The organism is Streptomyces sp. YS415, from assembly GCF_023544665.1.
Classification (GTDB): domain Bacteria; phylum Actinomycetota; class Actinomycetes; order Streptomycetales; family Streptomycetaceae; genus Streptomyces.
In genome coordinates this window covers 223749-276938 of record NZ_JAMJFL010000010.1, presented here as the reverse complement: position 1 = coordinate 276938, position 53190 = coordinate 223749, and the positions used below count along the sequence as shown (strand labels likewise).

Genomic DNA, 53190 nt, shown 5'->3' with positions numbered 1-53190 from the left:
CAACCGGTCGACTGCCCGAGTACTCCCCCTCCCGCTGCTGCTCGGCCGATCCGTCAGGTCCGCTCGGCACGCGCGCGTAGCTGTTCCGTCACCTCTTGCTGGTACGCGGTGTAGGCGGCGCGGAGTGCGGGGCCCGGCCAGTCGGAGGGGAGGAGTCCGGGTGGGAGGACCGGGTCGGTCAGCAGGTGGCGTACGGCTGCGGCGAAGGCCGTGAAGCGGGGGGCGGGGCGGTCCGTCCCGGCGATGTGCGCGAGGAGGGCCCGGGCCGTCGCGGACCAGGTGTCCAGGGGCCACAGGGCGCGTGCCGCCTCTTGCGCGGGAGCGGCCGGGCGGGCCGTCCAGTGCTGGACCACCGGGTCCAGGTCGGCCGGCAGGGGGCGGGCCAGGTTGGCGGGGCGCAGCCAGACGCCCTCGCGGAGTTCGGCCAGGCGCAGGGCGGTGAGCCGGGCGCGCAGTTCGGCCCGTTGGGCGGGGCCGCGACCGGTGGCAGTGATGACGACCATCTCCCAGTCGCCGTCCCACGCGCGCGTGCGGGGACGTACGGCCTCGTCCTGGCGGCGCTGACGCTCCAGCAGCCGGTCGCTGAGCCGGTAGACGGTGTCCTCGCGGTGCAGATCCCCGGCGGCCACCATCCGGCTGAGCGCGGCCCGCACCGTGGAGCCGCCCACCCCGAAGGGCTCCACGCCGCGCACGAGGTCCTTCACGGGCAGCTCCGGCGGATGGCTGCCGAGCAGCAGGCTCAGCACCACCGAACGCGCGGACAGCGGGCGCAGGGCGAGCGCTCCCGCCTCCGCCGCCTCGTCCGTCCCCATGAGCACGTACTGTACGGCGCCGATCTTGATGTTGCACTATTGCTGCGACTGTAGCCGAAGTGCAACACTCGCCGTATGGTCCTGACACCCCGGCACGCGCCGTACGCCACGCACGACGTCACCAACCAGCCCCCTCCCCTGGCCCCTTACGACGCCTCCGAGGACACGGCCCTGTTCGAGGGGCTGCGGCGCGAGGGCGCCGGGTGGGCCGAGGCGGACATCCGGCGGCTGGGCCGCGAGGCGGGCGGTGTCGCCGCCCAGGAGTGGAGCGAACAGGCCAACCGCCGCGAGCCGGAGCTGCGCACGCACGACCGGTACGGCCATCGCGTCGACGAGGTGGAGTTCCACCCGAGCTGGCACCACCTGATGCGGGTCGCGGTGACCGAAGGGCTGGCCGCGGCGCCCTGGGCCGACGCGCGGGCGGGCGCCCACGTCGCCCGCAGCGCCGGCGGTCTGGTCTGGGGGCACACCGACGCCGGACACGGCTGTCCGACGTCGATGACCTACGCCGCCGTCCCCGCGCTGCGCGCCCAGCCGGAGCTCGCCAAGGTCTACGAACCCCTGCTGACCAGCAGGGAGTACGACCCGGGGCTGCGGGTGCCGACCGAGAAGCGGGGTCTGCTCGCGGGCATGGGGATGACCGAGAAGCAGGGCGGCTCGGACGTCCGGACCAACACCACCACCGCCACACCCACCGCCGAACCCGGCGTGTACACCCTGCGCGGCCACAAGTGGTTCACCTCGGCGCCCATGTGCGACGTCTTCCTGGTACTGGCGCAGGCACCGGGCGGTCTGTCCTGCTTCCTCGTGCCGCGCATCCTGCCCGACGGCACCCGCAACGCCTTCCGCATCCAGCGCCTCAAGGAGAAGCTGGGCAACCGCTCCAACGCCTCCTGCGAGCCGGAGTTCGACGGGACCGTCGCCTGGCTGGTGGGGCCCGAGGGACGGGGCGTGAAGACCATCATCGAGATGGTCAACTGCACGCGTCTGGACTGCGTGACCATGTCGGCGGCGCTGATGCGCAAGACGCTGGTGGAGGCCGGGCATCACGCACGGCACCGCAGCGCGTTCGGCGCACGGCTGCTGGATCAGCCGCTGATGCGCAATGTTCTGGCCGACCTCGCGCTGGAGTCCGAGGCCGCCACCGCGCTCACCCTGCGGCTGGCGGGAGCGGCCGACCGGGCGGTGCGCGGGGACGCGGGCGAGGCGGCGTTCCGGCGGATCGCCACCGCCGTCGGCAAGTACTGGGTCACCAAGCGCGGCCCCGCCTTCACCGCGGAGGCCCTGGAGTGCCTCGGCGGCAACGGCTATGTCGAGGACTCCGGCATGCCCCGCCACTACCGCGAGGCGCCGCTGCTGTCGATCTGGGAGGGCTCGGGCAACGTCAACGCCCTCGACGTGCTGCGCGCGCTCGGCAAGGAGCAGGGCGCGGCCGAGGCCCTGTTCGGCGAACTCGCCCTGGCCCGGGGGGCGGACGCCCGGCTCGACGCGGCCGTGATCCGGCTGAAGGGCATGCTGTCCGAGGCCTCCCCGACCGGTGCCCGGCGTCTGGTGGAGCTGATGGCGATGGCGCTCCAGGCGTCCCTGCTGGTCCGGCACGCACCGACCGCGGTCGCCGACGCGTTCTGCGCGACCCGCCTGGGCGGCGACTGGGGCCACGCCTTCGGCACCCTGCCCGACACTGCGGACCTGGACGCCGTACTGGACCGGGCCCTGCCCGCCGGGTACTGACCGGATCGCACACGGTCCGGATCGCACTCAGCCGGGATCGCACACACAGTTACGTCTTGATTCCACCCCGCTGTCAGTGCCGTGGTGCAGACTCCGGAGGCAGGAGGCACTGCCTGGGGAGGACTACGTGTTCACGGGGATCGACGAGGTCGACTGGGCCTCGATGCGCCATGCGTACGGCAGCGCCGAGGACGTGCCCGCACTGCTGAGGGGCCTGGCCTCGGCGGACCCCGCCGAGCGTGAGACCGCGCTCGACGGTCTGTACGGCGCGGTGCACCATCAGGGAGACGTGTACGACTCGACGCTCGCCTGCGTTCCGTTCCTGTTCGCGCTGGCGGAGTGTCCCGACCTGCCGGACCGGGGCGCCGTGGTGGAGCTGCTGGTCAGCATCGGCGGGGAAGGTCAAGGACCGTCGGCCGTACGGGACGGCGCCGAGGTCTTCGCCCGGCTCGCCGGGGACCCGGATCCGGGGGTGCGCCGGACGGCCCTCGGCGCGCTGGTGCGGTTCCTGGACCGACCGGCCCGGGTGCTGGACCTGTTACGGGAGCGGATCACCGTGGAACGCGACGACCGGGTCCTGTGCGCCCTCATCGAGAGCCTGGGACTGTACGCCCGGAGGAACCCCTCGCACGCCGACGCCGCGGTGGACCTCCTGGCGGCGCAGACCGCGCTGCCGTACGAACCGGAGCTACGGCTGGCCGCGCTCGGCCAGCTCGCCGGGTGCGCACCCGACCGCATGCCCGCCGACCTGGTCCCCACCGCGGTCCGGCTGCTGCGGGAGCGGTCCGAGCGGCGGTCCCGCCGGGCGGCGCTGAGCGCCCGCCCGCACACCGACACCCTCGTGGGCCGGCTGCGCCGGCTGCGGCCGTCCGACGAGGAGGGCTCCCAGCTGCTGCGCACGCTGCACAACGCGCTCGACGGCCGGACCGGCGACCGGATCGCCCTGCTGGTCGGACAGTTGAGCAGTCCTGACTGGGCGGACCGGTGCAACGCGGTGTGGATGTCGGGCGGCCTGTTCCGCACCTGGCGTGCCGACTTCAGCGAGCCGGTCGCGCTGATCGGGACGCAACTGGACGCGCCGGAGGACCGGTTGCGGGATGCGGCGGTGGCCGCCTTGAAGCAGCTCTTCGGGCTGGCCGCTCCGGCGGCGGACGGTCTGCACAGGCTGGTGACGGCCCGTCCCGAGCTCTGGGTCCGGCAGTGGGAGCGCGGTGCGCCCACCTTGGGTGATCCGCTGAGGGCGCTGGTGCGGTGCGGGGATCCGCGGGCCGTGCCGGTGCTGGGCGAGGTGCTGGCCGGGACCGTGGTGCCGGACGATGTGGGCCAGGAGATCACCTGGCTGGGCGCCGCCGCCGCACCGCTCGCACCAGCACTGCGGCGCCGACTGGGCTCCCTCACCCCCGACGACCCCGGGACCCCGGGGCGGGCGGCGCCGCTGCTGCGGGCGCTCACCGTGCTCCGGGACGCCGAGGCGGTGCCCGAGGCGCTGCGGTTGCTGGAGGGCGGGGCCGTCGAGTACGCGGTGGCGGCGCTCGGCGCGTGGGGCTCCGCGGCGCGGGAGGCGGTACCGGCGCTGTCGCGGCTGCTGGACACGGAGTTCGCCGTCCCGGCGGCGGCTGCCCTGTGGTCGGTCGAGCGGGACGCCTCCGCCGTACTTCCGGTCCTGCTGGAGGAGTTGAGGCACTTCGACTCCCGTCGATGGGGCACGGCGGCCGAGGCGGTGGGGCGGATGGGGCCCGCGGCTCGTGCCGCGCTGCCGGAACTGCGCCGGGCGGCGCGGACCCCGGGGCAGGCGGAGCGACGGGCGACGGCGGCGTGCGCCCTGTGGCGGATCGACGGCGAGGCGGAGTCGGTCATCCCCGTGCTGCGCTCCGCCTGGACCGAGAAGCCGCAGCTGCGCCGCGCGATCGCCGCGTGCCTCCACGCCATGGGCCCGGCAGGCGCCCCGCTCGGCGACCTCGTGACAGCGGAACTCGCCGCGCGCCGCCGGCACACGGCCCACTGCGAGGGCTACGGCAGCCACGACATCCCGCACGACGAGGAACTGCTGCGGCTGTGCCGGGAGGTGCTGCCGGCACACTAGGCCCGACGATAGGCCGCATCGCGAAACTCGCCGCGCCCCGCCGGCCGACGGCTCACAGCGAGGGCCACGGCATTCCCGGCGACGGGGTCAGCTGTGTCAGGCACCACCGCCCGGCCGGGCCCCCGGCCCTGACCCCGGCCCGCTGCTCACCCCGTTGTGCGCCCCCACAGCGGACCGAAGCGAGCCCATTCGGTCTCCCACTGGTCGATCCGCTGCCGCTCCAGGCGTCCGCGCAGCATGCGGCCGGCCAGGAACGGCACGACCGCCGCACCCGCTCCCACCATGCCCCCGGCGAGGGCGGCGCGGGAGCGGGCCTGGGCGGCGGTGGCGGGCTCGGTGACCAGACGGCCCGAGGGGTCCGTCCAGACGGTGACCGCGGTCCCGGCCTCGCTGCCCGGGCGCACCCGGACCTGGCCGGTGCGGTGGGAGCCGTCCGGGGCCGTCCAGCTCACCTCCGCCCACATCCGCTCGCCGTTGAAGACACCGGGCGCGTGCGCGGTCAGCCGGGCCTGCACGGGGCGCCACTCGGCGCGTTCGCGCGCCAGGCCGTGCTCGACGGAACCGGCGGTGGCGGAGCCGACGGCCGCCCCGACGAGGATGGTCACCGCCCAGGCCGCGAGCAGCACCCAGGACTCCACCGCGTCGGCGCGGCGCTTGAGCGGATTGCGCCGCCAGCGCCACAGCCACACCCTCGGACCTCGCAGCGCCATCGCGGGCTTCCTCCTCTGCGCACACCGACCTGCCGGGCCGCCCTCCCATACGACGCCGGGCGGCCCGGCACTCACCACATCCGCCGGTCCCCGACCGTCGCACACGCCCCGAAACCGCCGCTCGGGTCTTTCGGAAACCGCCCCGCCCGCCCGGACAGCGAGCTATCATCGCCGCCCTGACCTGCGACGAAGCCGCTTCCAGAGGTGACTGTCAGTGCCGGGGTGCAGACTGGCCGGTGTCTCAGACAAAGACGTCGCGGAGGTGATCGGCATGACCGAGGTACTGCTGGCCGTGGGCACACGCAAGGGCCTGTTCATCGGCCGGAAGCGGGGTGGCGCCTGGGAGTTCGACGAGAGCCCCTACTTCAACGCACAGGCGGTGTACTCGGTCGCCATCGACACCCGCGGCGAGACCCCCCGGCTGCTGGCCGGCGGGGACAGCGCGCACTGGGGGCCGTCGGTGTTCCACTCCGACGACCTGGGCCGCACCTGGACCGAGCCGTCCCAGCCGGCCGTCAAGTTCCCCAAGGACACCGGGGCTTCGCTGGAGCGGGTGTGGCAACTGCACCCGGCCGCGGCCGAACCGGACGTGGTCTACGCGGGCACGGAACCGGCCGCGCTGTACCGCTCGGAGGACCGCGGCGAGAGCTTCGAGCTGGTCCGCCCGCTGTGGGAGCACCCCACCCGCTCCCAGTGGGTGCCGGGCGGCGGCGGGGAGGGCCTGCACACGGTACTGACCGACACCCGTGACCCGCGGTCGGTGACCGTGGCCGTGTCGACCGCGGGCGTCTTCCGCACCTCGGACGGCGGCGCGAGCTGGACGCCTTCCAACTCCGGTGTCGCGGCGGTGTTCCTGCCCGACCCCAACCCGGAGTTCGGCCAGTGCGTGCACAAGGTGACACGGGACGCGGTGACCTTGGACCGGCTCTATCTGCAGAACCACTGGGGCGTGTACCGCAGCGACGACGCGGGCTCGACCTGGACCGACATCGGCGAGGGCCTGCCGTCGACGTTCGGTTTCGCCGCGGCCGCCCATCCGCACCGCGGGGACACCGCGTACGTCTTCCCGATCACCGCCGACTCCGACCGGGTGCCCGCGGACCGCAGATGCCGGGTCTTCCGCACGGCGGACGCGGGCAAGACGTGGGAGGCGCTGTCGGCGGGGCTGCCGCAGGAGGACCACTTCGGCACGGTCCTGCGGGACGCCCTGTGCACCGACGACGCGGACCCGGCGGGCGTGTACTTCGGCAACCGCAACGGCGAGGTGTTCGCCTCCGCCGACGACGGCGACTCCTGGCGGCAGCTGGCCTCGCACCTGCCGGACGTGCTGTGCGTGCGCGCGGCGGTGGTCGGATGAGCCGCAGCGGGTTACGGCCGGGCCGTGGCCACCGGTTGATCGCCGCCGCGTGTACGGCAGTAGGGTGACGCCCGTGGCACCACGACCCTTGCATGAGATCGTCGAACCGGGCTGGGCGAAGGCCCTCGAACCCGTCGCCGGACGGATCGCCGAGATGGGCGACTTCCTGCGTGCGGAGATCGCCGCGGGACGCACCTACCTGCCCGCCGGACCGAATGTGCTGCGGGCCTTCCAGCAGCCCTTCGACGACGTGCGCGTCCTGATCGTCGGACAGGACCCCTATCCGACACCGGGACACGCGGTGGGACTGTCCTTCTCGGTGGCGCCCGAGGTGCGTCCGCTGCCCGGCAGCCTCATCAACATCTACCGGGAGCTGACCACCGACCTCGGGCTGCCGCAGCCGGCCAGCGGTGATCTGACGCCGTGGACGGAGCAGGGCGTGCTGCTGCTCAACAGGGCGCTGACCACGGCTCCGCGCAAGCCCGCCGCGCACCGGGGCAAGGGATGGGAGGAGGTCACCGAGCAGGCGATACGGGCGCTGGCCGCGCGCGGCAAGCCGCTGGTGTCCATCCTGTGGGGCCGGGACGCCCGCAATCTGCGCCCGCTGCTGGGCAGTCTGCCGTCGGTGGAGTCCGCCCACCCCTCCCCCATGTCGGCCGACCGCGGCTTCTTCGGCTCACGGCCGTTCAGCCGGGCCAACGACCTCCTGATCAGGCAGGGGGGTCAGCCGGTGGACTGGCGTCTGCCGTGACCGGGGCCCGCGGACTCCTCGCCGTCGACTCGGGGGGATCCGGGCTGCGGGTCGTCGTCGGCACCGTCGAGCGGGGCGTGCTGGCCCAGCGGGAGTCCCGCGAGCCGGTGCGCACCGGAGCGCGCGGGATCGACGCCGGGCACTTCATGGAGCAACTGGTGCCCCTGGTGCGGGAGTCGGCCGCTGAGGCCCGGCTCGCCCCGTTGCACACCGCCGCGATCGGGGCCGCGGGGCTCGCCACCCTCGGGGACGGCCTGCGCGCGGAGCTCCCGGCCGCGCTGCGGCGGGAGTTCGGCATTCGCAGGGTGGCGCTGGTCGCCGACGCCGTCAGCGCCTACACCGGCGCCCTCGGGTCCCGGCCCGGTGCCGTCCTCGCGGCCGGTACCGGCCTGATCGCCGTCGGCACCGACCTCGAGCGCTGGCGCCGGGCGGACGGCTGGGGGCATCTGCTGGGCGACTGCGGCGGCGGGGCGTGGGTCGGGCGGGCAGGGCTGGAGGCGGCGCTGCGGGCCTACGACGGGCGGCCCGGTGGATCGAGCGGTCTGCTGGCGCGCGCCGAGGAGCTGTTCGGGCCGATGCCCGGACTGCCCGGGCAGCTGTACCCGCGGGCCGACCGCCCCGCCGTCCTCGCCTCCTTCGCGCCCGAGGTGGCCGCCTGCGCCGAGGGCGATCCGGTCGCCGCGGGGATCCTGCGGGAGGCGGCCCGGCACATGGCCGAGTCCGCGGCCGCCGTCTGCCCGGCCGAGGGGGAGCCGCGAGTCGCGCTCACCGGCGGGCTGTTCAAGATGGGGGACCCCCTCCTCGTACCCCTGGAGGCGGAGTTGTCGCGACGGCTGCCGCACGCTCGGCGGGTGGCGGCCGACGGGGATCCGTTGCTCGGGGCTGTCCGGATCGCGACGGAACTGGCGTCCGGGACGCTCACTCTGCCGGGTGACCCATCGATGCTCTGCGTGGTCAGGGCCGGGGCTTACTGATCACCTGCGCCCGCCCGGTGCCGCAACGCGCGTAACTCATCAGACAAAACCGGACGGATACCGCTCACCTGCACCCTCCCCGAACAGGGGAGCCCAGGAAGCCAGTAACATGCGGCGCCATGAGCTCCCCCACTGGGCCCGCCGGCCTGCCAGTACGAATGCCGCGCCCCCGCCAGCCGGGACGGCACCGCCGACCCGAGCCTCTGGCTGCTCCCGAGGGCGCGCCCGCGCTCGTCCTCGCGGTCCCTGGCATGCCGGGCGCCCCCACGCGCAGCCTCGCCGAGGAGGTCGTGAGCATCGCCCGCTCGGAGCTGCCCGGCCTTGATGCCCGGATCGGGTACCTCGACGGGGACGACGCGGAGTTCCCCACCCTGCAGAGCGTGCTCGCGCACGCCGCCCGGGAGCGCACCGCCCGTTATGAGCAGGCGATCGCTGCGGGTGTGGAGGCCAAGGCGCCCGAGGGCCCGGTCGCAGTCGTCGTTCCGCTGCTGGCCGGTCCGGACGGCTCGCTGCTGCGCCAGGTCCGCCAGGCCGTGATGGACAGCCGGGTCGCCGCCGATCTGACCGACGCGCTCGGTCCGCACCCGCTGCTCGCCGAGGCGCTGCACGTGCGGCTGTCGGAGGCCGGTCTGGCCCGCGCCGACCGCGCCCGGCTGTTCACGGTGGCGACCGCCGCGGACGGCATCATCCTGGCCTCCGTGGGTGGCGACGAGGCGGTGCAGGCGGCCGGGATCACCGGCATGCTGCTCGCCGCGCGCCTCGCCGTGCCGGTGATGGCGGCGGCCCTGGACCAGGAGGGCTCGATCGCCTCCGTCGCCGAGCAGCTGCGCGGCTCCGGCTCGCAGCAGCTCGCGCTCGCCCCGTACCTGATAGGGCCGGAGATCGACCCGGCGCTGATCGAGGACGCGGCGCAGGAGGCGGGCTGCCCCGCCGCCGAGGCGCTCGGCGCCTACCCGGCCATCGGCAAGCTGGCCCTGGCCAAGTACACGACGGCGCTGGGCATCGCCCCCCAGCAGCCGCAGGGCGCGCCGGTCCGCTGAGACCCGGCCGACGCCCGCCGCACGACGGAAAGGGCCCGCTCCACCGGGAGCGGGCCCTTCGTCGTACGCGAGGTGCTCAGCCGACGACCACGCAGGATGCCGCGGGGACCTCGATGGAGCCGCCGTAGCGGGGCAGCCCCGACGCGGGGTCCACGGCGAACCAGGCCACGTCGCCGGAGCGCTCGTTGGCCGCGTAGAGGAAGCCGCCCGCCTCGGTCAGGGCCCGGGGCCAGTGGCCCCGGCAGGGCACGGTGCCGAGCAGCCGGAGGGTGTCGCCCTCGACGGCGAACGCGGACAGGACGTCCTCGCCGCGGGTCGCGGTCCACAGGAAGCGTCCGTCGGGCGCGACGACGATGCCCGAGGGGTAGGCGTCGCCCGCCGGGGCGCCCGGCAGTACCGGCGCCTCGGCAAGGGGCTTCAGGGAGCCGTCGGCGGTGTCCCAGCGGCAGACGGTGACGGTGGGGGTGAGTTCGTTGAGCACGTACGCGTGCGCGCCGTCCGGGTGGAAGGCCAGGTGGCGGGGGCCCGAGCCGGGGCGCAGCGCGTACTCCCCGTGGAGCTCCGGGCGGCCGTCCGCCAGGGTGCACACCCGTACCGAGTCGGTGCCGAGATCGACGCTGACGGCCCAGCGCCCGCTGGGATCGGCCTGCACCTGGTGGGCGTGCGGGGCCTGCTGGCGGGGCGTGTACGGGCCTGAGCCGGTATGCGCGAGGACGCCGGAGGGGGCGCTCGCGAGCGAGCCGTCGGGGCGCACGGGCACGGCGCTGACGCTTCCGGAGCCGTAGTTGGCGGTCAGGACGTGTCCGGCGTACAGGCCGAGGTGCGTGGGGCCGCTGCCGGCCACCGGCGTGGGCGGGCCGAGGGGCTCGGGCCGGGTGCCGTTCACGCGATACGCGGCCACGGCTCCCTCGCTCGTCTCGCTGACCGCGTAGAGCGTGCCGCCGTCGGGCGCCAGGGCCAGGTAGGAGGGGTCGGGCAGGTCGTCCGTGCCGGTGAGAACCGTCAGTGCCCCGCTGTCGGCGTCCACGGCCGCCGTCACGATGCCTGGCCCTCCGGCCGCCGTGAACGACCCGATGAAGGCCCGCCTGCCACCGTCTGCCACCGCTGTCCCCTTTCGGTCGGGAGCGTTTCGAGGTGACCGTAGCAGTCGATCAAATGCGGTCTAGACCATGTCACCCACATGCGGCGCCGCCCGCAGCGCGGAACGGGCCGCCCGAGCGACGGCGGGGCGCCCGCCAGGACGCCTTGCCGAGCCGAGCCGAGCCGACCCGCGCCGAGCCGCGCCGAGCCGCGCCCGGAACGTCAGGCGCCGACCAATGGGGACCCCGACGACGCCCTGAGCGGCGTCGCCAGCTCCGCCAGCGCTCGCTCCAGGCCGTGCAGGTGGGCCAGCGCGGGATCCGCCGCCGGCGGCTGCTCGCCGGGCACGGAGATGTCCGCACCGCCGGTGAGCGCTTCGACCGCGGCCTCGACGCGCCAGCACGCGGCGGCCAGCCGGGCGTCGTGGGAGGCCACGGGGTCGGCGGCGACCGCGACCAGGCCGCGGATCTCGCGGGCGCAGTCGTCCAGCAGGGCGAGGACCCGGCGAGCGCGGCGCTTGCGGCCCCGCATCGGGTTGAGCGGGTGGACCAGCGGGGCGACCGACAGCCGGACCCGGCCGAGGAGCTGCTCCAGCTCGGCCACCCGGGAGGCCGGGTCGGCCGTCGTGGACCCCGCGAGGCGGGCGGCGGCCTCCGCGGTGGCGGCGTGGACGCAGCGCAGGGCGCGCTGGATCCAGGCGTCGGTGACGGCGTGGGTGGTGACGGGCAGGACGAACAGCACCGCGAGCACGGCGCCGAGTGCGCCGACCCCGGTCTCCGCCAGGCGCAGCGCCAGCAGCGCGGGATCGAGGACGCCGAGGAGGCCGTAGAGGAGCTCGGCGAGGAGGGTGACGCAGAGCATCATCCAGGTGTACGAGACCGCGGCCGTGTAGAAGATGCCGAAGACGCAGACGGCGAGGATGACGGCCGTGGGGACGGGCGCGCCGTCCACCGGGAGCGCGATCGCCAGTCCGAGGCCGATGCCGATCACCGTGCCGAGCACGCGGCGGAAGCCGCGGACGAGGGTCTCGCCGCGCGAGGTGGTGTTCACGAAGACCCACCAGGTGGCGCCGACGGCCCAGTACCAGCGCTCGCCGGAGACCAGCTGGCCCACCACGAGGGCGAAGCCCGCGCCGGCGGTGGCCTGGACGGCCTGGCGCGTGGTCACCCGGGCCAGGCCGGTGCCGCCGGGGGCGGCGGGCACGGGCGCCGGGGGCAGGCGGCGCTCGTAGCACCACAGGCCGAAGCGCACGCCGGAGGCGATGAGCAGGGACAGCAGCAGGGCGGCGTAGAGCTCGGGGAGGTGGCGCGGGGTCGCCTGGAGGAACTGCGCCACGAAGTACGTCATGAACGCGAAGACGCCGAGGGAGTGCCCGCGGGGCCCCCAGCGGCGCGCGTACACGCCCGCGCCGACCACCGCGAGGAAGGTGAGGTCCCGGGCCAGCGGCTGGTCGTGCAGCTCGGCCGCCGCGGCGAGCACGGGCAGGCCGACGAACGGCAGCAGCGCGGTGGTGACCGCCTGGCCGCGGACCGTGGGGTCGGTGACGGTGAACAGGGCGAGCAGCGCGGCGAGGCCGCCGGTGACGGCGCCGACGAGGGAGTGTCCGGCCAGCCCGCAGACGACCACCGCGAGACCGATGCCGACGACGGCCCGCGCGGCGAAGCGCAGCCGCGCCCGTCCCGGATCCGGCGCCATGAACACCCTCTTCAGCACTGCTTCTTGCCCCCTGCTCCGGCTTGGCATGAAAAAGGCGCCGCGGAGGTCCGCAGCGCCATCGACGGGCTCATTGCAGCATCAGCCCGGCTGCTGGCTCAAGTGGCGTCGAATATGCTGGTCCATTGGTACAGGCAAATCGGTCCGGGTCCGCCCAGCGGGAGGCCAACGGACCATCCAGGAGGAGGCCGGGCCCCATGGCCGTGGACGAGCTCGACACCCGCATTCTGCGGCTGCTGCTGGAGCAGCCGCGCACCAGCGTGCGGGAGTACGCCCGCATCCTCGGCATCGCCCGGGGCACCCTCCAGGCCCGGCTCGACCGGCTGGAACGGGACGGTGTGATCACCGGCACCGGACCCGCCCTCTCCCCCGGCGCCCTCGGCCACCCGGTCCTGGCGTTCGTGCACATCGAGGTCACCCAGGGCCACCTGGACGACGTGGGCGACGCGCTGGCCGCCGTACCGGAGATCGTGGAGGCGTTCTCGATCACGGGCGGCGGGGACCTGCTGACCCGGGTGGTGGCGCGGGACAACGCGCACCTGGAGGACGTGATCCAGAAGCTGATCAGCCTGCCCGGGGTCGTCCGCACCCGGACCGAGGTGGCGCTGCGCGAGCGGGTGGCGCACCGGCTGCTGCCGCTGGTGGAGTCGGTGGGCCGCTCGGCGCGCAAGTGACCCTTGGCATGCTGGCCCCATGAGCAATCTCGGCGGCATCTCGGTCATCTTCGATCTGGACGGAACGCTCGTGGACAGCGAGCCGAACTACTACGAAGCGGGTCGGCAGACCCTCGCCGAGCACGGCGTGCCGGACTTCTCCTGGTCCGAGCACGAGAGGTACGTCGGCATCAGCACCCTGGAGACGGTCACCGACTGGAAGGCCCGCTACGGACTGCGGGCCTCGGTGGAGGAACTCCTCGCCGCCAAGAACCGCCGCTACCTCGGCCTGGCCCGCGCCTCCACGCGCGCGTACCCGGAGATGCGGAAGTTCGTGGAACTGCTGGCCTCCGACGGGGTGGCGATGGTGGTGGCGTCGGGCTCCTCACGGGAGGCGATCGAGGCGGTGCTGGCCGGCACCGGCCTGGACGGGCATCTGCGCACGATCGTCTCGGCCGAGGAGGTCGACCACGGCAAGCCGGCCCCCGACGTCTTCCTGGAGGCGGCCCGCCGTCTGGGCGCGGAACCCGCCGACTGCGTGGTCCTGGAGGACGCCGCCCCGGGCGCCGCCGCCGCGCACGCCGCCGGGATGCGCTGCATCGCGATCCCGTACGTCGCCGCGCAGGCCGGCGCCCCCGAGTTCGCGACGGCCGGGCTCCTGCTGCGCGGCGGCCAGCCGGAGTTCACGGCGCGGGCGGCCTACGAATGGCTCGCCGCCGGGGGGCAACCCTGAGCCGGTCCCGGTGGTCATGCCTTGCATGATCCAGATACTGCGCGACCGTGGGCTGCCCGGATGACGGCGCGGCGCGGCGAGTTGGTTCACGTGTACGAGCTCTATCGCCTGCACGCCGACCGGGAAGGGGCGGAGCGCACGGGGCGGTTGTTCATCGTCGGCGCCCGGCTGGCGGCGGGTGCCGCGGTGGTGCTCGGCTGGCTGGCCGGGGTCCTGCTGTGGGCGCATCCCGACGGGACGGGGCCGCGGACGGCGCTGGCGGTCGGCGGTGCCGGGCTGGGCTGCGGGGTGCTGTGGGCCGTAGTGCTGTGGCGGGCCGCTCGCTGGCTGAGGCGCGGCCTGGTCGCCACCCCGGGCAGCCGGCCGCCCGGGGTGGCCGGTCTGGCGTCCGACGACTGGAGTGATCCCGAGTGGCTGTGGAACACGCTGCGGATCGCGAACCTGGTGCTGATCGCCGTGCCCATCGCCGGACTGGTCCTGACGGCGGACCCGGCAAGAGGGCTGACCACGGGCCGGTGGCTGGTGACCGGCTTGGTCCTGGTGGCCACCGGGCTCATGGGCGGAATCGTCGGCGGCCTGTCGGTCGGCTTCGGCGCCAAGGCCGAGGACTGCTGGACCCTGTGCGGCGCTCTGGGCTGGCTGCTGGTGTACGGCATGCCCTTCCTGCTCGCCGCGCCGCTGCTGGCCGGCGTGCGCGCGATCTGGACCGGCGCCCTGGCCGTCGCCGCCATACTGTGGCTGCTCATCGCACCGGTGATCAAGGCCGGCAAGGAGATCCCGAGCGTCTCCTCCGACTGAACGGCCGGAACTGACCGCTCCGGACCTGTTGACCCCCACGCGCCTCCTCCCTATCGTCTGGTCGACTCTTCGCACATCGTTCGAGATACCGACCAGATCGCTTTCGGTCATTCCTGAGCACGACGTGGACCCGTGGAGGAGCACCCATGGCACCGCCCCTCTCCAGACGCTCCCTTCTCCAGGCCTCGGCACTCGCCGCCGCCTCCCTCGCAGCGCCGACCTCGCCCGCCGCGGCGGGCGTTGCCCGGGCACCCTCCGCCGCCGCACCGACCCCCTGGCCCGTACTGCCCTTCGCGCTCGGGCAAGTCGCCCTCGGCCAGGGCCTCTTCGCCGACAAGCGCAAGCTGATGCTCGACCACGCCCGCGGCTACGACGTGCACCGGTTGCTGCAGGTCTTCCGCGGCAACGCCGGTCTGCCCACCGGCGACGCGGTCGCCCCCGGCGGCTGGGAGGGCCTGGACGGGGAGGCCAACGGCAACCTCCGCGGCCACTACACCGGCCACTTCATGACCATGCTCGCGCAGGCCTGGGCCGGCACCGGCGAGCAGGTCTTCGCCGACCGGCTCCGCACCATGGTCGGCGCGCTCACGGAGGTGCGCGCGGCCCTGCGCCAGGACCCCCAAGTACTCAGCGTCACGGGGAAGTTCGGTACCGCCGTCGAGAACGTGCGCGGCTCCTACCAGTACGTCGACCTGCCCTCCGGTGTCCTCGGCGGCACGTCCGCGGTGACCCTGTCCGCCTGGGTGAAGCCGACCCACGACGGCGCCTGGGCCCGGGTCCTCGACTTCGGCGACGACACCACCCGGTACATGTACCTGGCCGCCCGCAACGCCGACGGAGTCCCGCGCTTCGCCATCACCACCGCCGGCCCGGGCGCCGAGCAGAGCCTGAACGGCACCGCCGCGCTCCCGCTCCACCAGTGGAGCCACCTCGCCGTCACGCTCGCCGACGGCACCGGCCGCCTCCACGTCAACGGCACCGAGGTGGCCCGCAACACCGCGATGACCCTCACCCCGGCCGCGCTCGGCAGCCCCGTCAACAACTGGCTCGGCCGCTCCAACTACCCCACCGACCCCGTCTTCGCGGGCGCCTACGACGAGTTCAACGTCTGGTCGCGGGCCCTGACCGCCGCCGAGATCACCGAGTTGCAGAGCCGGCGGGCCGCCGGCTCCTCCGCCGGACGCGGCGACCTGGCGTCGTACGCCTTCGACGAGACCTCCGGCAACACCTTCGCGGACGCCTCCGGCCGGAACCGCACCGCCGCCCTGCGCCGCACCTGGGGCGGGCCCAGCCACCCCGGCTTCCTGGCGGCCTACCCGGAGACCCAGTTCATCGACCTGGAGTCGAGGACCACCAGCGACTACACCAAGGTATGGGCGCCGTACTACACCGCGCACAAGATCCTCAAAGGCGTCCTCGACGCCTACCTCGCCACGGACGACGCCCGCGCCCTCGACCTCGCGTCCGGCATGGCCGACTGGATGCACGCGCGGCTGTCCCGGCTCCCCGAGGCCACGCTGCAACGCATGTGGGGCCTGTTCTCCAGCGGCGAGTTCGGCGGCATCGTCGAGGCCGTCTGCGAGCTGCACGCCCTCACCGGCAAGCCCGAACACCTCGCGCTGGCCCGGCTGTTCGATCTCGACCGGCTCATCGACTCCTGCGCCGCGAACACCGACGTCCTCGACGGGCTCCACGCCAACCAGCACATACCGATCTTCACCGGGTACCTCGGGCTCTACGACGCGACGGGCGAGCGGCGCTACCTCGACGCCGCCAGGAACTTCTGGGACATGGTCGTCCCGCACCGCATGTACGGCATCGGCGGCACCAGTACCGGCGAGTTCTGGAAGGCTCGGGGCATCATCGCCGGGACGATCGGCGCCACCACCGCCGAGACCTGCTGCGCGTACAACCTACTGAAGCTGAGCCGCGCGCTCTTCTTCCACGAGCAGGCGCCGAAGTACATGGACTACTACGAGCGGGCGCTCTACAACCAGGTGCTGGGCTCCAAGCAGGACAAGCCCGACGCGGAGAAGCCGCTCGTCACCTACTTCATCGGGCTGACTCCCGGGCATGTGCGGGACTACACGCCCAAGCAGGGCACCACCTGCTGCGAGGGCACCGGTATGGAGAGCGCCACCAAGTACCAGGACTCGGTGTACTTCCGGAAGGCCGACGGCAGCGCCCTGTACGTCAACCTGTACAGCCCGTCCACGCTGACCTGGGCGGAGCGGGGCCTCACCGTCACCCAGACCACCGGCTACCCCAGGGAGCAGGGGTCCACCCTGACCTTCGCGGGCGGCAGCGCGGCCTTCGAGCTCCGGCTCAGGGTGCCGTCCTGGGCGACGGCCAGGTTCCGCGTCACGGTCAACGGCCGTGCGGTGTCCGGCACTCCGACGCCCGGCAGCTACTTCCCGGTGTCCCGCACGTGGCGCGGCGGCGACGTCGTCCGGATCGCCGTCCCGTTCCGGCTCCGGGTGGAGAAGGCCCTCGACGATCCGTCGCTGCAGACGCTGTTCCTCGGCCCGGTGAACCTCGTCGGCCGCAACTCCGCCACCGCGTATCTGGAGTTGGGGCTGTACCGCAATGCCGGTCTCTCCGGCGACCTGCTGCCCAGTCTCACCCCGGTGGCGGGCAAGCCGCTGCACTATGCCGTCAACGGCACCGAGTTCGCCCCCTTCTTCGAGGGCACCGAGGACCCCGCCCACGTGTACTTCCGGCGCGTGGAACCCCGGGTGGTCTTCGGGACCACGGACTCCGGTGTCGCCAACCCGGCGCGGTCCGACGGCACCACTCTCCTGGACGAGATCTGGGCCGGGGCTCCGTTCGGCGGCAAGGCCGCGCTGTTGTCGCGGGTGCGGTCCACCGTGGACGCGTGGGTGACCGCGGGACTGCTCGGCGCAGCGGACGGGCGGACGGTGGTGCGCACGGCGGAGCGGGCCACGTTCGCCCCCTGACCCGAGGGGGCGCGGGCTAGGACCTGCGGCGGGGCTTGCCGCGGCGGCCGGGGGCGCTCTTCTTGGCCGGAGCGGGCTTGCGGCGGGCGGCTGGGGGCTGAGGTCGCTTGCGCTTGGGCTGCTCCTCGGCCTGGGGGGCCGAGCGGCCGCGGGTGCTGTTGGCGGTGCGGCCGCGGACCACGCCGATGAAGTCCTCGACCAGGTCGGTCGTGGCCTCCTCCGGCCAGGCCAGGGCGATGCCCGACTGGGGGGCGTCCACCAGGGTGCGGTAGGTGAGGTCCTTGCGGTGGTGCAGGCGGGCCAGCGACTGGGGCACGACGAGCAGGCCGACATTGGCCGCCACCAGCTCGACGGCGTCCGCGGTGGTGGCCGGGCGCTCGAAACCGGGCTGTCCCGGCGGCCGCTCCCAGTCGAGGACGTCGTCCAGCGGATGGAAGACGACGTCGTCGGCCAGGTCCTCGGCGGTGACCTCGTCGACGGCGGCGACGACGTGCTCCTTGGGGACCACGACGACCGTGGTCTCCTCGTAGAGGGGGATCGCGCTGAAGAACGCGCGGTCGACCGGCAGCCGGACGAGACCGGCGTCGGCGCCGCCGTCCCGCAGCACGCCGGGCGCCTCGGCCGCGGCGACCGGGACCAGCTCCAGGGGCACGTCGGGGTAGCGCTCGTTCCAGATCCGCACCCACTTCGAGGGTGTCACTCCGGGAACGTACGCGAGCCGGAACGATGGGGGTGCTTCCGAGCCTGTCACCTGGCCAGGTTACCGGCCGTGGTCGGCGGGCGTTCACCCACTCGATACCCTTGAGGCATGACGTCGCACCAGACCACCCAGACGATGAAGCCGGCCACCGCCGCCAAGAAGCTGGGTGTGTACCTCGAGGCCACCCCCGCCGAGTTCCAGGAGGGTGTCGTCTCGCGCGCCGAACTGAACGCGCTCCAGGCCGAACCGCCCCAGTGGCTGCGTGATCTGCGCGCCAACGGCCCGCACCCCCGTCCGGTGGTCGCGGCGAAGCTCGGCGTGTCCATCGCGGGCCTCGCCCGGGGCGGGGTCACCGAGCCGCTCACCACCGAGCAGATCGAGGCGCTGAAGCAGGAGCAGCCCGAGTGGCTGCAGAAGGAGCGCGCCACCCAGGCGGAGGTCCGCAAGGAGGCCGCGCGCCTGAAGCAGCGGGACGCCGAGCGTCAGGACTCCTGAACCCGGTCCTGTCCCCTCGTCCGCCCTGCCGGGAAAAACCCGCATGCGTACACGCGTGCGGTTCTGGGAGCATCCCGGCATGGATCGCAGCCTGGAATCGCTGGTCGTCCGGCATACCCACCGTCTCCCCCGGCCCTCGGAACCCGCGGGGTCCCCGGCGCGGGGCGAGGTCGTGGCGCGGCAGTTCGACGCCGCTTTGATGTCCGTGGGCTTCAAGCTCTCCGCGGACCTGCTGGAGCATCTGTCGGGGCTGTCCGAGGACGCGGTGGCCGCCACCGCCGAGCGCACCCTCGACACCGTGCGGGCCATGGTGGGCGACCACGTCCGGCACAACGTCTACTTCGTCGACTTCCCGGCGAACGTGCCGGACACCCTCGACTTCTGGCGGGACTGCATCGCCCGGGCCCTCGCCGACGAATCGGTACGGCCGACGATCCTCGCCCAGCTGAGCATCGGTGTGGTGAACCTGCTCACCCTGCCGTCGTACGGCCGCTACCAGCACTCCTACGCCGAGATGCTCGCCGCCCACGACGAGCTGATCGCCGCCGGCGGTGACCGGGTGACCGTCCTGCACCTCGGCGGCACGCTCGCGGAGGAGGTGGGCGGCCTGTACCTGGCGCTGGCGGGGTCCACCACCCCGCTGGGCGACGAGCACCTCGCCGACCTCGCGCTCCTCGCCGGGCTCTGCGCCGAGGGACCGCAGCCGGAGAGGATCCCGGTGCGGGAGAACCGGGCCGTGGTCAACCGCGCGTGGCTGGCGGCGGGGGCCGTGCCGCTGCTGGACACGGTCACGGACGTGCTGCGGCTGGCGTGCGCGCTGTGCGACGGTGACGTCACCCTCCAGGAGCCGACCAGGTTCCGGGCGCTGTCCCGTGCGACGCGCCGCGCGCTGCTCGCGGGGCTCGACTCCGTCGTGGCGGCGGCACCCGGCAAGCTCGCCGACGTACCCGTGCACCGCGAGGCGTTCAAGCGGCTCGGTGAGCGGCTGCATCCGCACGAGTTCCCGCGGTGGCCGCACGCCGCCGAGGTGTTCGCGGTCGCGCGCGGCGAGCGCAAGGCGCCGTCGTTCGACCGCCGGGTGGAGGAACTGTTCGGGGCGGACGATGTCGTCGGGGCCGCGGAACTGCTGAAGGCCGCGCCCGGCCGGCTGTTCCGGTCCCTGGACCGGCTGCTGCGCACCTGCGGTGAGCAGAGCGAGCGCGATGCCGTCGTGGCCGCCGCCGAGGCCGTCGCGCCGGAGGTCTCCGGGCGGGTCCTGCTGTCGGTCCGGGAGCATCTGCACAACCGGACCGAAGGCACCGACCGGACCGAGGGCACCGACCGGAGCGAAGCCACCGGCCGGCGCCGGGTGTTCATCAACCGGCTCGGCCGGGCCTGGGTGACGGACGATCTGCGCGCGCCGGTGCCGGCGCCCGAGCGGGAGCGGCTGATCGACGCGCTCGACGCCGAGCTGCGCCGTCGGCTGCCGGACCCGGGGCGGCTGCTCGTCGACCCGGACGTCCTCGATGTGGCGCTGCCGCTGAGCGGGCGTGCCACGGCGGCCGGGCTCGGAGTGCTGCCCCGCGGTTCGCTCTCGCCGGTCGAGGGGGAGCTGCTGCGGTTCTTCGTGTACTGGAAGCAGCGGCACCGGGACACCGACTACGACCTGTCGGCCCTGATGCTGGACGAGGACTACGAAACGGTCTGCTGGCTGTCGTACACCCAGCTGACCGAGGTGGAGGGCGAGCACTCCGGCGACATCACCGAAGCGCCGCACGGGGCCTCGGAGTTCATCAACCTCCGGCTGGGGGCCGTGCGCGGGACGTTCGTCGTGCCGCAGGTCAACCTCTACGCGGGGGAGGGCTTCGAGGAGGTCGCCGAGTCGTTCTTCGGGTTCATGCTGCGCGAGGGCGAGCAGCAGGGGCGGCCGTTCGAGGCGCGGACCGTGCGGATGAAGTCGGAGCTGCGGGGCCCTGGCCGGGTGGCGCTGCCGCTCGCTTTCCTGCGCGGGGCCGACGGCCGGTGGCGGGCCAAGTGGCTGCACCTGTACCTGCGGGGCACGCCGACGTCCAACCAGGTCGAGGGCAACCAGGTCTCGGTGGCGACGCTGCTGCGCGGCATCGTGGAGCGGGAGCAGTTGACGGTGCGCTACCTGACGGAGCTGATGGCCGGCGGTGCCGTGACGGTGTGGGACGGCACGGAGGTTCCGGACGGCCCGGTCACGTACATCGGGCTGCAGCGGCCCGAGGGGCTGCACCCGGAGTCGCGGATCGTGACCCTCGAAAATCTGCGCGACCTGATCCCGGAGTGACTGATAGCGTGAGCCGCGGCGAGGCCATGAAGGGGCTTCCTTCTACCTCCGCGAAAACGGATTCGATGCTAGTCCCTTCGCTCTCCTCGCCCTCGGCTCGATGCTTCCGGCCGTCCCGCCACCGTGCGGGACGGCCGGAGGCATGTCAGCTGTCGTAGTCCACCGTCAGCGTCTCGGACACCGGGTACGACTGGCAGGTCAGCACGTACCCGGCGTCGACCTCCGCCGGTTCCAGGGCGAAGTTGCGGCGCATGTCGGCCTTGCCGTCGGTGACCAGGGCCCGGCAGGTGCCGCAGACGCCGCCCTTGCAGGCGAACGGCAGGTCCGGGCGGTTGCGCTGGGCGCCGTCGAGGATGCTCCGCTCCCGGGGCAGGGCGGAGGTGGTGGAGCGGCCGTCGAGGACGACGGTGACCTGACTGACGGGGCCGGTCGGCCCCGACTCCAGGTGGTGCACCTCGTGCACGGGCTCGTCGTCGGCGTAGAACAGCTCCTGGTGGACCCGGTCGGCCGGGACGCCGAGGCCGTCGAGGACCCGCTGGGCGTCGCGGACCATGCCGTGCGGGCCGCACAGCCACCAGTGGTCGGCGGCCGGGACGTCGACCAGGCCGTCGATGAGCGCCGTGAGCCGTTCGGCGTCGAGGCGGCCGGAGAGCACCTCGGCCTCCCGGGGTTCGCGGGACAGGACGTGGGCGAGCTGGAAGCGGCTCGGGTACAGGTCCTTCAGGTCGGCCAGCTCGTCGGCGAACATCACCGTGCCGCTGCGGCGGTTGCCGTAGAAGAGGGTGACCCGGGAGCGGGAGTCGGCGGCCAGGACGGACTCGGCGATGGACAGCATGGGCGTGATGCCGGAGCCCGCGGCGAGCAGCACATGGTGGGCCGGGGTGGTCAGGTCCGGGGTGAAGCTGCCGGTGGGGGGCATCACCTCGACCATGTCGCCGGGGCGCAGGTCGTTGACCAGCCAGGAGGAGAACAGGCCGCCGGGCACCACGCGTACGCCGATGCGCGGGGCCGTGCCGACGGGGGTGCAGATGGAGTACGAGCGGCGCTCGTCCCGGCCGTCGATCTCGCGCCGCAGGGTCAGGGACTGGCCGGGCGCGAAGGCGAACTCCTCGGCCAGCTCGGGCGGGATCTCGAAGCCGACGGCGGCGGCGTCCTCGCACAGCGGCTGCACGGCGGCGACCCGCAGCGGGTGGAAGACCGGGCGGCGGCGCGGGCGCGGCTTCACGGCCTCGGCGGGGGCGGTCGGGGCCATCAGATCTCCTTGACGTACTCGAACGGCTCGCGGCAGGCGCGGCAGCGCCAGAGCGCCTTGCAGGAGGTGGCGGCGAACCGGGAGGTCTCCTCGGTGTCCGCGGAGGCGCAGCGCGGGCAGGGCACCGTGCGCCGGGTGGGCGTCAGGGTGAGCGGCACCGGGCCGCGCGGGGCGGGGCCGGGCGGGGCGATGCCGTGCTCGGCGAGCTTGCGGCGGCCCTCGGGGGTGATCCAGTCGCTGGTCCACGGCGGGTTCAGGACGGTGCGGATCTCCACGCGCGGGTAGCCCGCGTCCCGGAGGCGGGCGGCGACGTCGGCGCGCATCTCGGCCATGGCGGGGCAGCCCGAGTAGGTGGGGGTGAGCTCGGCGACGACGGTGCCGTCCTCGGTGAGGGTGACCTCGCGCAGGACGCCCAGGTCGGCGAGGGTCAGCATAGGCAGCTCGGGGTCCGGCACCTGCTCGGCGAGGTGCCGTGCGTGCCGCACGTCGAGCTGGAGGGTCACCATGTCGCCCCCGGGTGGGCGCGGGCCACGCTCTGCAACTCCTCCAGCAGCGGGGCGAGATGCTCGGTGTGGTCGCCGGCCCGGCCGCTGCCGGGGGACGGCCGGTAGACCGGCATGGGCAGCCCGGCCTCCTCCGTCACCTGGCGCAGCACGGCGACGACTTCGTCGCGTACGTCGCAGGCGGTGAACAGTTCGCCGAGGTACGGGGCGATCTGCTCGACGGCCTTGCGCATCCGGCGGTGGGACTCCTCGGTGCCGTCACCGAGGCGGACCGCCCATTCGGCGGCGTACTGCCGGTGGTAGGTCAGTTCCTTGACGCCCTTGGCGGCGACGGCGGAGAGCACCGGGTCGGGGTGGGAGACCAGCCGCTGGAAGTGGGCGAGGCGCCAGCTGGACAGGACCAGCAGCCGTACGACGGTGAACGCGAAGTCCCCGTTGGGGAGTTCGGTGAGCCGGACGTTGCGGAAGTCGGCGGGGTCGCGGAAGTAGGCGTAGGCGTCCTCGTCGCGGCCGGTGCCGTCGGCCTGTCCGGCGCGGGAGTAGAGCAGCCGGGCCTGGCCGAGCAGGTCGAGGCCGATGTTGGCGAGCGCGACCTCCTCCTCCAGTTCGGGGGCGCGGGTGATCCACTCGGCGAGGCGCTGGGCGGCGACGAGCGCGTCGTCGGCCAGGGCGACGCAGGACGCGGCGAGTTCACCGGCGTCGACGCCCTCGGGCACGGTCGTGTCGACGCCGTGCAGGGGGTCCTCGAAGCCGGTGCCGTAGGCCCAGCGGGTGTCGTCCTCGTGTCCCTCGGCGAGGGTCAGGTAGACGTGGTCCTCACTCATCCCCGGCTCCTAAATGTGCGGGACATCGTCGGGGATGTCGTAGAACGTCGGGTGGCGGTAGACCTTGTCCGCGCTGGGGGCGAAGAACGGGTCCTTCTCGTCCCGGGTGGAGGCGGCGATGTGCTCCGAGCGCACCACCCAGATCGACACGCCTTCGTTGCGCCGGGTGTACAGGTCGCGGGCGTGGGTGAGGGCCATGGTGTCGTCGGCGGCGTGCAGCGAGCCCACGTGGACGTGGTTCAGGCCGCGCTTGCCGCGTACGAACACCTCGTACAGCGGCCAGTTCTGCGAGTTGCTCATGCCGCCGACTCCTTCCGGGCCCGCTTGGCCGCGTGGGCGGTGGCCGCCTCGCGCACCCAGGCACCTTCCTCGTGGGCGCTTCTGCGCCGCTGTGTCCGCTGGTCGTTGCAGGGTCCGCCGCCCTTGATGACCCGCATCAGCTCGTCCCAGTCCGGCGTGCCGAAGTCGTGGCGGCCGCGCTCGGCGTTCCACTTCAGCTCCGGGTCGGGCAGCGTCACGCCGAGCTTGTCGGCCTGCGGGACGGTCATGTCGACGAAGCGCCGGCGCAGTTCGTCGTTGCTGTGCCGCTTGATCTTCCAGGCCATGGACTGCGCGGAGTTGGGTGAGGCGTCGTCGGGCGGGCCGAACATCATCAGCGAGGGCCACCACCAGCGGTTCACCGCGTCCTGGACCATCTCGCGCTGGGCGTCGGTGCCGCGCATCATCGTCATCAGCAGTTCGTAGCCCTGCCGCTGGTGGAAGGACTCCTCCTTGCAGATCCGGACCATCGCGCGGGCGTAGGGGCCGTAGGAGCTGCGGCACAGCGGGACCTGGTTGCAGATCGCGGCGCCGTCGACGAACCAGCCGATCACGCCGACGTCGGCGAAGGTCAGCGTCGGGTAGTTGAAGATCGAGGAGTACTTCTGGCGGCCCTCGATCAGCCGCTCGGTGAGGTCCGCGCGGTCGGCTCCGAGGGTCTCCGCCGCCGAGTACAGGTACAGCCCGTGTCCGGCCTCGTCCTGCACCTTGGCGAAGAGGATCGCCTTGCGGCGCAGCGAGGGCGCGCGCGTGATCCACTCGCCCTCGGGCTGCATCCCGATGATCTCCGAGTGGGCGTGCTGCGCGATCTGCCGGACCAGCGTCCTGCGGTAGCCGTCCGGCATCCAGTCGCGCGGCTCGATCCGCTGGTCGCGCGCGATCGTCGCGTCGAAGTGCTCCTGGAGTGCCTCCGGGGGCGAGGCCTCGGCTCGGTGTGTCGTGGTCATCTCCACCAGCTTCCCAACCGACCATTCGTTCGGTATCAGTGTGACGCCTTTCGGGCCCTCGGGCAAGACCCTTCGCCGCCCTTGGCAGCCACCCTTGACAGCCATCCTTGACAGTCACCGGCCCGGCTGGTTGTTTGGCCGGTGCACGCATGCTGACCGAATGATCGGTCGGGACGCGAGGTGGTGGAGATGCCGACGAAGGAGTCCCGATGAGCAACCTGGGCGCACCCCTCCCCCACGACCTGCTGGACGACGGCGAACGGCTCACCCGCGAACAGCTCCGGGAGCTCCAGCTCGACCGGCTGCGGGCGACCTTGCGGCACGCCTACGACCATGTCGGGCTGTACCGCAAGAAGTTCGACGAGGCCGGCGTCACCCCCGAGGACTGCCGCACCCTGGAGGACCTGGCCCGGTTCCCCTTCACCACCAAGGCCGACCTCCGGGACACCTACCCCTTCGGCATGTTCGCCGTGCCGATGGCGCAGGTGCGGCGCGTGCACGCCTCCAGCGGGACCACCGGCCGCCCCACGGTCGTCGGATACACCGAGAACGACCTGTCGATGTGGTCGGACGTGGTCGCCCGCTCGATCCGGGCCGCCGGCGGCCGCCCCGGCCACAAGGTGCACATCTCCTACGGCTACGGCCTGTTCACCGGCGGACTCGGCGCGCACTACGGCGCCGAGCGGGCCGGCTGCACGGTGATCCCCGCCTCCGGCGGCATGACGGCACGCCAGGTGCAGATCATCCAGGACTTCCGGCCCGAGATCATCATGGTCACCCCGTCCTACATGCTCACCCTGCTCGACGAGTTCGAGAAGCAGGGCGTCGATCCGCGCGGCACCTCCCTGAAGGTCGGCATCTTCGGCGCCGAGCCGTGGACGGAGGAGATGCGCCGCGAGATCGAGGAGCGCACGGCCATCCACGCCGTCGACATATACGGGCTGTCCGAGGTGATCGGTCCCGGGGTGGCGCAGGAGTGCGTGGAGACCAAGGACGGTCTGCACATCTGGGAGGACCACTTCTACCCGGAGGTGGTCGACCCGGTCACGGACGAGACCATGGCCGAGGGCGAGGAGGGGGAGATCGTGTTCACCTCGCTCACCAAGGAGGCGCTGCCGGTCATCCGCTACCGCACCCGGGACCTGACCCGGCTGCTGCCGGGCACCGCCCGGCCGGCCTTCCGCCGGATGCGCAAGGTCACCGGCCGCTGCGACGACATGATCATCCTGCGGGGGGTGAACGTCTTCCCCACCCAGATCGAGGAGATCGTGCTGCGCACCCCCGCGGTGGCCCCGCACTTCCAGATCCGGCTCACCCGGCGCGGCCGGATGGACCACATGACCGTCCGCGTCGAGGCCCGCCCCGACGCGGGCCCCGACCAGCGGCGGGCCGCCGCCGACGCCATCGTCCGGGGCGTGAAGGACGGCGTGGGGGTCAGCGTCGAGGTGGAGATCGTCGAGCCGGAGACCCTGGAGCGCTCGCTGGGCAAGCTGAAGCGCGTCAAGGATCTCCGCCAGGAGTAGGCGGTCGCCTCGGTGTCGGCGCACCGGCCCTCGGCCACCGGCGCCGCCCGGACCCGGCCCTGGGCTACCGGTCGAGCCGCTCGATGTGGGCCACGTTCCGCAGATCCTCGGCGTCCTGGCTGGCCTCGGCCGTGAACCAGGCGTCGAGGATCTCCTTCAGCAACGGCTCGGAGGTCAGGCGCAGGCTGAGGGCGAGCACGTTGGCGTCGTTCCAGCGGCGGGCGCCGTCCGCGGTGGGGGCGTCGGTGCACAGCGCCGCCCGTACGCCGGGCACCTTGTTCGCCGCGATGGAGGCGCCGGTGCCAGTCCAGCAGCAGACCACGGCCTGGTCGGCCGTCCCGGCGGCGACCTCGCGGGCCGCCGCCCCGGAGCAGACCGCCCACTGAGGGTCGTCGCCGGGCCGCAGCGCCCCGTACGGCACGACCTGGTGGCCGCGCCGCTCCAGCTCCGCGAGGAGGAGGCGGGCGACAGGTTCGTCCATGTCGGAGGAGACGGAGATCCGCATGTCCGCAAGCCTACTCAGCGGGCGCGCCGGGCCGGCGCGGTCAGTGATTCGGGGTCGCGCGGCTGATGTCCGCCAGAGCCGTGTGCGGGTCCTCGCTGACAGCGAGGTCGCCGAGGCTGACCATGCCCACCGGGCAGCCGCCGTGCTCCACGACCGGCAGCCGCCGGACCGCGTGCCTGCGCATCAGCTCGATCGCGTGGTCGGTGCTGTCCTCGGGGCTCACGGTCACGACGGGCGGCCGGCTGCACACGGCACCGACCGGGGTGGTGTGCGGGTCGCGGGCGTCGGCGACGGCACGGACCACGATGTCGCGGTCGGTGAGCACTCCGAAGAGATCACAGTCGTAGACGACCAGGACGTCGCCGAGGTTCTGGTCGCTCATCAAGCGGGCCGCCTTCTCGACCGGGGTCATCGGTTCGACGGCCACGGCTCCGGGCGACATCACGTCACGTATCCGGTGGGTCATGGGGCACCTCCTGGGGCCGCCCCTTGCGCAGGAAGCGGCGCAGACGGGTCAGGGGCCAGGTGTTGATCACGTCGTCCGCGGTGAGCCAGCCGCGCCGGGCGGTCGCCACGCCGTGCCGCAGGTGGGCCAGGTGGGGCACGGCGTGCGCGTCGCTGTCGATCGCGAACCGCACGCCGTGCCGCTTGGCCCGCAGGATGTGCTCGTCGCCGAGGTCGAGCCGGTCCGGGTGGGCGTTGATCTCCAGGGCCGTGCCGGTGCGGGCGCAGGCGGCGAAGACCTCGTCGAGGTCGGCGTCGATGCCCGCCCGCCTGCCGATGAGCCGGGTGGTGGGGTGGCCGATGATGTGCACGCAGGGGTTCTCGCAGGCCCGCACGAGCCTGCGGGTGAGGGCCGCCTGCCCCTGGTCGAAGTGCGAGTGCACCGAGGCCACGCACAGGTCGAAGCCGGCCAGGAACTCCTCCGGCCAGTCGACGTCCCCGTCCGGGCCGATGTTCAGCTCGGCCCCGTGCAGCAGCCGCATCCGCCCGGCCCTGAGCCTGCGCACCCGCTCGCGCTGGGCGAGCATCCGCTCGTCGGTCATGCGCTGCATGGAGAGATCGGGGCCGTGGTCGGTGATCGCGTAGTAGGCGTAGCCGCGCCCGGCGGCCGCGGCGACCATGTCCTCCAGGGAGGCGAGCCCGTCGGTGAGGTCGGTGTGGGTGTGCAGGTCGCCCCGGACGTCCGCCTCGGTGACCAGGTCGGGCAGCTCGTCGCGCAGTCCCGCCTCGATCTCCCCGCGGTCCTCGCGCAGCGCGGGCGGGATCCACGGCAGCCCGAGCCGGGCGTAGACGTCCTCCTCGGTCCGGGAGACGATCTTCTTGCCGCTCTCGGTGTCGAAGAGGCCGTACTCGGACAGCTTCAGCTTCTGGTGGACGGCGATCTCCCGGACCCGGATGTTGTGCGCCTTGGAGCCGGTGAAGTACAGCAGGGCCGCGCCCCAGGAGTCCGGCGGTACGACGCGCAGGTCGACGGCGAGCCCGCGGTCGGTGCGCACGGAGGTCTTCTTCTCGCCCCGGGCGATCACCTCGGAGACGTAGGGCAGTTCGGTCAACGCCCGCATCACGGGCCCCGGCCTCCGGGCGGTGACCAGGACGTCGATGTCGCCGATGGTCTCGCGGCCCCGCCGCAGCGATCCCGCGTACGCGCACCGCTGCACGCCGTCGACCTCGGACAGCGCGGCAACGATCTCCTCGGCGAGACCGGTGGCGACGTCGATCAGCACCCGGCCGCCGGAGGCGCGCAGCAGGTCGATGCCGTGCAGCAGCTTCTCCTCGGTGCGTGGCCCGAAGCCCTTCAGGTCGCGCAGCCGCTCCTCGTGGATGGCGTCGGCCAGTTCGTCGATCGAGGAGATGCCCAGCTCTTCGTAGAGCGTCAGGGCCTTTTTGGGGCCGAGGGAGGGAATCGCCGTCAGCCGGCGCACTCCGGCCGGGATCCTGGCGCGCAGTTCCTCGACCGCAGTCACGCTGCCGGTGCTCAGGTACTCGGTGACCTTCTCGGCGATGGAGGTGCCGACCCCGGGGATCTCTTTCAGGCCCTTGGCGTCGAGCCGGGAGACGTCGGCGTGGTGGCCGCCGATCGCCCGGGCCGCCTTCTCGTAGACGCGTGCCCTGAACGCGTCTCCTCCGGTGATCGAGATCAGGTCCGCGTACTCCTGGAACAGCGCGGCGACCTCGTCGTTGGCCCGAGCCACATGTTCAGGGTAGGCACGCGGCACGGGTTCAGTCCCCCGCGGAGGCCCGGACGTGGTCGGCGCACCACTGCCGGGCCGCGTCGGCGACCTCGTCCAGCGCGCCGGGCTCCTCGAACAGGTGCGTCGCCCCGGGCACGACATGCAGCGTGCAGGGCACCCGCAGCCGCCGCGCCGCCTCCTCGTTGAGCCGCAGCACCTCCCGGTCCCGCCCGCCCACGATCAGCAGCACGGGCGCGCGTACGGCGTCCAGGGCGTCCTCGGCCAGGTCGGGCCGTCCGCCGCGGGAGACCACGGTCAGCACGCGCGCGGGACGCTCGGCGGCGGCCATCAGGGCGGCGCCCGCCCCGGTACTGGCACCGAAGAGGGCGACCAGCAGCCCGCGGGTGTCGTCCCGCTCCGCCAGCCAGTCGATCGCCGCCACCAGCCGCCCGCCCAGCAGTGGAAGGTCGAAGCGGTGCTCGCGGGTGACCTCGTCCCGCTCTTCCTCCTCCTCGCTGAGCAGGTCCATCAGCAGCGTGCCGAGCGCGGCCGTCCGCAGTGCGGCGGCCACCTGCCGGTTGCGGGGGCTGTGCCGGGAGCTGCCGCTGCCGTGCGCGAACAGCACCACCGCGCGCGGGGCGTCCGGCAGGACCAGGTCGCCCGCCAGTTCGATGCCCGGTCCGGCGGGCACCACGACCGAGTGGGAGATCATCGCCATCGCCTCCGCTGTCCGGGTTCCTCGGATCCGGCCGGGCAACCGGCCTGCCGTGGAGAGACGGGGGAGCCGGTGCACTGCCCGGTTCATCCGGCCGTTCTGCCCGCGCCGGCCGGTGCCGTGGACCGGGAGCCGGGCCGAAGGGCCCGGAAGGGGCGTTGTCAGTGGCCTCGCCTAGAGTTCCCGTCACTTGATCACTGAGTGCGGGGAGGCACCTGTGGGGTGGGTGACGGCCGGCGACTACGAGGTCGCGCTGGACGCGGGGAAGGTCGTTTGCCGCAACGCGGCCGGACGGCGGCTGAAGTCGGTGCCGGCCAAACTCGCGGACGATCCCGCGGTGGTGGGGCTGCGTCAGCTCGCCGAGTGGCTGGAGCGGCACGAACGGCAGTGCCTGACCGACGTCGAGCGGTGGATGGTGCGCTCGCTTCCGGTGCCGCTCGCCGTCGTCACCGGGGTGTGGCCCGACCCGGCCTGGCAGCACGCCCTGCGCGACCTCGTGGTCACCGGGCCGGACGGCGCGGTCGCCGGCTTCCTCCGGGACGCCGACCCGGACCGCGGACTCGGGCTCGTCGACCTCGACGGCGACACCGTGCGCATCAGCCCCGAACTCGTCCGCGTCCCGCACCCGGTGCTCCTGGACGACCTGGAGGATCTGCGGGAATTCGCCGTCGAACTCGGCGTCGAGCAGCGGGCCCAGCAGCTCTTCCGCGAGGTGTGGCACCGCCCGGACGGTCTCGACCCCGCGTCCACGGCCGTCGAGGACTACGCGGGCGGGGCCTTCAAGGAGCTGCGGTTCCTGCACGGCAGGGCCACCCAGCTCGGCTACCGCGTCCGCGGCGGCGACGCCGTCTGCTCGCTGCGCGAGGACGGCCGCGCGCTCGAGGCCCGGGTCTGGATCGGCGACTACGACAGCTACTTCGAGACCGAGACCGGCCCGCTGACCTGGACCGACAGCAGCGGCAAGGTGCTGAGACTAGGTCAGGTCGGGCCGGTGGCCTGGTCGGAGGGGATGCGCATGGCGGCCGCGCTGTACGCCGGGCGCGACATCGAGGACGAGGAGAAGGCCGCATGAGCACGTACGACGAGACCACCGCGGCCGCGCTGCTGGAGGCGGGCGCCGTCCTGCCGCCGGGCACCACCACCCGCGAGGACGCGGACACCCTCACCGTCCGCACGTACACCCACCCCGCCCTGGACGACCGGCACGTGGTCCGGCTGGTGCCGGGCACCCTCGGCGAGGCCGAGGACCTGGCCCTGGAGTTCCTCGGGCTGGCCCGCGAGCCCCAGGCGCCCGAGATCGGCCAGGTGCGCCGCGAGACACTCGGCTTCCCCGCCTGGGCGCTGGTCCACGACCCGGCCAACGGCCACCACGCGCTGGCCCTGGTCAAGGACGTCGAACGGCTCGCCCGCCAGGCCAAGTCCCGCCCCGGCACCGCCAAGGAGGGCTTCGAGGAGCTCGGCGAGCGGCTCGGCCGGGCCGTCCCGCACTTCCTGCCGACGTTCTACGAGCAGGCGGCGCGGATCTTCCTGCAGCACGAGAACACGACCTACGCGGCGGCCTTCTTCGGCAAGGCGCGCGAGGCCGAGCGGGTGCACGCGCTCGCGGTGGACGAGGACCGGCAGCGGGCGGTGTTCCTGGAGTTCGCCTTCGCCGGGGCGCTGACCGTCAAGGCGCTCAAGGAGCATGTGAAGGACCTCGCCCGGCGTCTGGACCCGCGGGAGGCATGGGCGCAGTACCGGCAGCTGACGGTGGAGCGCTGCGCGGCCGGCATGCCGCCGTACGCCTCGCTGCCGCAGGACGCCCGGAGCCTGATCAAGGCGGCCGGACTCTCCCGGGTCACCGAGGAGTGCGAGCTGGTCGCCGACCTGATCGCCTCCCCGGCCGCCGTACGGGCGCCGGCCTCCTTCTGGAACACCTACCGGGCCACCCTGACCGTCCTCGCCGACCAGCGCCCGGCCGTGCGCGTGCGGCTGCTGGAGATCATGCCGAGCGGTCTCGGCCGCGGTGTCGAGGACGATGAGTTCTGGCTGGCACTGCTCGCGGAGACCGGCGCCGACCGGCTGCTGACCGGCGAGGACACCGAAGCGGCGGGCGAGGTCGACTCGGCGGACTGGCTCGGCCGCTGGGCGAGTCACCGCAAGCACGGCGCCTCGGTCTCCTGGCGCTCCCCCGCCACGCTCGCGCTGGTCGCGCGCATGGCGGAGCGGCTGCGCGCCGATTGCCGGCCGGTCGACCTGTTCACCGGCCGCTGGCACGCCGGTGCCGACCCGGACCTCCTCGACCTGTGCGCGGAGCAGCACGTGCCGCTGGCGATGCCGGACGAGGAGACCCCTGTCCACCTGGGGCTCGACCGGTGGCTGCGCGACGAGCGCGCCGGCCGCCGCGACCTGACGGCCAGCGCCGCGGACCCCCGGCTGCGGCGGCTGCTCTACGAGGCGATCGGCACCCTGAGCCGCGACCATTCCCTGTCCGCCCTGCAGGAACCGCTGGCCGGGCATCCCGTACTGGGCGAGGTGCTGCGCGACTGGCTCGCCGACTCGGCCGACGAGTTCACCGCGGCGGCCGGCCTGCCCGCGGCCCGCACGGCGCTGGGGCGGATGCAGCCCTTCCGTCCGGTGGCCGCCCGGGTCCACGCCGAGGCGGTCGCCCGGGTCACCGCCCACGACATCGCGCCGGTGCTGGCCCGCACCCTGCGCGCGGGCATCCTGGACGAACTGGGCTGGCCCGCCCTGGAGGAGGGCCTGCGGCTGCTCGACACGGAGACCCGCGGCAAAGGCCACCACGACGAGCTGGCGGTCTGCGAGGCGTGGCCCGCGCTGATCCTGTCGCGGGGGCACAAGGCGGTCGTCGTCGGACCGGAGAAGGTACTGCTCGACCACGATCTGCGACTGCCCGTCGAGCTGGACCGCTGGAGCCGCCCGCAGTTCCGCTACACCGACGGCGAGCTGCTGGTGATGTGGCATCAGGAGGGCAAGCAGGTCGGCTACTGGTCCGCCCGGCCGTCCGAGGTGTTCCCCCTGAGCGGTGAGCAGTTCGGCTACGGGTACGGCCGTCACATCGGTCACCCCTCCATCCCGCTGCCCGGGGGCGGCCGGGCCACCGGCGGGCGCACCCTGCACTCCGGCGACACCGTCCTGCCCGCGAGCCGAGCCGTCATCGGCGACGGCACCACCTGCTGGCGTGAGGGCCGGCAGGGGCGGCAGGAGCTGTGGCTGGAGTACGACCCGGCGACCGGCACGCACGGGCGTGCCTCGCTGCCCGCCTTCCTGCGGTCCGCCATCCGGGAGGACGCCCGGCTCGAACACCTCCTGTGCGAGGTCCTGCCCCTGCAACCGGGGCTCGAACAGAGCCCGTTCGGCACCGACGGCACGGTCCTGGGCCGCTGGGTGCGCACCGCGGGGACGGGCGGCGAGGCGATGACGACCGCCGGCACACCGGACGGCCGGACCGCGGTCCTGCGCCGCACCCGCGGCGTTCCGCTGGGCTGCCTGCGGCTGCCCGGGGGCGCCGCGCCCGTCGTCGCGATGGCGGACGGGCAGATCGGTCTGTTCGCGGCCGACGACGGCCCCGACGGCGGCTTGCTCGGCCGAGTGACGGTGGGCGAGCGGGGCAGCGAGTTCGCCGCCGGCAGCCGGTACGTTCCTCCGGTGGCGTTCTGGCACGCCCTGCGCCCCCGTGACGAGCGGGCGTCGGCGGTCCTGCGCGCCCTGAGCGACGAGCGGGCCGCCGACCTGCTGCGGACCGGCACGGCCGCCCTGGCGGAGCACCGGGCGCAGGTCGCGGCGGCCGCTGACGCCGAGGCCCGCGGCAAGCTTCCCTCCGTCGACGAAGTCCTGCTGCGGGCCCTCGCGTCGGAGCTGCCCGAGTTCACCGACGAGCGGCTGCTCATCGGCGTGGCCGCCCTGGTCCGCGTGGCGCTCCGGCTCACCGAATCGGCCGCCGCCCTCGCCGCCCCGCCCGTGGAGCGGGCCCGTCCGGACCGCCGCCGCATCGAGGGCATGTTCGCGGACTACCGCCCCGAGCACGGCGACGACCGGACGCTGAACAGCGCCACCGGCGGCATCACCGGACTGTGGGGAGGCTGGGGCAGCGAGCACCAGTGGACCGCGCTGCGCCAGATCCGCGCGGTGAACCACGTCCTGTCCGGGCGGCCCGCCGACGGCAAGCCGCTGTCCGCCGAGCCCGGCCGGCCGGCCCCGCTCGGCGACGGCTGGAGCAGTGACGAGCACACGATCCCCGCCATCGGCATGATCTGGCCGTCGCTGCTCGGTGTGCTGCGGCCGCTCGCCTACCGGGCCGCCCTGCCGACGGTGTCGGAGGCCCAACGCGAGGCGCTGCTGCTGCTGTTCGAGGCCCTCGCCGAAGGTCCGCTCGCCGCACCCGGGGACAGCCTGCGCGAGGTCGTGCTGGGCGAGCCGCGCGACAACCAGCACCGCATCGGCCAGGTGCTGCGCCGCGACGGCCGTACCGTCGTCGTCCTCGGCTGCCAGACCGTCGACACCGCGCGCGGGCGGGTGAACTGGCTGGCCCTCGACCACGATCCGTCCGGCCGGTTCGGCGCGATCGCCCACTTCACCCTGGAGAGGGAGACCCGGCACGGCCAGGCGTTCCCCGCCGACGGACTGGCCGCCGTCGCCCGGCTGATCCGGGACAAGGGCGCGGCTCCCTGGCGGGCCGAGGCGCCCGAGGCGTTCGCCGCCGTGACCCGGGGCGGGGTCGGCCCCCTCCAGGCGACCGTGCTGCTGGCCGCCCAGCCGCGCGATCACGACACACAGACACTCGCCGTCATGGGCCTGAAGCCGCGCCAGATGGACCAGGCGAACGGCATGCTCGGCTCGCTCTCGGCGCAGGACCGCACGGCGCTGCTCGGCGCCCTGCTGCCCGCCGACCCCGCCGACCTGTGGTCGACCGGACCGGATCTGGCGGCCGCGGGCCGGGTGTGGGCCGAGCGGCTGGGCTCCGTCGTCCGGGTGCCCGAGGAACTTGCGGCAGACCTCGCCGGACTGCCCGCCGCCGGCTCCGCCGAGGTGGTCCTCAACTCCGGGCGCACCCCCTGGATCAGCCGGACCACGCCACTGCGCCCCGACAAGGACGGCAACTGGGTCCCGGACGACCCGTCCGCCCTGCCCAGCCACCACGACCTGGGCAGCGCCGTCGCCGCCCTCGCCTCGCTCGCCTACGCCCTCCCCTACGGGCACCCCCTGCGCCCGCTTCTCCCGGAGAGTCTCGCCGCGCTGCGCCGCCGGTTCGCCGACCCGGAACTGGTGATCCCACTCGGCGTCGAGTGGACGGAGAAGGGCGGCCCCACGGCCGTGGAGGTGCGCAAGGCGTACGGCCTCCCGGAGACAGGCGGCGCCGACGCGCAGGGCCTGACCCGTGTCGGGGAGGCGCTGGTGCTGCGCCCCTGGCACGGCGACCACGAGATCACCCTGGTCCGCCCCGCGGGCCTGGCCGGGCCGGACGACTCCGTGTTCGGCCTCCTGGAAGGGCTGATCGGACCCCAACGCGGCCTGGCCCTGGGGTGGTTGCGGGCGCTCCTCGGCGACGACCTCGCCCGGGCCGTCACCGCCGACGGCCCGGCCGGGCCTGCCCAGAACCCCGTGGTCAGCGTGCCGGACCTGGTCACGGAGGTCGCCGCGGCCCATGGCCTGAGCGAGGACGCGGCGGCGCTCTACCTCCAGCTGCTCGCCCTGCCCGACCCGACGGACCGCAACTGCGCCCGCTGGACCGGCTGGAAGCCCGCCCGCCTGAAGAAGGGGCGCGCGGAACTCGCGGCGACCGACCTGGTCGTCGAGGCCAAGCGGCCGCGCGCCGGGCGCGCCCTCTTCCTGCCCGGCGGCTGGCGCGACCTCAAGGGCCCCGCGCTGCCGGTGGAGAGCTGGAAGGAGGGCCTCTACCCGATATCCGAGCGAGTGCGCGCCGTCCCGCACCTCCCGCTGCCCGAACTGTTCGCCCGCGCCTGGGAAAGGGCCCGCGACGGCGACGCACCGGCGTACGAGGAACTGATCACGCGGAGGGGACGCCGCCGATGACGCACCCCCACCAGGCCACCCGCACGCCCGCCGACCGGAAGAACCGCCGCCGATGACCACCACCCAGCCCTCCGCCCCGACCCGCCAGATCGTCCCGCCCGAGGAACTGCACGCCACCGAGCTGGCGTTCCTCGCCGCGTACGACGACGGGCCGCGCCCGCCCGCGTGGCACCTCACGCCCCGGGCCGTCGTCACGTTCGTCATGGGCAGCGGCGGCCAGGCGCTGAAGCTGCCCGACACCGCCGAGGCGCCGGACGGCGTGCCGCGGCGCCTGACGGTGTCGGCCAAGTTCGTCGGTGACCGGGCGCTGGTCGAGCGGTGTGTCGTCACGCTCGCGGGCGAACGCGGGCTGCTGCTGGTCGGCGAGCCCGGCACCGCCAAGTCCATGCTCTCCGAGCTGCTGTCGGCCGCCGTGTGCGGCACCAGCGGCCTGGTCGTGCAGGGCACCGCGGGCACCACGGAGGACCAGCTCAAGTACGGCTGGAACTACGCCTTGCTGCTGGCCCAGGGCCCCAGCCGGCAGGCGCTGGTGCCCTCGCCCGTGCTCACCGCCATGTCCCGGGGCGCCATAGCCCGGGTCGAGGAGGTCACCCGCTGCCTGCCGGAGGTGCAGGACGCGCTGGTCTCCCTGCTCTCCGAGCGGCGTATCGCGGTCCCCGAACTGGCGGGCGGCGAGGACTCGTTGGCGCATGCCGCGCCCGGCTTCAACCTCATCGCCACCGCCAACCTGCGCGACCGGGGCGTCTCCGAGATGTCCGCCGCGCTCAAGCGCCGCTTCAACTTCGAGACGGTCGGCCCCATCGCGGACCTCGACGCCGAGACCGCGCTGGTGCGCAGCCAGGCGCGGGCCTCCGTGGAGCGGGCGGGCGCGGCCTTCCAGGTCGACGACGCGGTGCTGGAGGCCCTGGTGACCGCGTTCCGGGACCTGCGGGAGGGCCGGTCGGCGGAGGGCTGGGAGGTGGAGCGGCCGTCCACCGTGATGAGCACCGCGGAGGCGGTGTCGGTGGCGGGCGCGCTGGGTCTCGCGGCGGCGTACTTCCCGGGCGACCGCGATGTGCTCGGGCTCCTGCCGGGCCATCTGCTCGGTGTGGTCCGCAAGGACGACCCCGCCGACGCGGCCCGGCTGCGCGGCTACTGGGACGGCCCGGTCCGGCGGCGCGCCGAGCAGGGCTCCGCCACCTGGCGCACCCTGTGGGACCTGCGCACGGTACTGGAGGGCTGACGGCCATGCCCTTGTCCCCCGACGAGGCCGTGGCGGCCCTGACCGACCCGGCGGGGCCGTACCTCATCGGCGTACGGCACCATGCGCCGTCCCTGGCAGCGGCCGTGCCCGCCCTGCTGGACGCGGCCAGGCCGGACGTCGTGCTCGTCGAACTCCCCGCCGAGATGCAGGAGTGGCTGCCGTGGCTGGGCCACGAGGAGACCCGCGCACCGGTCGCGCTGGCGGCCGCGCCGCCGGACGGGTGCGGCGGACCGGCGTTCTACCCGTTCGCCGACTTCTCCCCCGAGCTGGCCGCGGTGCGCTGGGCGGCACGGCGGGGAATCCCGGCCGTGGCCTGCGACCTGCCCCTGGCCGACCGGGCGTGGGGAGGGGGGCGGGGCGCGGTGGGGCCGGCGGCCGTCGGCCCTGAGGGACGCGGTGAGGTGGGACCGGCGGCCGTCGACGCCGGGGGGCGCGATACGCCGGGACCGGCGGCCGTGGGTCCGGAGGGGCCCGGTTCGGGGGCGTCGGGGGTCGTCGCCCCAGGGGGGCGCGTTTCGGCGGGGTCGGCGCCTGTCGACGCCGGAGGGCGTGAGGCGGTGGGACCCGTGTCGCTCGGGTCCGGGATCGTGGATGCTCTGCGGGCTCGGCTGACCGGGCGGTCGGGGGACGATCTGTGGGACCGGCTCGTGGAGGCCACGGCGCCGGGCTCGCCGCCGGAGGCGCTGCGGCGGGCGGCGCTGCTGACGGGGTGGGCGCTGCGCGAGGACGCGGCGGCTTCGGGCGGCGTGCCCGAGCTGGATCTGCGGCGCGAACGGTGGATGCGGGCACGTCTGGCGGCGGCGACCGCCGGCGGGGAGCGGGCCGCGCTGGTCGTCGGCGCGTTCCATGCCCCGGCGCTGACCGCCGGGGAGCCCGCCCCGGAGCCGGAAACGCCCGTGGCGGGCGGGAGTTGGATCACCTCGCTCATCCCGTACACCTACGCCCTGCTGGACGAGCGGTCCGGTTACCCGGCCGGTATCCGGGACCCGGAGTGGCAGCACCTGGTGCTGCGGGCGGCCGGGGATCCCGCCGCGCTGGAGGAGGCGCTGACCCGGGCGGCCGTGGAGGTGTGTGCGGCGTTGCGGTCGCTGGGGCATCCGTCGGGGCCCGCCGACGCACGGGAGATCAGCCGGCTGGCCGGTGACCTGGCCCGGCTGCGCGGGCTGCCCGCGGCGGGGCGCGGCGAGCTGGCGGAGGCGGTGCAGACCGTGCTCGCGCAGGGCGAGCCGTACGGCCGGGGCAGGGCCGTCGCCCTGGCGATGGAGCGGGTGCTCGTCGGGACCCGCACCGGCCGGCCCGCGCCGGGCGCACCCCGCAGCGGCCTCGCCCCGGCGGTGGAGTCGGAGGTCACCGCGCTCGGGCTGCCCGGCCCGGACACCGCCGGCGCCCCGCGTGATCTGCGGCTGGATCCGCTGCGGTCGGATCTGGACCGCCGGCGCGAGCTGCTGCTGCGGCGTCTGACGGTGTGCGGGGTGCCGTACGGGCACGCCCAGGACGTCGCCGGGACGGGCGGGGCCGAGGCGCTCACCTCGCGGTGGGAGGTGCGCTGGACCCCCGCCACGGCGGCGATGCTGACCGCGGCGGGCGTGCGCGGGGTCACGGCGGCGCAGGCCGCCGAGGGTGTGCTGCGCGAGCGGCGGCGCGTGGAACGGAACGAGGGCGGCAGTACGGCCGAGCAGACGCTGCGCGGGCTGCGGGAGGCAGCCGAGTGCGGACTGCCCGCGCTCGCGGACGAACGGCTCGCCGATGTCGCCGACGTGCTGCCCCACTCCGGCACCCTCCCCGAACTCCTCGCCGCTCTCGCCCTGGCGGACCGGCTGCGCGCCGGTCACATCCCCGGGCTCGGCGCCGACGAGGACCGTACGGCGAGGGCCACCGCCGTGGCCGAGCTGCTGACGTCCGCCGCGGTGCGCCAAGTGGACGGGCTGACCGGCTCCGAGGACCCGGCGGACGCCCACGCCCTGCTCGAACTCGCCCACCGCGCCGACGAGTTGGGCGGCATCCGGCTCGCCGACGCGCTGGCCCGGCTGGCCGCCGACGGCTCCCCGCTGATGCGGGGCGCCGCAGGGGCCGTCCGGGTGCTGCTCGGTCACGAGGCGCCCGGCGCGCTGGGCGGCCGTATCGCCTCCTGGGTCGACTCGGCGACCGGGCCGGAGTCCCGGTCGGACCTGACCGCACGCCTCACGGGCGTACTGACCGCGGCCGGGCCGCTCCTGGAGTCGGCCTCCGCCTCGCTGAACCCGCTGCTGAACAGGGTGGTGGAGCTCTCCGACCGGGCGTTCCTCGACCGCCTGCCCGCGCTGCGGGGCGGGTTCGACACGCTCAGCCCGGCGGCGCGTGAACGCCTGCTGTCGGCCGTCGAGGACCGGCTGGGCGGCACGGCCGGCGTGACCGACACCGGTGCGGTGAACCCCGCCGCGCTCGCCGCCTGGACCCGCGCGGATCTCGCGGCCCGGGCGGGACTCGAAGGGCTGGGGCTGCTGCCTGCGCCGCGAGCCCTTCCGGCGGCGCCCGAAGAGCCCGGCCCCGCGCCGGTCCTGAAGGACCACCGCCTCTCCCCCGCCGACCGCTGGCGGCTCGTGCTGGGCCGGCGCTCCGACCAACTGCCGCGTTCCGCCGCCGGGTTGGCGACCGCGCTGGACGAGCTCTACGGCACCGGGCGCGGCGAGGGCAGTCGGGGCGGGCTGCCCGGGGCGAGCGGCCGTGGCGGCGGGCGGGAGGCGCCCTATCCCGGGGTGCGGGAGTGGTCCGAGGAGCTGGCGGCCCTGTTCGGGCCCGGGATCCGGGAGGAGGTGCTGGCGGCAGCGGCGGCGTCGGGGCGGACCGATGTGCTGGCCGAGCTCGATCCGGAGCGCGCGCGGCCCTCGGTGGACCTGCTGCGGACGGTGCTGCGGCATGCGGGCGGACTGCCGGAGGCCCGGCTGGCCGCGCTGCGCCCGCTCGTGCGGCGTCTGGTGGACGCGCTGACCCGGGAGCTGGCCACGCGGCTGCGACCGGCCCTGCACGGTACGACCCTGCCGCGACCGGGGCGGCGGCCGGGCGGGGGCCTGGACCTGCCGCGCACCCTGCGCGCCAACCTGGCGGCCGCACAGCGCGGCCCGGACGGGCGGATCGTGGTCGTCCCCGAGCGGCCGGTGTTCCGTACGCGGGCGAAACGGGCCGCGGACTGGCGGCTGATCCTGGTCACGGACGTGTCGGGCTCGATGGAGGCGTCCACGGTGTGGGCCGCCCTCACCGCCTCGGTGCTGGCGGGGGTACCGACCCTGTCCACGCACTTCCTCGCCTTCTCCACCGAGGTCATCGACCTCACCGGCCATGTCGACGACCCGCTGTCGTTGCTGCTGGAGGTCAGCGTGGGCGGCGGCACGCACATCGCCGCGGGGCTGCGGCACGCGCGCGAGCTGGTGACCGTGCCGTCGCGGACGCTCGTCGTGGTCGTCAGCGACTTCGAGGAGGGCTATCCGCTGGGCGGGCTGCTCGCCGAGGTGCGCGCCCTGGTCGGGGCCGGCTGCCAAGTGCTGGGCTGCGCGAGCCTCGACGACGCGGGCCGCCCCCGCTACTCCACCGGCGTCGCGGGACAGCTCGTCGCCGCGGGCATGCCGGTGGCCGCCCTCAGTCCGCTCGAACTCGCCCGCTGGGTAGGGGAGAAGATCGCATGAGCCCGGGCCTTCCGCCGGTCGCGCCGGACGTGACCGCAGAACTGGTCGGAGCGTTGTCGCCCCGGCTGCGCAAGCGGCTGGACGCGGGGGTCGCCAAGCTGGCCGGGCGTCCGGCCGTCGTGGACGGCGACACGGTGCGCGTGGCCGTGGACGACGACACCGACCTCGAACTGCACGCACCGGGCGGAGTGGTGAGCAGTACGGACGCCATCCGGTGCGGGTGCCTGCTGGCGCCGGACTGTCTGCACCGGGCGGCCATCGCGTCAGCGGCACCGGTCGCGGACGCCTCGGTGGCGGACGCCTCGGCCGCGGACGAGATCACGGACGAGGTCGCGGAGCCGGCGGCGACCACGGCGGCCCCGCCGAATCCCGACACCACGGAGGGCTCGGCGCCTCCGCCGGAATCCGACCTCGCAGAGGGGTCGGCAACACCGCCGCATCGCGCCCCCGCGACGGCGGTCCCGGCGATCCCGCCGAGAGCCGACGCCCCGGCGAACACGGCAACCCCGCGGAATCCCAACCCCACGACGGCCACACCGGTCCCGCCGGATCCCGACCCCACGGCAACGCCCGCCCAGCTCTCCGCCGCTCAAGCCCTGCACGCCGCAGCGGCCGCCGTGCTCGACGCCGGTACGGACGGCGCCGGGGCCGTCGTCCAGGCGGAGTTGCTGCGCGCGGCGCACACCGCGCGGCTCGCCGGGCTGCCCCGGGCCGCCACGTCGGCGGTGGCCGTGGTCACCGGGCTGCGCGCGGCGCGCGGCGGAGAGCCCGCGTACCGCCTCGCCGACCTCGTCACCGCGCTCCACACCGTTCTCGGCGCGGCGCACCGCCTGCCGCGCGCCACCGGTCCCGAACTGGCGGCGCTGCGCGGCAGCGTGCGGCAGCCGTACACCCCGGACGGTTCATTGCGGCTGTACGGCCTCTTCTCGGAGCCCGTCCTCACGGCGACCGGTTACGCGGGCGCCGTCACCTGGACCGCCGACGCGGACAGCCGCCTGTACACGGTGTCGGACGTGGCACCGGGCGGGCCGGGCCGCGCGGTCGGTGCCGCCGAGCGTGCCGTGCGCATCGGAGACACAGCGCTGACCCACCGGGAGTTGTCCCGCGCGGGGCTCGCGGTGTCCGGGGCGACGGTGTCGCCGACCGGGCGGCTGGGCGCGGGCAAGAAGGTACGGGCGGTGCGCGCGTCCGGGGTGGCCTGGGACGGCAATCCGCTGGACCGGCTGTGGGCCGTACCCGTCGCCGAGCAGGCACTGCGGGCCCTGTCCGAGGACGGCCACGACCTGCTCTTCCTGGACGTCACGCTGCTCGGCACGGTCCGCGAGGCGGCCGGTGACTGCCTGCTCGCGGCCTGCGGGCGTCTGACGGTCCGGCTTGCCGCCGCCCATGACCATCCGGCGCTTCCCGACAGGGAGAATCTCCGGTTGCTGGCCGCCGCGCCGGGCTCCCGACTGCGCGTGGTGGCCCGCCTCGCCCCCGCCCCGCACGCCCGCGCCCTTCTCCTGGCCACGGCCCACCCGACCGACCCCGCCGCCCGGGTCGACCTGGGCTTCGACCGCCTCCAGCGCGCGGACCTGCCCGCGGCCACGCCCACCGAGCCCGTGACAGCCCCGGTCGCCGCATCCGCTCCTGACGAACCGCCGCTGCATCTGCTGCGCCGCCGAGTCCATCAGGCCGCCTCCGGGGGGCGCCGGGTGCTGGCGTTCCCCGGTGACAGCGCCTCCGACGCCCGGCGCCTGGGCCGCCTGGGTCTCGCCACCGCGGGCGACCTGCTGGACGAGCTGCACGCGGCGGCCGCCGAGCGGGATCGCGACGCCTTCGGCCGCCTGATCCCTGCCGATGCCGGGCGCTTCGCCCGAGCGTGGCTGGGCGCGGCCCAGTACACGGCCGAGGTGGACCGGGCGCTGTGCGCGGCGGCATGGGGAGCGGAACCGGAAACGGCGTGACGTGAGGCCGACGTCCCGCTCACACCCGCCCGTACGGGCGGCACCCGCCCCGCACAACCGTCACGCACCCGAGACGGCCACCTCCGACACACCCGCCCCACCCCCACCCCTAAGCCCCTCTCCGTCACACCGGCCCCGGCACGCCTCCCCCGCCCTTGAGCCGTTCCAGGTCGGACGGCCGGACCTGGATGGCCAGGACGGCGATCAGTGCCGCGACCACGGTGAAGATCGCCGCTGTGATGAAGGCCGAGGAGACTCCGGCGGTGAGCACCTCGTCCGACCACGGCGGTGGCAGCTCGCCTGTGCGCTCGAAGCGCAGGCGTTCGGCGGGGGTGGCCTGGGAGAGATAATCCGGTACCTGCTTGTCCGCCTCGTTCCTGCTGGCCGTGCCGTACATCGTGACCAGGATGGACAGGCCGAGCGAACCGCCGACCTGCTGGGTGGCGTTGAGGAGTCCGGAGGCCGCGCCGGTCTCCCGGACGGTGACGTTGGACAGCGCCATCAGCGTGAGCGAGACGAACTCCATGCCCATGCCCAGGCTGAAGACGAGCATCGGTCCGAGGACGCTGCCGAGGTAGGTGGAGTCGACGTCGGTCAGCGTCAGCCAGCTCAGACCGGCCGCCGCCAGGATCGCGCCGACCACCATGAAGGGTTTCGGCCCGTACGTGGGCAGGAACTTGGACGCGAGACCGGCGCCGACCGCGATGACCGCACTGACCGGCAGGAAGGCGAGCCCGGCCTGCAAGGGGCTGAAGTCCAGCACATTCTGCACGAAGAGGGTCAGGAAGAAGAACATGCCGAAGATCGCGGCGGCCAGGCACAGCATGATGCCGTAGGTGCCGGCGCGGTTGCGGTCGAGGAACATGTGCAGTGGCGTGATGGGCTGCGTGGACCGGCGTTCCACCAGGACGAACGCGACGAGCAGGAGGACGGCCGCGGCGAACGAGGCCAGCGTGAGCGGATCGCGCCAACCGTCCTGCGCGGCGCGGATGAAGCCGTACACCAGCAGCACCATGCCCGCCGTGGAGGTCAGGGCACCGGTGATGTCGAAGTGGCCGGGGTGGCGTTCGGACTCCTTGATCCAGCGGGGTGTGGCGAGCGCGATGAGCAGGCCGATGGGGACGTTGACGAAGAAGACCCAACGCCAGTTCAGCCACTCTACGAGCATGCCGCCGGCGAGCAGTCCGATCGCGCCGCCGCCCGCCGAGACCGCGGCGAACACGCCGAACGCCCGGTTGCGTTCAGGGCCTTCGCGGAAGGTGGTGCTGATCAGGGCAAGGGAGGTCGGGGAGGCGATGGCGCCGCCGACGCCCTGGAGGGCACGGGCGGCCAGGAGTTGGGCCTCGTTCTGGGCGAACCCGCCGAGCAGGGAGGCGAACACGAACAACAGCACGCCGAAGATGAACACCCGCCGTCGGCCGAGGATGTCACCGGCCCGGCCGCCGAGCAGCAGCAGTCCGCCGAAGGTCAGGGTGTAGGCGTTGACCACCCAGGACAGGCTGGTGGTGGAGAAGTCCAGGGAGCGCTGGATGTCCGGCAGCGCGATGTTCACGATGGTGATGTCCAGGACCACCATCAGCTGGCACGAGGCGATGACGAAGAGGGCCATCGCGTTTCCGCCACCGCCGTTTTCCTTGGTGGTGGTCTGCGGTGATGTGGGCTGCTGGCTAGCGCTCATGTCGTGTCGCACTCTCGGGGCTTGCACCCTCGTGAGGGGTCGGTGAACAGAGCCGTCCACCGTCGGTCCACCGTTCGACCGTACGCCGGTGCCTGGGCGGTCACCACTCGATCAACCGCACCCCCTTGACGCGGTCGCCACTCGATCAACCGCACCCCCTTGACGCGGTCGCCACTCGATCAACCGCACCCCCTTGACGCTCGGAAGGGCCGTTGGCACACTCCCGACCCATCCCAGAAAACGCTTTCCACGTCACGCACCGCGTGTGAATCGATTCAATCACCGCGTCTCCGACACCGGGCGTGACCAGGGCGCATCCCGCGCCGCCAACCCCCCATAGGAGAGACCGAGATGGCACACCGAGCCGCAACAGCCCGCCGCAGGCGCGCCGTTGTCACCGCAGCCTGCGCCACCGCCCTGCTCACCGGCGCCGCCTTACTGTCCGAGCCCGCGACCGCGGCCGCACCGCGAGCGGCCGCGGCCTGCGGCGAGGGCACCTACCAGGCGGAGGCGGTGCTCAGCGGCAGCACCTGGACCGCCCGCCGCGGCGGTTCCGTGGTGTACACCGGCACGGACATGCGCGCGGCGATGCAGGCCGCCGTCAGCAGCCTGACGCCGGGCCGCACGTGGAAGGAACGGGTCGTCGTCCGCGGCTCGGGGTCGATCGGCGCCGGGTCCCGGGTCTCCCTGCCCAGCTACACGGTCCTCGACGTCTGCGGCACGATCAACGTCACCGGATCGGGCTCCGGGGACCAGGCCCCGGTCTACGCCCGGGGCGTCCGCGACATCGAGGTCCAGCACCTCAACGTCACCGGCGCGCCGCTCTACGGCATCTTCCTGCGCAACGTCCAGAACGTCGTGCTCGGCCAGATCGACATGCGTCTGTCGGCAGGGCTCGGGGTCCGCATCGACAACCGCGGCGACACCAGCCAGTGGACCCGCAACGTCCGGATCGACACCGTCTACGTCTCCGGCGCCAGCAGCCACGCGGTGGAGACGTACGGCGTGGACGGCCTCACCGTCGGCACGGTCACCGCCCGCAATGTCGGCCACTCGGGCCTGCTCCTGAACCAGACGATCAACGCCACCGTCACCAGGGTCGACGCCGACGGCGCGGGCACCGGCACCGGTTACGCGGCCTTCCGCATGGCCAATCGCAACGGCCGGGTGGGCAGTTCGTACCCCACCAACATCCGGGTGGGCGAGGTGATCGCGCGCGGCGGCGGACGCGGGGTGTTCTGCGTGTCCGAGAGCGGCGGCGCGGTCATCGACCGGGTCAACCTGACGAACACGGGCAACAACTCGATCCTGATCGAGAACTGCACCAACGTGAACATCGCCGCCCAGAGCGGCAGCGTCACCGGCGGCGGCGAGATCCGGCTCGCGGCGCGCTCGGAGTTCCCCAACAACTCCGGCATCACCATCCAGAACCTCACGGTCACCAACTCGGCGATCAGCGAGAACCCCTGCGGGACCGACACCACGTTCCGCAACAACACGCTCGTCAACAGCCGGCAGACCATCTGCTGAACCGGAAGGGGCGGACGGGCCGCCCGGCCCGTCCGCCCCTGTGCGCGTGGTCCCCGATCAGCAGGTGCGGCCCACGTAGTACGCGCCGTCGATCTTGGAGGAGGAGCCCAGCCAGGTCTTGCCGGGCGCGACGCACCGCTCGTAGTCGGGGGCCCAGGCCACCTCGACCTTGATGACGACACGGGAGCCGTCCGAGGTGCAGTGGTGGTAGTAGGCGTCGGAGCCGGTCTCGAAGAAGCCGCACGGGTCGGCGACGGCGGAACCGGCGGCCGTGGTGACCACGCCGAAGGAGGAGAGGACGAGGGCCGCGCCGCCGAGGGCGCCGGTCACGAAACGACGAACACGCAAGGGAACTCCATGCGGTGAGGGACCGGGGCCGGGCTGCCGGCCGATCCGATGATCAATGCCGAGCCAGGATCACCGCTTCCCACCGCCAAGTTGATCAAGTGGCGGTCTTCTTCACCCGGAGTATCGATTTGTCGTTACGCCGATTGGTTGACGAGGCGCCCTACCCCGCCCTCCTGACGAGCGGCACGTCCCGGCTGAACTGCCGGAAGCCGACGCTGTAATAGAGCTCGCGGGCCGCGGGACGGCCGGGCGCGCCCAGGCAGGCGACTGTCATGTGCCGGGCCCCGGCCTTGCGCGCCAGACGCATCCCGTGCAGCAGCATCGCCCGGCCCAAACCGCGCCGCCGGTAGTCCGGATGCGTGCCCACCGGCTCGAACTCGGCGGTTCCGTTCGCCTCGTCGAGCCACATGATCGTCGATGCGGCCATCGTCCCGTCCGGCGCCTCCACCAGCACATGCAGATCCCCGCGGTACGGCGGTGTCCCCCGGACCCCTTCGTACGCCTCCGGCGTGTACGTCGACGATGGCGCCCAGGCGTCCACATGGGCCTGGACCACGGCCCGCGTCCCGGCCTCGTCGGCGGTGCGGAACCGGAACCCGTCGGGCAGCACCGGCTGTTCCACCTCGTCGAGGTCCCGCACATTGAGCTGGGTCCAGGAGCCGGTGTCGCCGAGCGCGTGCGGATCGGCCGCGTAGCCGTGCGCCGCCCACCGCTCCAGGGCGAACTCGTCGGCGGTCTGAGCGATGACCGTACGCTCGATGCCGTCCGCCACCCCGTCGTACCAGCCGATCACCTCGTCCACCAGCTCAGCGGCGTCGGGATGGACCTGGTAGGCGAGGTAGGCACTGGTGACGTCCTGCACGGATCCGTCGTTCCGCCGCACTCGGCGGGGCAGTTGGGCCCAGCCCCAGGCGAGCAGCTCAGCGCCGGAGAACCACAGTCTGCGCCGCCAACTCCCGCCGGCCGCGGCATGCCCCTTGCCCCAGTTCCAGGCCAGCTCGCCGACCGAGGCGTCGCTGTTCACCAGCTCGGGACGGACGGCCACCAGCCGCTGCGCCAGGGCCTGCATGAGCCGGACGTCCGCGGCGGTCAGGCGGTCGCTGTCGTCCATGGAGCGTTACTGTGCCAGTGCTCAGCGCGACGGACGAACCGTTTTCGGGCGGGCCCGACCCCCTCCGGTACCGTGATCATGGTGGCGACACTTCCAGAGATCACCGCCCTGCTGGGCGCACCCCGGTTCAACTGGTCCGACCCGGCTCCGTGGACCACGCTCGAGCGGGAACTCGAGACCGAATTCCCCGCCGACTTCCGCGAGATCGTGGACGCCTACGGGTCGGTCCAGATCAACAACCAGCTGTACCTGACCCATCCCGCCGGTCATCTTCTGCACAGTCTCGGAGCCGGCATCAAGGACGACCTCGCCCTGTGGGCCGAGGAGGACATGGCCGAGTTCCTGCCCAGCCCGGTAGGCGGAGCGCCCGGTGAGCTGATACCGGTGGCGTCGGCCACGACGGGGGAAGCGATCTTCCTCGCCGTTCCCGAGCAGCCGTCCTCGGCCTGGCGCGTCGTGGTGCAGGAGTTCGACAGTCCGGCGTGGACGCTCTACGAGATGACGTTCAGCGACTGGTTCCTGGCCTACCTCAAGGGCAGGGACGTGACCCTGTGCTCGCGCAACTTCGCGCCTGAGGGCCCTTTCTGGGAGTTCCTGCCCTGACGGACAGCACCTGACCCGGGCCCGGATGACGGACCGCGCAGCCTCCCGATGTCACAGAACAGCCGTGCCCGGTGTCCTGTGGGGGACGCAGTCGACAGCGGAGGGGACCACGCATGGCAGGCACGGCACAGGCGGGCGACTTTGCCACGAAGGCATTCGTCGCGCACCGCAATCTGCTCTTCACCGTGGCCTACGAACTGCTCGGCTCGGCCGCCGACGCCGAGGACGTTCTCCAGGAGACCTGGCTGCGCTGGGCGGGCGTCGACCTGGACGCCGTACAGAATCAGCGCGCGTACCTCGTACGGATCGCCACCCGCCAGGCGCTGATCCGGCTGCGCACCCTGGAGCGCCGCAAGGAGACCTACGTCGGCCCCTGGCTGCCCGAGCCGCTGCTGACGGCGCCGGACGTGGCGGAGGACGTGGAGCTGGCCGACAGCGTCTCGATGGCGATGCTGCTGGTGCTGGAAACGCTCACGCCGACCGAGCGGGCGGTGTTCGTGCTGCGCGAGGTGTTCGCGCTCGACTACGACGAGATCGCCGAAGCCGTGGAGAAGAAGCCGGGGGCAGTACGGCAGATCGCCCACCGGGCCCGGTCGCATGTCGCCGCGCGCCGTCCCCGCGGGGAGGTCTCGGCGGCGGAGTCCGAGGCCGCGCTCGGTGCCTTCCGACGCGCTGTCGAGACAGGCGACTTGCAAGGCCTGCTCGACATCCTCGCGCCGGATGTCGTGTTCCTGGGCGACGGCGGCGGGGTCGCCCGGGCCGCGCTGTCGCCGATCGTGGGCGCCGGGAGCGTGGCGGCGCTCCTGGCCGCGTCCCGGCTGGCCTCGGTGGCCCCGCTGGAGGCGGCCCAGGTCAACGGCTCCCCCGCGCTGGTCCTGCGCCTTCGCGGGGAGGTCGACACGGTGCTGGCGGTGCGCATCGACGAGGGCCTCATCACGGGCCTGTACGCGGTCCGCAACCCGGAGAAGCTGGCGCGGATGGGGCGGGAGACGGAGCTGCGGCGCCGCGTGAGCACGTACTGAGGACGTTGCGCCTGCCGGAAGGGCGGGCGCTCGGGCGGTCACATGCCGATGAAGCTCACCGTCTCCGTCATCTCCGCGCGCCCCGTGCGCAGCGCCGGCACGCCGTGCTTCTCGAATCCCACCGCGACCCCGCAGAAGAGCACGAGACCGTCGTCCGCCCCGACCGCCTGGCTCACGGTCCTGCGGTACATCGTCCACATCACCTGGGGGCAGCTGTGCAGCGCTTCCGCCCTCAGCAGCAGCATGACCGTCTGGAGGTACATCCCCGCGTCCCCCCACTGTCCCGGCCCCATCGCCCGGTCGAGGTAGCAGAACAGGACGACCGGCGCCCCGAACGCCTCCGAGTTCAGAGCGGCGATCTTCCGGGGCCGGTCGGGGTCGTCGCGCTCGATGCCCAGCGCCGCGTACCGCTGGGCAGCCGCGGCGGAGAAGCGGTCCAGATACGGCGAGGCCAGTCCCGCCGGATACATCGGGTACTCCCGCTCGTCACCCGGGTTACCGGCCTGGGCCCTGGCCGTCGCGCGGCGCTTCAGCTCGGCCAGGGGGTCGCCGGTGACGACGTACAGGTGCCACGGCTGGAGGTTCCCGCTGGACGGGGCCCGGGTCGCCGCCGTAAGCACTCGCTCCAGCACCTCTCGGCGTACCGGCTCAGCGCTGAATGCCCGTACAGCCCGGCGGCTGTCCACGGCCTCGTACACATCCACGTCTTCTCGCCCTCTCCCCCATACCGGAGCCGGGGCAGCGGAAACTGCGTTGCACCGTCCCGTGACGATCACTAAGGTCCTTCGGGTGACTGCCGGGTCGGCCATGGGCCATGCACGAGTGAGCTTCCCGGCCTCGGCGTGAACCCGAGGCGGGCCAGAGCCCCGCCCTCCCCTCCGCGTCCTCCCGTAGGCGCCCGCACGCGGCGCCGGTCCCCAGCGGATACCGAGACCCGGAGACACACACCACACATGCCGAACGAACAGCAGCACCCGCGCACTCCCGAACTGCCGACGAAATCCGTCCAGTTGAACCACACCGCCGTCTACGCCACCGACCGACAGCTGTCCGCCGAGTTCCTTGCCGCCATCCTGGGCCTCGAGGTCTGCGCCCCGTTCGGGCCGTTCCTCCCCGTCGACCTCGGCAACGGCGTCACGCTCGACTACTACGAGATGCGTATCGAGCCGATCCAGCCGCAGCACTACGCGTTCCTCGTGCCCGACGAGCAGTTCGACGGCATGATCGCCCGCCTGGAGACCGTCGGGGTCACCTACTACGCCGACCCCGGTCACACCGACCCCGGCCGGATCAACCGCCTGTTCGGCGGCCGCGGCGCCTACTTCGACGACCCGGACGGCCACAACATGGAGATCATGACCCGGCCCTACGCCCGCCCCTAGCCGGTACTCCTCCACGCCCGGAGCAGGTCGAAGACCCGGCGGTCGCCGTCGAGCGTGCCGCCGGGCGGAGGCGGAGGCGGTGACCGCGTCGGCGGCGCCGGGTCTGCGACGGCGCCCCCTTGCCTGCACACCCGACGGCACCCCCATTACTTGCACGCCTATGAGCAATAACCTAATCTGCACATGAGTGAGCAATTAGCTGCCACCGTGCCGTAGGCGCATCCATGCCTTCCGCCCCTCCCTGAATCTCAGGACGTTCCATGCCGCTCTTCGCGAACACCCCCGTCGAGAAAATGCCCGGCCCCTACCCCCGCCGCTGGTGGGCCCTGCTCGTGCTCTGCCTCAGCCTGCTGGTCGTCGTCATGGCGAACACCTCGCTGATCGTGGCCGCGCCCGACATGACGAGGGACCTCGGGCTGTCCAGCAGTGACCTGCAGTGGGTCATCGACGGCTACACCGTCCCGTACGCCGCGCTGATGCTGGTCCTGGGCGCCCTGGGCGACAAGTACAGCCGGCGCGGCGCGCTCGTCGCCGGGCTGTTGATCTTCGCGGGCGGGTCGGTGATGGGCAGCGTGGTCGACGAGACCGGCCTGGTCATCGCGGCCCGCGCCATCATGGGTGTCGGCGCCGCCGTCGTCATGCCGGCCACGCTCTCGCTGCTGGTCGCCATCTTCCCCAGGGGCGAGCGGGTGCGGGCCATCACCGCCTGGACCGCCACCTCCGGACTCGCCATCGCCGCGGGCCCGCTGCTGGCCGGCCGGCTCCTGGAGGACCATGCCTGGGGCTCGACGTTCCTGATCAACGTGCCCATAGTCCTCGTCGGCGTGGTCGGCGCGCTCGTCCTCGTCCCGCCGTCCAAGGCGCAGGGCATGGGCCGGATCGACTACGTCGGCGGCCTGCTCTCCATCGTCTCCGTCGCCGCGCTCGTCTACGCGATCATCGAGGGCCCGCACTTCGGCTGGGGCGCCGGACCGGTCACCGCGGCCGTGGTCGCCGCCGTCGGCCTGCTCGCGTTCGTGGTGTGGGAACTGCGCCATCCGCACCCGATGCTGGACGTGCGCAAGTTCCAGCAACGGCCGTTCAGCGGCTCGATGATCGCGGTGCTGTTCTTCTTCTTCGGCACCTTCGGCTCGATCTACTACGCCACCCAGTACCTGCAGTTCGTCCTCGGCTACGACGCCCTGGAGACCGGGGTCCGGCTGACACCGCTGGCGGGGGCCGTGTTCGTCGGCGCCGCCGTCACCGGCAGGCTGTCGCCCAGGCTCGGGGTGAAGGCCATGGTCGGGACCGGGATGGTGCTCGGCGCGGCGGCCGTCACGCTGCTCACCCTGATCGACGCCGACTCGGGGTACTCCGCCTTCCTGCCCACCCTGCTGCTGCTCGGTTTCGCCATCGGCCTCAGCGTCTCCCCCGCCACCGACACGATCATGGGCTCCTTCCCCGAGTCGGAGCTGGGCGTCGGCGGCGGCGCCAACGACACCTCGCTGGAACTCGGCGGCTCCCTCGGCATCGCGCTGCTGGGCTCGCTGCTGAGCACGTCCTACAAGGACAGGCTGACCGACCTGGCCGGCGGACAGTTGCCGGCCGAGGCCCTGCACACCGCCCAGGAATCCGCGGGCGGCGGCCTCGCCGTCGCCGAGAAGATCGCCAAGAGCCCGGACGGCGGCGTGCAGCAGGCCCAGGCCCTGGTCGACGCGGTGCACGAGTCGTTCGCCCACGCGGTGGCGTACACCAGCCTCGTCGGCGGCATCGTCATGGCCGCCGGTGCCGTGCTCGTCCTCCTCGTCCTGCCCGGCCACCGCGCCCTGAAGCAGCACCGGGAGCAGTCGCCCGAGCCGCAGGAGGAGCGCGTGAGCGCTAGCCGGTCACCGCGTTGAGCACCGGGTAGATCCGCGGCTGCGCGTCGGGGACGCCGAGGTCCTGGAGGATGGGCACGACGGTCTCGCCGAACTCCCGGAACGCCTCCTCGGACTCCCATACGTCGACCACGAGCCAGCCGTCGGAGGTGGGTGCGGCGACGTGCGAGACGATTCCGGCCACCGGCCAGTCCGAGGTGCTCGTCATCGGGCCGGGGCGTCCGGTCAGCCGCTCCACGCACTGCTCGTACTGCGCCTGAGTCATCCCCGGCAGTTCGAAAACGATGACGACGGACATGGTGCGCTCCCTCACAGGGCGGTACAGGGTCGGGCCCAGTCGACCACCCCGCCGCAGCACGGGCGCGTCGGCCTGAGCCGTACGGGGCACCCCTGGCGGGCCCGTACGGCAGGGACGGCTCAGTCGCCCGCGCCGGCCGTGCGGACCGCCGTCGGCGCGATCTCGGCGACCACCCTGCTCGCCCGCTCCTGGGGCACCCCCGCCGCGATCAGCGTGGCGAGGGCGGTTCTCGCCCCGTCGTCCTGCAGCGCCCCGGAGTTGACCTCCTCCAGCAGCGCGACGTGCATGGCCTCGAGACCGGCGCTCAGGACGGCGGCCGGCAGATGGGTGTGGAAGACGCCGTCCCGCTGCCCTCGGTCCAGGATGGCGGTGACCTCGGAGCGGGCCGGGGACAGGATCTCCGTGACGCGCTCGATGCCGAGGTCGCGCCGGGCGAGCGCCAGCAGCATCCGGTAGCGGTCGCCCACCGGCCACATGGCGAGGACGAAGTGCGCGAGCGCCCGTTCGGCCGGCTCGGCGGGCCTGACCGCCTCGGCCAGCGCGGCGCGCAGCGTCTCGGACGCCTCCTCGGCGAGCGCCTCCAGCAGCGCCGGGCGTCCGGGGAAGTGACCGAAGAGCGTCCGCCGTACGACCCCGGAGGCCCGCGCCAGTTCCTCCAGGGTGATGTCCGGGTTGCGGCCGAGCTCCCGCCGGGCGGTGGCCAGGATGCGCGCCCGGTTGGACCGCGCGTTGCGTCGCTGCGGCACGCGGGCCACGGGCTTGGTCACGGGGAACCTCGGTAGGGCGGTACGGGGGGGGACGACGGGTCCGGAGACGGTCGTATCCATTCTGGCACGCCGGAAT

At 73.6% G+C, this 53190-nt stretch carries 43 protein-coding genes; 23 read left to right on the top strand and 20 right to left on the bottom strand.

Features of this window, described 5'->3' with window-relative positions; translation table 11 throughout:
• Nucleotides 1-53: 53 nt before the first annotated feature.
• On the bottom strand, nt 54-812 hold the full coding sequence (locus M8H82_RS15930; RefSeq protein ID WP_250074380.1) for a PaaX family transcriptional regulator C-terminal domain-containing protein: 759 nt from the start codon (nt 810-812) through the stop codon (nt 54-56).
• Nucleotides 813-887: 75 nt separating this feature from the next.
• Between M8H82_RS15930 and M8H82_RS15925 the strand changes: the two genes are divergently transcribed.
• Nucleotides 888-2543 carry an acyl-CoA dehydrogenase family protein gene (locus M8H82_RS15925; protein WP_250074378.1) on the top strand — a complete coding sequence of 552 codons (1656 nt, stop codon included), beginning with the start codon at nt 888-890 and terminating at the stop codon, nt 2541-2543.
• Nucleotides 2544-2670: 127 nt separating this feature from the next.
• Nucleotides 2671-4626 (top strand): HEAT repeat domain-containing protein, encoded by a 1956-nt coding sequence (locus tag M8H82_RS15920; protein ID WP_250074376.1) that lies wholly within the window; start codon nt 2671-2673, stop codon nt 4624-4626.
• Between the two features lie 146 nt (nt 4627-4772).
• Here the strand turns inward: M8H82_RS15920 and M8H82_RS15915 are convergent, their stop codons facing one another.
• Nucleotides 4773-5336: a hypothetical protein gene (locus tag M8H82_RS15915; RefSeq protein WP_250074374.1), complete on the bottom strand. Its 564-nt coding sequence runs from the start codon at nt 5334-5336 to the stop codon at nt 4773-4775.
• 271 nt (nt 5337-5607) lie between these two features.
• Here M8H82_RS15915 and M8H82_RS15910 point away from each other — a divergent pair, with 271 nt between their 5' ends.
• From M8H82_RS15910 to M8H82_RS15895, 4 genes are all read left to right on the top strand, one after another.
• Nucleotides 5608-6693, top strand: a complete 1086-nt coding sequence (locus tag M8H82_RS15910; RefSeq protein ID WP_250074372.1) for a sialidase family protein — start codon at nt 5608-5610, stop codon at nt 6691-6693.
• Nucleotides 6694-6766: 73 nt separating this feature from the next.
• Nucleotides 6767-7444, top strand: a complete 678-nt coding sequence (locus M8H82_RS15905) for a uracil-DNA glycosylase (RefSeq protein WP_250074370.1) — start codon at nt 6767-6769, stop codon at nt 7442-7444.
• Nucleotides 7441-8418, top strand: a complete 978-nt coding sequence (locus M8H82_RS15900; protein WP_250074368.1) for a BadF/BadG/BcrA/BcrD ATPase family protein — start codon at nt 7441-7443, stop codon at nt 8416-8418. Before M8H82_RS15905 ends, M8H82_RS15900 begins: the two co-directional genes overlap by 4 nt.
• 119 nt (nt 8419-8537) lie before the next feature.
• Complete coding sequence (locus M8H82_RS15895; protein WP_250074366.1) at nt 8538-9458, top strand: sirohydrochlorin chelatase; 921 nt, start codon at nt 8538-8540, stop codon at nt 9456-9458.
• Between the two features lie 76 nt (nt 9459-9534).
• On the opposite strand, the gene M8H82_RS15890 is transcribed toward M8H82_RS15895, so the two are convergent.
• On the bottom strand, nt 9535-10560 hold the full coding sequence (locus tag M8H82_RS15890) for a lactonase family protein (protein ID WP_250074365.1): 1026 nt from the start codon (nt 10558-10560) through the stop codon (nt 9535-9537).
• A gap of 200 nt (nt 10561-10760) precedes the next feature.
• Nucleotides 10761-12251 (bottom strand): FUSC family protein, encoded by a 1491-nt coding sequence (locus tag M8H82_RS15885; protein WP_250074363.1) that lies wholly within the window; start codon nt 12249-12251, stop codon nt 10761-10763.
• Nucleotides 12252-12448: 197 nt separating this feature from the next.
• Between M8H82_RS15885 and M8H82_RS15880 the strand changes: the two genes are divergently transcribed.
• The 4 genes from M8H82_RS15880 (at nt 12449) to M8H82_RS15865 (ending at nt 17392) form a co-directional block, all read left to right on the top strand.
• Nucleotides 12449-12925 carry an Lrp/AsnC family transcriptional regulator gene (locus tag M8H82_RS15880; protein ID WP_250074361.1) on the top strand — a complete coding sequence of 159 codons (477 nt, stop codon included), beginning with the start codon at nt 12449-12451 and terminating at the stop codon, nt 12923-12925.
• Nucleotides 12926-12944: 19 nt separating this feature from the next.
• Nucleotides 12945-13637, top strand: coding sequence for an HAD family phosphatase (locus tag M8H82_RS15875; protein ID WP_250074360.1), 693 nt, complete (start codon nt 12945-12947; stop codon nt 13635-13637).
• 60 nt (nt 13638-13697) lie between these two features.
• A complete protein-coding gene (locus M8H82_RS15870) occupies nt 13698-14435 on the top strand; it encodes a hypothetical protein (protein WP_250074358.1) in 738 nt (245 codons plus the stop codon).
• A gap of 146 nt (nt 14436-14581) precedes the next feature.
• Nucleotides 14582-17392 (top strand): beta-L-arabinofuranosidase domain-containing protein, encoded by a 2811-nt coding sequence (locus tag M8H82_RS15865; RefSeq protein WP_250074356.1) that lies wholly within the window; start codon nt 14582-14584, stop codon nt 17390-17392.
• A gap of 16 nt (nt 17393-17408) precedes the next feature.
• Here the strand turns inward: M8H82_RS15865 and M8H82_RS15860 are convergent, their stop codons facing one another.
• The gene (locus tag M8H82_RS15860) at nt 17409-18143 is read right to left on the bottom strand and encodes a LysR substrate-binding domain-containing protein (RefSeq protein WP_250074354.1); all 735 of its coding nucleotides are present in this window, start codon (nt 18141-18143) and stop codon (nt 17409-17411) included.
• Between the two features lie 57 nt (nt 18144-18200).
• On the opposite strand from M8H82_RS15860, the gene M8H82_RS15855 reads away from it, so the two are divergent.
• Together M8H82_RS15855 and M8H82_RS15850 are read left to right on the top strand one after the other, a co-directional pair.
• A complete protein-coding gene (locus tag M8H82_RS15855; protein WP_250074352.1) occupies nt 18201-18587 on the top strand; it encodes a DUF5997 family protein in 387 nt (128 codons plus the stop codon).
• Between the two features lie 79 nt (nt 18588-18666).
• Nucleotides 18667-20877, top strand: coding sequence for a hypothetical protein (locus M8H82_RS15850; protein WP_250074350.1), 2211 nt, complete (start codon nt 18667-18669; stop codon nt 20875-20877).
• Between the two features lie 145 nt (nt 20878-21022).
• Here M8H82_RS15850 and paaE read toward each other — a convergent pair whose 3' ends face one another.
• The 5 genes from paaE to paaA are packed head-to-tail and all read right to left on the bottom strand — an operon-like array spanning nt 21023 to nt 24721.
• Nucleotides 21023-22129 carry a 1,2-phenylacetyl-CoA epoxidase subunit PaaE gene (gene paaE, locus M8H82_RS15845; RefSeq protein ID WP_250074348.1) on the bottom strand — a complete coding sequence of 369 codons (1107 nt, stop codon included), beginning with the start codon at nt 22127-22129 and terminating at the stop codon, nt 21023-21025.
• Nucleotides 22129-22635 (bottom strand): 1,2-phenylacetyl-CoA epoxidase subunit PaaD, encoded by a 507-nt coding sequence (gene paaD, locus M8H82_RS15840; RefSeq protein ID WP_250074347.1) that lies wholly within the window; start codon nt 22633-22635, stop codon nt 22129-22131. The genes paaE and paaD overlap by 1 nt, the downstream gene beginning before the upstream one ends.
• On the bottom strand, nt 22629-23456 hold the full coding sequence (paaC, locus tag M8H82_RS15835; RefSeq protein WP_250074345.1) for a 1,2-phenylacetyl-CoA epoxidase subunit PaaC: 828 nt from the start codon (nt 23454-23456) through the stop codon (nt 22629-22631). Before paaC ends, paaD begins: the two co-directional genes overlap by 7 nt.
• A 9-nt stretch (nt 23457-23465) precedes the next feature.
• A complete protein-coding gene (gene paaB / locus M8H82_RS15830) occupies nt 23466-23756 on the bottom strand; it encodes a 1,2-phenylacetyl-CoA epoxidase subunit PaaB (RefSeq protein WP_250074344.1) in 291 nt (96 codons plus the stop codon).
• Nucleotides 23753-24721, bottom strand: coding sequence for a 1,2-phenylacetyl-CoA epoxidase subunit PaaA (gene paaA / locus M8H82_RS15825; RefSeq protein ID WP_250074341.1), 969 nt, complete (start codon nt 24719-24721; stop codon nt 23753-23755). Before paaA ends, paaB begins: the two co-directional genes overlap by 4 nt.
• Nucleotides 24722-24930: 209 nt before the next feature.
• Here paaA and paaK point away from each other — a divergent pair, with 209 nt between their 5' ends.
• Nucleotides 24931-26244, top strand: coding sequence for a phenylacetate--CoA ligase PaaK (gene paaK, locus M8H82_RS15820; RefSeq protein ID WP_250074339.1), 1314 nt, complete (start codon nt 24931-24933; stop codon nt 26242-26244).
• Between the two features lie 64 nt (nt 26245-26308).
• Here the strand turns inward: paaK and M8H82_RS15815 are convergent, their stop codons facing one another.
• The 4 genes from M8H82_RS15815 to M8H82_RS15800 are packed head-to-tail and all read right to left on the bottom strand — an operon-like array spanning nt 26309 to nt 29635.
• On the bottom strand, nt 26309-26749 hold the full coding sequence (locus M8H82_RS15815) for an RpiB/LacA/LacB family sugar-phosphate isomerase (protein WP_250074337.1): 441 nt from the start codon (nt 26747-26749) through the stop codon (nt 26309-26311).
• Between the two features lie 40 nt (nt 26750-26789).
• Entirely contained in the window at nt 26790-27215 is a 426-nt protein-coding gene (locus tag M8H82_RS15810) for a CBS domain-containing protein (RefSeq protein WP_250074334.1), read from the bottom strand.
• On the bottom strand, nt 27196-28944 hold the full coding sequence (polX, locus tag M8H82_RS15805; protein ID WP_250074332.1) for a DNA polymerase/3'-5' exonuclease PolX: 1749 nt from the start codon (nt 28942-28944) through the stop codon (nt 27196-27198). The genes M8H82_RS15810 and polX overlap by 20 nt, the downstream gene beginning before the upstream one ends.
• Before the next feature lie 28 nt (nt 28945-28972).
• Nucleotides 28973-29635 (bottom strand): dienelactone hydrolase family protein, encoded by a 663-nt coding sequence (locus tag M8H82_RS15800; RefSeq protein ID WP_250074415.1) that lies wholly within the window; start codon nt 29633-29635, stop codon nt 28973-28975.
• Nucleotides 29636-29855: 220 nt separating this feature from the next.
• Here M8H82_RS15800 and M8H82_RS15795 point away from each other — a divergent pair, with 220 nt between their 5' ends.
• From M8H82_RS15795 to M8H82_RS15775, 5 genes are read left to right on the top strand one after another with little or no spacing between them, the layout of a single operon-like run.
• The gene (locus tag M8H82_RS15795) at nt 29856-30710 is read left to right on the top strand and encodes a DUF4132 domain-containing protein (protein WP_250074329.1); all 855 of its coding nucleotides are present in this window, start codon (nt 29856-29858) and stop codon (nt 30708-30710) included.
• Nucleotides 30707-35671 (top strand): hypothetical protein, encoded by a 4965-nt coding sequence (locus M8H82_RS15790; RefSeq protein ID WP_250074327.1) that lies wholly within the window; start codon nt 30707-30709, stop codon nt 35669-35671. The genes M8H82_RS15795 and M8H82_RS15790 overlap by 4 nt, the downstream gene beginning before the upstream one ends.
• 52 nt (nt 35672-35723) lie before the next feature.
• Complete coding sequence (locus M8H82_RS15785) at nt 35724-36893, top strand: AAA family ATPase (protein ID WP_250074325.1); 1170 nt, start codon at nt 35724-35726, stop codon at nt 36891-36893.
• Between the two features lie 5 nt (nt 36894-36898).
• Nucleotides 36899-40573, top strand: coding sequence for a DUF5682 family protein (locus M8H82_RS15780; RefSeq protein WP_250074323.1), 3675 nt, complete (start codon nt 36899-36901; stop codon nt 40571-40573).
• Nucleotides 40570-42519, top strand: a complete 1950-nt coding sequence (locus M8H82_RS15775; protein ID WP_250074321.1) for a hypothetical protein — start codon at nt 40570-40572, stop codon at nt 42517-42519. The genes M8H82_RS15780 and M8H82_RS15775 overlap by 4 nt, the downstream gene beginning before the upstream one ends.
• Nucleotides 42520-42643: 124 nt before the next feature.
• On the opposite strand, the gene M8H82_RS15770 is transcribed toward M8H82_RS15775, so the two are convergent.
• Nucleotides 42644-44128, bottom strand: a complete 1485-nt coding sequence (locus tag M8H82_RS15770) for an MFS transporter (RefSeq protein WP_374211664.1) — start codon at nt 44126-44128, stop codon at nt 42644-42646.
• A 420-nt stretch (nt 44129-44548) separates the two neighbouring features.
• On the opposite strand from M8H82_RS15770, the gene M8H82_RS15765 reads away from it, so the two are divergent.
• Nucleotides 44549-45727, top strand: a complete 1179-nt coding sequence (locus M8H82_RS15765) for a hypothetical protein (RefSeq protein WP_250074318.1) — start codon at nt 44549-44551, stop codon at nt 45725-45727.
• A gap of 57 nt (nt 45728-45784) precedes the next feature.
• Here the strand turns inward: M8H82_RS15765 and M8H82_RS15760 are convergent, their stop codons facing one another.
• Both M8H82_RS15760 and M8H82_RS15755 read right to left on the bottom strand, forming a co-directional pair.
• A complete protein-coding gene (locus tag M8H82_RS15760; protein WP_250074316.1) occupies nt 45785-46075 on the bottom strand; it encodes a DUF6355 family natural product biosynthesis protein in 291 nt (96 codons plus the stop codon).
• Between the two features lie 160 nt (nt 46076-46235).
• Complete coding sequence (locus tag M8H82_RS15755; RefSeq protein ID WP_250074314.1) at nt 46236-47186, bottom strand: GNAT family N-acetyltransferase; 951 nt, start codon at nt 47184-47186, stop codon at nt 46236-46238.
• Nucleotides 47187-47264: 78 nt separating this feature from the next.
• Between M8H82_RS15755 and M8H82_RS15750 the strand changes: the two genes are divergently transcribed.
• Together M8H82_RS15750 and M8H82_RS15745 are read left to right on the top strand one after the other, a co-directional pair.
• The gene (locus M8H82_RS15750) at nt 47265-47789 is read left to right on the top strand and encodes an SMI1/KNR4 family protein (RefSeq protein ID WP_250074312.1); all 525 of its coding nucleotides are present in this window, start codon (nt 47265-47267) and stop codon (nt 47787-47789) included.
• A gap of 113 nt (nt 47790-47902) precedes the next feature.
• Nucleotides 47903-48811 carry an RNA polymerase sigma-70 factor gene (locus M8H82_RS15745; protein WP_250074310.1) on the top strand — a complete coding sequence of 303 codons (909 nt, stop codon included), beginning with the start codon at nt 47903-47905 and terminating at the stop codon, nt 48809-48811.
• Between the two features lie 38 nt (nt 48812-48849).
• Here M8H82_RS15745 and M8H82_RS15740 read toward each other — a convergent pair whose 3' ends face one another.
• The gene (locus M8H82_RS15740; protein ID WP_250074308.1) at nt 48850-49515 is read right to left on the bottom strand and encodes a nitroreductase; all 666 of its coding nucleotides are present in this window, start codon (nt 49513-49515) and stop codon (nt 48850-48852) included.
• A gap of 249 nt (nt 49516-49764) precedes the next feature.
• Here M8H82_RS15740 and M8H82_RS15735 point away from each other — a divergent pair, with 249 nt between their 5' ends.
• On the top strand, nt 49765-50193 hold the full coding sequence (locus M8H82_RS15735) for a VOC family protein (protein WP_250074306.1): 429 nt from the start codon (nt 49765-49767) through the stop codon (nt 50191-50193).
• 260 nt (nt 50194-50453) lie between these two features.
• Entirely contained in the window at nt 50454-52070 is a 1617-nt protein-coding gene (locus M8H82_RS15730; RefSeq protein ID WP_250074305.1) for an MFS transporter, read from the top strand.
• On the opposite strand, the gene M8H82_RS15725 is transcribed toward M8H82_RS15730, so the two are convergent.
• Both M8H82_RS15725 and M8H82_RS15720 read right to left on the bottom strand, forming a co-directional pair.
• Complete coding sequence (locus M8H82_RS15725; RefSeq protein ID WP_250074303.1) at nt 52051-52347, bottom strand: hypothetical protein; 297 nt, start codon at nt 52345-52347, stop codon at nt 52051-52053. The two genes, M8H82_RS15730 and M8H82_RS15725, sit on opposite strands and share 20 nt — an antisense overlap.
• A gap of 119 nt (nt 52348-52466) precedes the next feature.
• On the bottom strand, nt 52467-53114 hold the full coding sequence (locus M8H82_RS15720) for a TetR family transcriptional regulator (RefSeq protein WP_250074301.1): 648 nt from the start codon (nt 53112-53114) through the stop codon (nt 52467-52469).
• Between the last annotated feature and the right edge of the window lie 76 nt (nt 53115-53190).

Excerpts from the sequence above, each read along its gene's own strand:
- M8H82_RS15930 (WP_250074380.1), bottom strand. The coding sequence starts at position 812 with ATGGGGACGGACGAGGCGGCGGAGGCGGGAGCGCTCGCCCTGCGCCCG.
- M8H82_RS15925 (WP_250074378.1), top strand. The coding sequence starts at position 888 with ATGGTCCTGACACCCCGGCACGCGCCGTACGCCACGCACGACGTCACC.
- M8H82_RS15915 (WP_250074374.1), bottom strand. The coding sequence starts at position 5,336 with ATGGCGCTGCGAGGTCCGAGGGTGTGGCTGTGGCGCTGGCGGCGCAAT.
- M8H82_RS15910 (WP_250074372.1), top strand. The coding sequence starts at position 5,608 with ATGACCGAGGTACTGCTGGCCGTGGGCACACGCAAGGGCCTGTTCATC.
- M8H82_RS15895 (WP_250074366.1), top strand. The coding sequence starts at position 8,538 with ATGAGCTCCCCCACTGGGCCCGCCGGCCTGCCAGTACGAATGCCGCGC.
- M8H82_RS15880 (WP_250074361.1), top strand. The coding sequence starts at position 12,449 with ATGGCCGTGGACGAGCTCGACACCCGCATTCTGCGGCTGCTGCTGGAG.
- M8H82_RS15875 (WP_250074360.1), top strand. The coding sequence starts at position 12,945 with ATGAGCAATCTCGGCGGCATCTCGGTCATCTTCGATCTGGACGGAACG.
- M8H82_RS15870 (WP_250074358.1), top strand. The coding sequence starts at position 13,698 with ATGACGGCGCGGCGCGGCGAGTTGGTTCACGTGTACGAGCTCTATCGC.
- M8H82_RS15865 (WP_250074356.1), top strand. The coding sequence starts at position 14,582 with ATGGCACCGCCCCTCTCCAGACGCTCCCTTCTCCAGGCCTCGGCACTC.
- M8H82_RS15855 (WP_250074352.1), top strand. The coding sequence starts at position 18,201 with ATGACGTCGCACCAGACCACCCAGACGATGAAGCCGGCCACCGCCGCC.
- M8H82_RS15850 (WP_250074350.1), top strand. The coding sequence starts at position 18,667 with ATGGATCGCAGCCTGGAATCGCTGGTCGTCCGGCATACCCACCGTCTC.
- paaE (WP_250074348.1), bottom strand. The coding sequence starts at position 22,129 with ATGGCCCCGACCGCCCCCGCCGAGGCCGTGAAGCCGCGCCCGCGCCGC.
- paaD (WP_250074347.1), bottom strand. The coding sequence starts at position 22,635 with ATGGTGACCCTCCAGCTCGACGTGCGGCACGCACGGCACCTCGCCGAG.
- paaC (WP_250074345.1), bottom strand. The coding sequence starts at position 23,456 with ATGAGTGAGGACCACGTCTACCTGACCCTCGCCGAGGGACACGAGGAC.
- paaB (WP_250074344.1), bottom strand. The coding sequence starts at position 23,756 with ATGAGCAACTCGCAGAACTGGCCGCTGTACGAGGTGTTCGTACGCGGC.
- paaA (WP_250074341.1), bottom strand. The coding sequence starts at position 24,721 with ATGACCACGACACACCGAGCCGAGGCCTCGCCCCCGGAGGCACTCCAG.
- paaK (WP_250074339.1), top strand. The coding sequence starts at position 24,931 with ATGAGCAACCTGGGCGCACCCCTCCCCCACGACCTGCTGGACGACGGC.
- M8H82_RS15815 (WP_250074337.1), bottom strand. The coding sequence starts at position 26,749 with ATGCGGATCTCCGTCTCCTCCGACATGGACGAACCTGTCGCCCGCCTC.
- M8H82_RS15810 (WP_250074334.1), bottom strand. The coding sequence starts at position 27,215 with ATGACCCACCGGATACGTGACGTGATGTCGCCCGGAGCCGTGGCCGTC.
- M8H82_RS15800 (WP_250074415.1), bottom strand. The coding sequence starts at position 29,635 with ATGATCTCCCACTCGGTCGTGGTGCCCGCCGGACCGGGCATCGAACTG.
- M8H82_RS15790 (WP_250074327.1), top strand. The coding sequence starts at position 30,707 with ATGAGCACGTACGACGAGACCACCGCGGCCGCGCTGCTGGAGGCGGGC.
- M8H82_RS15785 (WP_250074325.1), top strand. The coding sequence starts at position 35,724 with ATGACCACCACCCAGCCCTCCGCCCCGACCCGCCAGATCGTCCCGCCC.
- M8H82_RS15780 (WP_250074323.1), top strand. The coding sequence starts at position 36,899 with ATGCCCTTGTCCCCCGACGAGGCCGTGGCGGCCCTGACCGACCCGGCG.
- M8H82_RS15775 (WP_250074321.1), top strand. The coding sequence starts at position 40,570 with ATGAGCCCGGGCCTTCCGCCGGTCGCGCCGGACGTGACCGCAGAACTG.
- M8H82_RS15770 (WP_374211664.1), bottom strand. The coding sequence starts at position 44,128 with ATGGCCCTCTTCGTCATCGCCTCGTGCCAGCTGATGGTGGTCCTGGAC.
- M8H82_RS15765 (WP_250074318.1), top strand. The coding sequence starts at position 44,549 with ATGGCACACCGAGCCGCAACAGCCCGCCGCAGGCGCGCCGTTGTCACC.
- M8H82_RS15755 (WP_250074314.1), bottom strand. The coding sequence starts at position 47,186 with ATGGACGACAGCGACCGCCTGACCGCCGCGGACGTCCGGCTCATGCAG.
- M8H82_RS15750 (WP_250074312.1), top strand. The coding sequence starts at position 47,265 with ATGGTGGCGACACTTCCAGAGATCACCGCCCTGCTGGGCGCACCCCGG.
- M8H82_RS15745 (WP_250074310.1), top strand. The coding sequence starts at position 47,903 with ATGGCAGGCACGGCACAGGCGGGCGACTTTGCCACGAAGGCATTCGTC.
- M8H82_RS15735 (WP_250074306.1), top strand. The coding sequence starts at position 49,765 with ATGCCGAACGAACAGCAGCACCCGCGCACTCCCGAACTGCCGACGAAA.
- M8H82_RS15730 (WP_250074305.1), top strand. The coding sequence starts at position 50,454 with ATGCCGCTCTTCGCGAACACCCCCGTCGAGAAAATGCCCGGCCCCTAC.
- M8H82_RS15725 (WP_250074303.1), bottom strand. The coding sequence starts at position 52,347 with ATGTCCGTCGTCATCGTTTTCGAACTGCCGGGGATGACTCAGGCGCAG.